Source organism: Nocardia sp. NPDC102475, assembly GCF_055584605.1.
On the sequence record NZ_JBVJLS010000032.1, the window covers coordinates 1 to 57671 of the forward strand.

Consider the following 57671-nt stretch of genomic DNA (forward strand, 5'->3'; position numbering starts at 1 on the left):
GCCTGCGGCCCCGGCTGAGCAGCAGGCGCCTGCCCCGGCTGACCCGCCGCCTGACCCGGCGGCACCACAACATTCCCCTGCGGCACCGCACCCGAACCCGGACTGGACCCGCCCTGCCCCGCCTGCCCCTGCGGTGTAGCGGGTGCGCCATTCTGCGCTGGTGCCGGTGAAGAACCGTTCTGCCCAGGCGACGTACCGGTTCCGGGATTCGCCGGGCCGGTGCCGGTGCGCGGTTTGGTCTTTTGCTCTTGCTTTCCCGACCACGGCGTTACCGGACCGGATGGTGAATCCCCCTCGTCGCCAGCACCTTCGGTCTGCTCATCGACAACTTCGACCTGATAATCCGCAGGCCAGACCTCGGCGCTAGTCACGACCCACCCCCTAGCACTCGCTTGACGCGGACGTCGCGGCCGGTCGGCATCGACTGCTCGACGAACCGTCCGGAGTATGGATCATAAGTCATGACTTGTGTTGCGCCGAGGGCGATTCCGGTCCGAGTAGGCGCGTTGCTGCGGTAATCCCAGAAGACCAGATCACCCTCCGACACGGCGGCGGGATCGACCCGCTGCCCGCATGCGGCCTGGGCCGCGATGGTTTTCGGAAGCACGATCACCGCCTTCCCGATACTCGACGATTGCCCGCACGCGGCCGCCGCCGATCCAGGCTGCGCGGACGTACCCCTCGTGGGCGGTGCGACGGGTTCGGTGTCGTCCGGTGGTTGCGCCGTCGGATCGCAATGCCCGGTCACCGCGGCGGCCGAGGCCTGATAGATCACATCCCGCGTCAGCCCTGCCGCACTCGAGGCACCACTCGGCGCACCGTCGGCACTTCCCGCCGACGCTTTCAGCGCGTGATTGATGGCCAATTCGCGAGCACAGTCTCCGAGCAATCCGCTCATGGTCGTCTGCAGCGGCGGCAATTGATACGGCGCGGTGTGGATCGCACTCGCACACGCGCGCTGCCAATCGGAGGCGGTCGTATCATCCGGTGCCACAGTCAATTCCGCGTACGGGTTGGCGGTAGGTGCGGTCGAGGGCGCAGCGGCCGTGCCCGAACCGGAGGCAGCGGTCGTGCGGGGTGCGGTGGTCTCGGTCTGCGATGGGTCGGGACCTACCGCGCTGTCGCACTGATAGTGCAGATCAGCCGAGATGGCCGAGGTGGTGCCGCCGACAACAAGCACCATGATCACGAGAAGCGTGCCGAGTCCGGACATCACCGCCAGCAACAACCACGCCCAAGCTGGAATCATGGCGAGGAACATGAGACGTCCGATCATCGAATACCTCTCCACACAGGACGAGCGACTTTACCTTCTCACGAACGCAGACCTAATTCCCCAGCAGCCTGCGGACCTCCGTCATTGCTGGTATCCACCTCGGATCGGCTGCATTCGTTCCGCGTGGCGTCACCGTATTCGATAAATCTCCGGATCGACCCGAGCCGAAATGTTCTGAGCGGACGGCCTGGTAGACCTGGTCGCGGAGCTTACGGATTGCCTCTGGATCGGCCGAGTTACGAATTAGTGCGTTAGTAGCGGCTTGCGATTTCTTGGCATGCTCGTTCATAATCCACTGCTTCATACGATCTGCCGTCGTCTCGTCCACACCAGAAGCCTGCAATCTGCGAAATTCGGCGCTCGTGGACGTTTTTCCGTTTATCACATCATTGAGCGCTTCCATCTTCGATCGCGCCAAATTAGGATCCGTGGCGATATCTCTCATATACTGCTCGACGTAATTCAGATGCGAATAATAAGGATTGTTGTTGTCAGCCAAAGTAACACCACCCGCCCTGACCCGACGGAATTCCCGTGCCGCCTGCTGCAGCGTCCCCATATTGGCGGCAACCTCCTCGGCAGAGCCGTTGCCATTGATCAGCATGCGTGCTGAATTCTGGGTATGCCGCAAAGCAGCGGCCAAGAACGCCAGGTCACGATCCTGGAGCGGTTCGTTGGCAGCAGCCTGGCCGATAGTCGCACGCGAGCGCGCCGCAAGTCGGGCTCGTTTCTCGTTCCTGGCACCGCCAGACAACATGGCCCCGAACGAATCAGCCGCAGTGCCACCGACATCGACAACGCCTTGCACCGCTGCGGCGTTGCCCAGGAACGAGTCCAAACCGCCGTATACTTCAGCTTCCTCGCGGGCATTGGCCGCGAAAAGTTCGCGGTTCTGATACGACTGTGAATACCAGCCGAATCGTCCACCGAACCGCCCGTCCTCGGCCCATACGCCTCCCTGTGCTTTCGTAATTGCCTTCTTCAGCCTGGATTGCGGGTGGAACGATCCGGGCAGCCCCATCATCATCCATTCGGTCAATGGCGAGTTGGCAAGCGTGCTCGCGCCACCCATCAGCGCCATCAACCCCATACCCCCCATCTTGTGGCTCGTGCCGAATTGCCCCATACCGAGAGCGGTCCCGCCACCACCACCGCCACCCGCCCCGGCTCTGGCTCCGCCATTCTGAATGGCCAGCGCGAACCGGTTCGCAATCCAGTCGTTACCCTTCTCCAGACCCGCGTTGAGTCGCTTCAACTGGAAGATGGCGACGATTTCCACGATCGCTACGATGACGAATACGGACATAACCTGGCCGCGCGCCTGCCGGAACAGATCGCCGAGAAACAGCTCATAGACGCCGAGGAATATGACGAATACGGCCATACGCGCGGCAGATACGAATCCGTGCACTACACACCGAATGGTGAACGTCTGCGTCGGCCCGTATACGAATCCGCCCGCGGCGAATCCGAATATCGTCATGAATCCGTAGTAGATCGAATCGAGCGCGGCCCAGATGACCTTGATGGCCAGGTATGCGCCGAAAAGCAATAGCACCGTACCCGACACCAGCAGTAGGATTCCGGCGCCGATTTGACCGACGCTCGGGTTATCGGCCGCCGAATAGGCGGCGCTGTCCCCGCACGACTTCATCCCGTTCTTGACCCGGTCCTCGTCACCGGCCATGACACCGGCCGACCACGCCGCCCGGCACGACGCCCGGTCGTCGACTACATGCCCGAAGTTCCACACCTGCAACGGACTTCGCGCGAAGTTGTCCGCCATATCGGCCTGCATCGTCTGGATCAATTGATTCGGATTCGGATTGCTATTGCCGTTCAAACCGGCCGCCACCGAAATACCCAGATTCCGCCCCTGCGCCAGCAGTCCGTCCGGCGCCAGTACCTCCGCAAGCGGCTCGGCCAAGAAGAGCGGCCCGAGTATCGCTACCCCCACCATCATCACGACCTGCATCGAGGCCTTGGAAAAATAGCCGCGCACAATGAATACGCCAACCGGAATCGCGCCGATCGCCACGAAAGTCAGCAGCATGATCGGTGTCGCGATCTGCCCCGACAGGCTGTGGGCCACACCCTCCAGCGGCTTGCTGACGACGGTCAGCCACCCGAAGTCCAGGGTATCGGTGGGCAGCCAGATCGCGGTGACCGTAATGACAAGCCAGATGGCGAACAGCACGATGATCAGGAACGACATTACGAGATTTCCCGGGTTCAGCACACCGCCGCGATTGGTGGCGAACAGGTAACTCGAAAGTTCCACACCCGAGGAATCTTTGACGCGCATCCAGCTCAGCGCACTATTAGGCGCGGACACTGTCCCGGTGCTGGTTTCCGCCGTGGCCAGCACCGCCATGATGCCCGGACAGAGGAATAGCACGACAAGAGCGATAATCGTCCATGTGGTCCAGCGCCGACGGCGCGTCGCGCCGATCCACTCGCGACATCGCCGGAATATTGCTGACGGGCGCCATCGAACCGGATCGAATAGCTCCGATTCTTCCGTCATTCCGAAGTCGGACAATCCTCGTCGATCATCGCGACCGGTACCGAATCTCACCGGACTGCCTGTCTCTCAGCAGCAGCGGTACGCGCGGCCACTCCGGAAGTCGGCGTGCTGGTAATCGCAGTGGCTCGATCGATCCGAGCCGGTCCGAGCACCTTGCCGCGGCCGATCCGGTTGAGCGCGTCGCGCATGAACATCTCACCGCGGCGTTCCTCGGGCACCTGACGGCCGGTACCGACCGGCGGGGAGGTCTCCTCGCGCAAGACCTGCAGCAAAAACGGCGCTTCCTCCAAATCGACGCCGAGCCATTCCAAACTGTTGCGCGCCAAGGTCTCGTCGCGCTGGCGGAAAACGAACCGGTTCGGGATGAGATTGTGCGCAGCGCCCTGGAAGTCGGTCGCCGGATCATGCGAGGCCAGCCCTATCGCAGCCAAATGTTTACGGCCGTCACGGCTGAAGTCCGACGTGACCGCGGATCCGACCTGGGTCTGTGTGAAGTGGTGCGCCTCATCACCCACCAGCAGCCCGAACCTGCCGTTATCGGTGAGGAATGCCTCTCGGGCAGCGACACCGACGAGTTCGTAGAGTGCGGTTCCGAGTCGTTTCGTCAGCGGCAAGCGGTTGTACAGATGCGGGGTGGTGAGCTCTTCCGCGGTCGGCAGCGCGAGCTGGTGGCTGCGGATGACCGTGGCGGCGGCATTGAGTCGCAATGGTTTCAGCGATGGGTCGAACAGCACCGGCACACGCTCGACAACCGTGCCGAGGCGCGCGGCCAAGTCGGCGTACTCCTCCTGATGGCCGGGCTGATCACGCAGTCGCCGCACGACATGGAACAAATCCAGCAAACTGCGGATGCCATGTTCGGCAATGCCGCGGGCGGTCAGCAGATTGCTCGCGGCGGCGCCCGCACCCGAGGTCGGCGACAGATCCAGCAGCGGCAGGATCGAGTCGAGCGCACGCTCGCCGGCGATTCTGGGTTCGAACATGCGCAGGGGGTCCAGTGACACCGTTGGATTCGCCAAATCGATGACGACGGCGTTATCGATCGCCGCGGCGAAATGCGCCCATTCCCCGACCTGACTGCGGTCGATGGCCAGGAATTGCCCGCCCATATCGTGTACGAGCGCCGCCATGAGCTTCAGGAAATAGGATTTGCCCGACCCGAGTTCACCGGTGACCGCGAACGAAGCGGACAGATCGTGCAGTGCGGCCTCCATGATGCCGAAGTGGATCGGCTCGTATTGACCGGACAAAAGGTTGATCCCGATCACCGGGCCACTGTCGTCGCCGATCTGACTTGTGATGAACGGGACGAAACCTGACCACATATCCGAGGGCACGATATGCGCGAAATCATCGAACGCGCGCCGCGGCGGACTGCCCGGGACCAGCATCGACCACAGATCGACCTGGGTGCCGAGCGGGGCCGTCATGTCGACCTGGAATCGCTTGTAGCGGCGCTTGAGGTTATTTACCGCATCCATCGTGACCTCACGCGAAGGGCCACCGATGGCGATGACGGTCGTGAAGGACACCTCCGACTCACCGCCGTTGACCTCGAAATGCTGGTTGTATTCGCCCAGCATCTGTGCCTTCGAGGTCAGCGTGTTCTGCGCGAACGACACCTCCTGGTCGCGCTGATCCATCTGCTCACCGAGTCGGCGCAGACTCAGCTCATTGTTCTTCAGCACCTGATCCGCGGGCTTGGTCGACACCCGCATCCCCCAGTCGACCGTGACGTCGCCGAGGCCCTCGAGCACATTCAGGAATTCGCTGCCCCCGGGAAAACGCATGCCCGCGTACGGGAAGGAATGCGGAGTGAGCATCGCCTGATAGGACGGGCGATACTCGTAATCCGGTTGAACGACCTTGATCACCGGAACGAACGATGGCCTAATCCGCCGGTTGCTGTCGGCTTGGGCGCCCTCGTCCAGCGCCGCGGAGGAAAAGACCGCCGCCGTCGCGTCGTCCAGCGCACCTACCCGGGTCGGTGCCACCGGATCGCCCGCCGCGCCGCGCGACAGGTAGTGCTCCCACAGCCACTGGAAAAGCGCGGCCGGCACCGGAATCGGATCGAAATCGCCGCCGATCCGGGACAGGATCTCGTTCGCCTTATCGTCGTAGGCATCCAGGTCCGCGCGTGAGATGGCGGTCGCGTCGATCGTTGTGGTGCTGCCACGCCACATCCGCGACAGCGCCGAAATACCTGAGTTCGCCGTGCCAACCGGAATTGTCAGCAGGAAGATCCGGGTCTGCGGTGCGATCGCACGGACTCGCTCATACGAGGCGACCACCTCGTCGGCATAATCCTCACACTCGTCGAGATCGACGCCCTCCACCATTTTGGTCAACACATCGATCGTATTCAGCCGCGCCTGGATGCCGAGCAGCAATGAACCGCTCGGCACGCTGTTGATCAGCGCATGGTGGGCCATCTTCACGTCATATTTGTCACTCGCCTTGCGCAATCCGTAGCCGAGCGGATTGATGAAGTAGGTCGCGGTGACCAGACCCGAGTGCGTGAATTGCAGATTTCCGCGAATCGCGGCGGTGGGCTGTATATCTCGTCCGAACGCCATTCAGCGGCTCCCTTCCGATGCTGGGCCACCGTTGCCGTTGATCCAGTTGCGCAGGTCCGTCCCGCTGCCGCCGACACCGATCACATCGACCAACCGGATATCGGGTTTCGCGCTCTGCACTGCCTTTGTCGGACTATCCGGCAGGACCAGGACGACGGACTCTTCGATGAACATGGTGTGACGCGCCGAATCGGCGTGGACCGGCATACCTGATGCGGACACCGGCTTGCGAAAGACGATGAGCCGCCCCACCCACAACGCCCGGGAAGTCATTCGCACACCGGTATAGGGCACCAGCCCGATGGCGAAGACGACTCCGATCGTCAGCACCAGCCCCACCAGGAAACTGACCGCCGGATTGACCGGAAATACCATCGCGCATACCGAGGTGATCACCATCAACACCACTGCTCCCGCGACCTGCGGGAGCGTGTACGGCCCGAAGGGCAGCTTCTGCCCGTTCTGGGCCTTGCCGATCATGGTGGGAACCCGCTTGATCGGCGTGAAGACCTTGATCACCTGCTGACTCATCGATAGCCACCGATGGGGTGATCGGGGACCACGATGTTGGAGTCGGTGCGCGCGTAGTTGACCAGTGTCGGGAGTATCCAGAACAGGACCGCGGCCAGCAGCGCCGATCCGGCGACGGCGAGGATCTTCGCGGGCGAGAGCTTGGATTTGGCCGCCTCGGATATCAGCACACCCATGCTCAGGATGGTGATCACGATCAGGCCCGCCCAGCGGACGAAGATCAGGATGTTGTACAGGATGGCGCTCAAATTACCCATGGCCGTGCCTCTTTCGTATCAGTTCTGGGTAGCCCGCGGAATCTGCACCGTCGTCGACGGCAGCGAGGTCGTCGAGCTTGGCGCACTTGCGCGCGAGTTCTGCTGGTCGGCGATCACGGCAGGCGGGTTGGTCATCGCGGGTACGGCATCGACCGACTGCACCTGCCACTGGCCACCGTCGCGGACCATGGTCAGCGGATAGGCGAGCGTCGCGACCGCCCCGCCGTCGGCCTTGGGATTGACGGTGACGAGCACCTGCGCGTGCGTACGCGCTGTGCCACAACTGTTGTCGTCCGAGGTGACCGCGACGGTCTCCACGGCGGTGAACGGAGCCGGGCGCAGCGCGGCGATGCCGGCGTCCAGAGTGACGTACCGGCCTACGTCGCCATTGCCTGTGAGATAGGTGGCCAGAAAGCCCGAAGCCACTTGCGCGAGCGGCGTATCCGCCGTACACGGCGAGGAGTATGCCTGCGCCAGGTCGGCACCTCGGCTGGGCGGCTCGACAAGGGCGGGCAGCGCGAGTGCCCGCAGTCGACCGTTGAGAACCGATACCCCGACCCGATAGAACTGGCGGGTGTCCGCGCCGGCGCTGTTGTTGGCGGTCGCGGTGCCGGAAGCACTGCTGGCGGTCGGAGCGGATTTACCCACCTTGACCGATACGGTCACCGACCAGACCTCGAGTGTGTCGAAGCTCCCCACGCGCGATACGTACACCACCGCAGGATCGGATACCTGCCGGGCCGTCGAGGGCAGCGTGATCTGCTGCGCACTGGCTCCGACATATTCACCGAGCCGATCCTGTTGTCCGGCAACAGAACTCAAGTAGGTCACAATGAACTGCTGGGCGAACGAACCGGCCAATTGCGCGCGGCCGATGGTCGCGGGCGTCGCACTGTCGGATGGGGGCGGCGGATCCGAAGCGAAGAAATCGAGGATCGCGTGCCCACCACCCAGTACGGCCAGCACCGCGAGCACCGCGACGATCACATTGTCGCGGCGGCGGCGTGCGACCATTCGGCGAAGTAATTCATCGCCCGAATCCGTCGATCTACCAACCATTGTCCGCACTCCCAAAATGGTAGAGAGCACCATCATTTCCAGCCCCCGTCATCGTTCCCAGTAATGGGGACAGCGGGTCAGTACACAGGGCTACGTTTCAAGCGATGTGCGAGCCGATACTGCAGCTGATCGTCGTACCCGATCGGCGCCTGCCCCTGCGGGGTTTCCAGCGCGTTGCGCCCGGATTCCAGCATCGGCATGTCATCGGCGACACGCACGAGCTGGGCGATCGCGAGTTGCCGACTCGGATAGCCCGGATACGGATAGAGCAGCAGCGACGTCGGCGTGTAACCGCCGCCGTAGTTGAGGGCTCGCACCGTGACACCCGCCGTATCGCCGGACTGCAGCCGATCGCTCAGCGCCATCAAACGGATGCGGTCATCCGGATGGAAGACGTCCACCGGCCGGAACAGATAGTCCCATCGAATCCAGGGAGCCGGATCCGTGAGCCAATGCGAGATGCTGGCGCGTTCGGTCTGGACGATCGCGAGGTGGGTTCCGGCCCGCCGGTGGGCCTCACGCAATCCGACCCGCTCCAGGGTCGGCCACTCCGAGAGCTCATTGTCCGAGGTGACATCCTCGATCAACAACCACGCGCCGTGCGTGCGAGCGTCGTCGCGGGCCCGGATACTGATCCGCCACCGCCCCGGCCGCTCGGGCCCATCGGTAACCGTGACCTCGAACTGAAGCTTGTCCCCGGCCTTCGGACTGTAGAGCAGATCCAGGACCTCGGCATGTCGATTGAAGGCCGAGATCCGATGGAACAACTCCGCGATCGACATCACCGGCACATGTTGCTCGGCCGAGTTCCCGGTCAGCCGGGTCGCACCGATCGGCTGCTGAATGGTCTGCGTATCGAGGTCCCAGATCGCCCCCACCGCGGGCGGTAGTTCCGGACAGGTCGCCGCGGCGTAGCCCATCCACAAACGCACAGCGTGCACATCGCCACCTGGCCCGAACACCGGTCGTATCCGCAGCGCGTGCGGACCCGAACCGGTCGCGAGCGTCAGATCCACGTCCTCGGCCTCGTCGCGCGCCGCCCGGATCGCATCGATCAGGCTCCGGGTTTTGAGGCTGTCGTAGAGCGCCGGGGTGCGCGCCATCAGCCGCTGCAGCACTCGCTGCCAGTCGGCGAATCCACGCGGTGCGTCCCCCACCGAAGCCACCGACATCGCTTCGGGCGTCAACGTCTCGATCGTTATCCAAGGATTTACTGCGCCACTTGTCATCGCACTGCCCGTACCAACCGTTCGTCGGAAGCCGCCACCTGTGTGTGACACGGATAATGTACCGCTATATAACGGCTCGTTCAACGGGTTTACAGATGTCGACATCAGATGCAGTCTGCAACACGTGGCCACTCGACGTTCACCGAGCGGTCCTTTCTTAACGTCCGCTTAAGAACGCGTGTATAGACATCAGAATTCCCACAGCTCAGGGGAGTTCGCATGCGCGGCGGCAAATCGCAGCACAAGACCTGGGACCAGCGACGAACGCGCTGGTCCCAGGCCGTAATTCCCCGCCCGCCCCGCGACTGGCTAGCCCTCGCCTGCCGTCAAGGCCAGTACACCGGCACCGGCCAGCACGCCCACCTTGCCGAGTTCGGATGGCACGACCCGCAATCCGGTCAGATAGCCGAGTCGAGCGTGGGTTGCGACGGCAGCGCCGAGTGCTTTCCACAGCGAAGTCTCCGGTGCCGCCAGCGGGCCCCCGACGACGGCCAGGTCCAGATCGAGCAGTGCGGCAACAGAGGCGATCGCGCGGCCGAGCGCCGTACCGGCCCGGCTCAGCGCGGCATCCGCGAGTTCGTCACCGGCGCGCGCCTGACCGACCAGATCATCGACCGAGGTGCCCTGCCAGCCTTGCGCGCGTGCCCAATTCACCGCGGAAATTCCGCCGGCCACCGCCTCCAGGCAGCCACGTCCTCCGCATTCACAGAGCTCATCGAAGCCCGGCACCAGCACATGACCGAGGTGTCCGGCATTTCCGGTCCGACCGACCACGACAAAACCACCGACCATGACACCAGCGCCGATCCGGTCGGAGACCATGATCGACAAGGCGTCGAGCACATCGTTCGCCGCACCGAAGTTACGCTCGGCCAAGCCCAGGCAGACGCCGTCGAGCGCCAGCCGCGCGATGGCGCCCGGAAACAGCTTTTGCACCGCCTCCACGATGGCGAAACCCGCACGCCACTCGGCGATACCGGGCGGTGCAACAACACCGGCGGCCATATCGAGCGGGCCAGCGGAGGCAATTCCAACCCGGGTGACATCCTCGCCACCAGCGACCTCGACCAGCAGGTCACGGCAGCTATCCCAGGCCGCACGGGCCGGGATCGGGGCACGCCGGATCTCGTCCTCGCCGACGTCGTCGGCCACCCGACTCACCGCGAATCCGCCCGACCCGATCTCCAGAGCCAACATCGTCATGAGTTACACACCGCCAGAATGAAGTCCGTCGTGAACAGTGGACGAAGCATAGGTCAGTGTGCGCCGGTTCCGGTCGGTTCCAGCCTCCGGCCGAGCACGATGTGACGGCGCGGGGCTGCCGGAGCGGGTTCGGCGGGGGCCGGACGCGAGCCGGTTCGGATGATCCGCAGCGGCCGCTTGTGGTCGATGGGGGTGATGCGATGGCGGTCCAGGTCAGAGACGACCTTGCCCGCACTGTCATAGGGAACTCCGGCCCAGATCATCGCGCGGGGGCCGGTGCCGCGCTCGATGAGCGTCTGCGCCAACTGTTCACATTTCGCGAAGACCGGGCAGCTCTCGCAGATTCGCATCGCCGCGCGCCACGAGTCCGGAGTGCCGACGTCCAGATCCCAGTCGTCGGGACCGTCCGCGCAGGGCGGCCGATGGGCGGACCCGTTGGGCAGCGTTGAAACCTTCGCTGTCACAACGGTTTCCACGACGAGGGTAGAAGATTGCGTGATGCTCATAGCCGTCTCCGGGGATGCCGAGGGCGCGCCAACTCCGTTGTGCGGGCCCATTGGTCGGGCGGTCATCAGGGCTGCTCAACAGTCCCCGGAAGGGCCAGCGATGATTGCTGGTCCACGAACGTTAACTCACGATTCGTCAGCGAGCAATCGCTTCTGCCGCTACTTAACGGCACGTTGACCAACATGTGATCTTGGCGTATCGTTAGTTAACGGTACATTTGTTCGCGGGCCATCCGCTTGGGGCGAATTGTGGTTTCCTATGGATATGGCTGTTGAGTCCGAGTACACGATCGACGAACTAGCGCGGGCGGCAGATACCACCGTGCGAAGCGTCCGCGTGTACCACGAACGAGGACTCCTCCCGTCCCCCGATGTCCGAGGGCGCATCGGCTATTACGGGTCGGATCATCTCAACAGACTGCAGACGATCAGTCGTCTGCTCAGTCGGGGCATGAAGTTGAACGGGATTCGGGAACTGCTCGAGGCCTGGGATCGCGGTGACGGATTGGCGGAGGTGCTCGGTGTCAACGACCAGCCCCTCTCCGAGCCGACGACGGTCGCCGCGCCCGGCTCCCCCCGGCCGCAGCGCAGACAGACGCCCCCGGAGCTTCCGGAGTACGTGCAGCAGGCGCTCGCCGCCAGCGGCGATCCGCACGAGGCCTACCGGGTGACCAATCCGCGCTGCGGCGACCTGACCACCCGACTCGTCGATGCGGGTATTTCCGCGCGCGACGCCTTCGAACTGGTCGAGCGACTCAGAGCCGATTGCAATCAGATCGCCGATCAGTATGCGACCCAGCTGTTCTACTTCCTGGCGGGCCAGACCTACGAACAGTCCGGGCGCACACCGAAGGACCGCGCCAAACTCGAATCGGATTTGGCCATCGCGCGGCTGATCGCCACGCGCGCCACATCGGAGCTGATCGATCAGGCCTTCGCCAGACATTCCGAACTGCCGCCGAGCTGATATCGAATTCTGCCCAAAACAATTCGATGTGCTGTCGGTAACAGTCGCGCGGATTTCCATACGAATTTATACGAATCACCCTGATCCCAAAGGGTTTTCGGTGTTCGACCACCAATTATGTTTGTATGCGTGTTCGGGCGATCGGATAGTCTCGTTGGCAAGCGGATCAGAGATGACCGGGCGGATCGCCCGAATGCGTTGTCGGACTTGGAGTTCTGGGATACGGCGCGTTGGCGGCCGCGTGCGGTGCTGCGCCGATGCGGGCACTGGATCGGCGCAACTCGGCTGCGCCGAATAGCGGCCCGGCTGCTGTTCGCCGTATTCGCACTCTTCGTTATTCCGATGACGGTCGGTGCGGTGGCGACGGCGCAGACGCGGACAGATACCACCGGGGCCTCGACGATCGATGCCATCGGCTGGATGGAGGTCCGGGATTCATCCGGAGTACCGCTGGCCAATTACGTTTTCACTACGAACCACGGCAATGTCCTGCACCCCGGGAATGCGGCGTTATCGACCATTCTCGATCTGGAATTCGCCGGGTTCATGGCCACCGAGGTCACCGGCATCTGGGTGATCCGCTATGTGGTGAGCTTCCGTTGGCTCGACCTCATCGCACAGCCGTTGACGCGGGTCGCAGACACCCTCTCCGGCCAAATCGCCACGCCGATCGTGCTGACACTGGCGGTATCGATCGGCGCATTCTTCGTCGCCTGGTTCGTAATACGCGGACACTTCTCCAAAGCCACTCTTCAGGTCGTGACAATGCTCGCGGTCGGTCTATTCGGCGTGACGTACCTGGCGCATCCGATGGCCGATGTGCTGTCCTCGGACGGGCTGCTCGCGCAGGGCCGCGACGTCGGTGTCGCGGTCGCCGCGGGTCTCAACGGCCAAGCGAACCCGAATACCGATGCGGTCGTCACTTCCATCGAAGGCACGCTCGCGGACAACTTCGTGCGATATCCGTTGCAGGTGTGGAACTTCGGCCATGTGGTGGATGAATCACCGGCCTGCCGCGCCGCATGGTCGGCCGCAGTTGCGGCCGGTAGCGATGACAAGGTCGCCAGCGGCATGAAGCGTTGCGGTGACATCGCGGCTTATACCAAGGCCGATAATCCCAATGCGGGTCAGATCTGCACCGGCCTACTATTGCTGATTTTCGCCGCCGTGCTGCTCATGTTCGGCGTATACCTCTCCGGAAAGATCGTGGTGGCCGCGGCCGAGGCGATCTATCACGCCTTCATGGCCATCTTCGGATTCGCCGCAGGCGGATTCGTCTACGGACCGAGCCAGACCTTCCTGGTGCGCAATCTGGTCGATGCCTTCGTCTCGACCGGGAAGATGATCGCCTTCACCGTCTATCTCGGCATTTACGCTCTCGTTCTGGGCGATGTGTTCAAACAGGCGCAGGGTCATGGCATCGCGGTGATCTTCATCGGTGGGTCGTTCATGCTCGTCGGGATCGTCTTGCTGCGCCGGATGAGCCGAAATCTTGCCGCCGCACCCGGCCGCATCGCGGGTCGGATCGGTGGTGTGCTCGCGAGTGGACATGCCGCCCCGGCCGGTGGTGGTGGCGGCGGGGGTCCCATGATGGGGTCGGGCGGCGGCATGTCCGGAAGCCAGCGGCTTGTGACCGCACTCGCGGCAATCAACACGGTCAACGCCTCGCCGGTAACCGAATACCTCATGGGCCGCAAACGATCACCGTTGAGCTCCCGCGCCGGGATGCGGCAGCAAGCAGAGCTGGCGAATATGCGGATGGCGGTGGAGGCGGATCGCTTCGGCTGGATCCGCAATTACTACCGCACCCGCGAGCAGATCATCGACTCCGCCAGGTCGGCCGCTGCCACTTACGGCCATACACCGATGGGTGCCGCCGTCGCGATCGATCGGGTGATCGACCGCGGGGCCAGCCTCGGCGATGCCGAAGCAGCTTTGTTCAGTGCCGGATTCAACGATAAGGAACTGCGGACCAACGCCATCAAGGCCTACAACTACCGCACGAGTTGGGGGCCGAATATGTGGGATGGCGACAAGCACATCGGGCAGGCCATTGCCTCGCTCGGTGTGCTCAAACTGGGCGAGACGCCGGCCAATGTCGCGTTGTTCAGGCGAACCGCGCACCGGCTCGCACAGCGTCGCTTCGCCGATCCCGATCTGCAGTTCAGCAGCTTCACTGCGCCGGAGCAGCAGTTCCTGCGCGATTACTTCGACAACCCCACCGAGCCGGTCATCCACGCCATTCGGGATGTCGTGTCGGGCACCGGGAATACGTTGCCCACCCTGACCGGCACCGTGACCCGAGAGCGCGCCGCGCTCATGAACAGGTTCATCAATGTGCATCTGAGTCGGGAGTACCTGGCGGCCGCCGAAGCCGAAGACTTCGCGGCGGCATCGGGAATCCTGCAGAAGATGGCACTGCCCGAATACTGGACCGGCAGCAGCACCCTCACGCCGTCGAAGGCGATACCGACCTTCTAGCGCCTCGCAATAACCGCGGCCGCAGGTTGATCGTGGCCCACTGCCCGGTGCTACCGCCAGGTACAGATGTGGCGCTGCGGCGGCCCGAAGCCCGCCGAGGGTAGTCGAATGGTGGTTCGATGCTGACTGACCAGCCACAATTCGACTACCGTCGGTGGTCCTCGGCCGAGGAAGCCGATCCCTGTGCGGGCTGCCCACCGACGGCCGTTGCTATGGCGAAGATGATGTCCGCTTCGACAAGCTTCCGAGCTCGACCCAAACCTGCCGGAAAGGCATGCTTCAGTCGGAATTCGCCGCGGTAAAGCCGTGCAGGACAGGATATTTCATCCGTCCGGTCGGTTTTTTCAGCCGACCTCGAACAACTGTGCCGCCATGCGACGGCTGGGTTTTCCGTTCGGCAGTTGCGGGAGCCGGTTCACCAGACGGAGCTGGCCCGGAATCTGGTGCTCGGCCAAGTGGGAGTGGCAGTGGCGCATGATGTCGCGCTTGGTGGTCTGCGAACCCTCGCGCAACTGGACGACGGCCGCGACGTCATCACCGAGATGCGGATGCGGCACCCGCGTCGCGAGTGACGAGACGACATCGGGATGTTCGTCCAGCGCGGCCTCCACATCGACCGGTGCCACCGCGTGGTCGCCGCGGTGCGTGATTTCGCTGAGCCGCCCCAGAATTCGCAGGCGCCCGTCTTCTTCCCGGCGCGCCACGTCACGCGTGCGCAGCCAGCCGTCCGTGGTGAAGGCCGCAGCGGTGGCGGCGGGATTGCCGACATATCTGCTGAACAGTGCGGTGCCGCGGACTTCCAGTTCGCGCCCGCCCGCGATTTCGTCACCGGCCAGACGGAATTCGACGCCGGTCGGGGTACCGACCGTCCCGGGCACCCGCTCCCACGACGGCGGATCGGCCGCCGCCTGATGGCTGGTTTCGGCGAGCTCCAGGGCCTCCACGACCGGGCAGTCGAGCAGCCGTTCCGCGCGCTCGGCCGCGAGACGGGACAGCGGGGCCGAGGCGGTGCGCAGAAAACGCATGCCGCGCGCCCGCTTTCGCGATGCCACCAGTCCCGCGGTGATACCGGCCAGCTGCATCGGCATCACGGTGAGCCAGGTCGGCGCCGCCGCATCCAGCAGCCGGTGCGTTTGGCGCGCCTCGCCCGCGGCGGGCAGCACCATGGTGCACCGGCTGCGCAGTGTCGCCATCAGGTTCGCGAACAGGCCGTGGCTCTGTGCCCACGGCAGCAGTGCGATAGTGCGGTCGTCCGGTGTGAGTGCGAAATGGTCTGCGACAGCGGCGATTCCGGCAGCGATATTGGCCTCCGACAGTGCCACCGCCTTCGGCGCTCCGGTGGAGCCGGAGGTGAACAGGATCAGCCGGTCGTCCTCGTGCACCGTGGGTGCGGGCACCGTCGGCATCCAGCCCCCGCGGCGCGCAGGCGGGGCCGGGATCCATTCCAGCTGTGCCGGGGGCTCGAACGGGTTGCGCCACAATAGCGTCGGCGAATCGATCGAAGCGAGGGTCGACGCGACCACCACCCGGGGCCGAGCCAGTGTAAAAATCTGCTGTTTCTCCCGCGCACTCAGCCGCGGATCAACCGGCGCGAATACCGCACCGATATTCCAGGCGGCCGACATTACGACGGCGAAGGCAGGCGAATTCGGTAGTTCGGCGACCACCACGTCACCCACACCCACGCCATTCTTCTTCAAACTCCGTGCGACGGTCTCGGCCCACGCCTCCAGCTGACCGAATGATAGGAGCGGATCGGCATCGGCGGAAACAAGAAACGGCCGATCGCAGGCATCCATCAATTGTCCTTCCGATGGCGCGGGGCGGTGTCCCACTCCCGTTGCGGAATTCGAGATTCCGCAATCGGGAGTGGGGTCACGAACGGCACCCATCGCAGGTCGCGGCAGCTTTCCCCGGCACCTCCCGGCAAGGGGGAACAAGAGGTGAGCAATGGAACCCGAAGGGCCGCGCGACCGACGCCTTTCCGCATCGTGACGCCTCCGGCACCACATCGAGGTCCAATTCTTAGCGGTGCCAGGGCAGAACAGTACCGCCACAACATCGCCGCCCGCACAATCCCCGTTCCCATTTTTGGGAACGCGACTTACGCTGCACTGTCTGGGATCAACCGGAGGGTGCATGTCTGATCAGTACGACCCCGTCGGCCGCAAAAGGGATGCGGCCGCAACGCGACTCGCCATTTTGGCGGCGGCACAACAACTGTTCGCCGAACGCGGCTACGAGCGCGCCACGGTACGCGAGATAGCCGCACGCGCCGGGGTGAATCAGGCGCTGCTGTTCCGGTACTTCGGCAATAAGGACGAACTGTTCCGCGCGTCGATAGCGGACCGTGGTCGGCGCGTGCTCGAGGAGGGACCTGCCGAAGCATTGCTCGGCCGCCTACTTGCACGCGCGCTGGAGCCGACCGGCTCTGCGGCACAGGCACATTGGCTACAGGCCGCGCTGCGCTCGAGCGGACATGACGAGGGCGCGGCGGCGGTGCGGCGGGAACTGGGCGACGAGTACGTGAGCGCGCTTTCCACACTCACCGATGGACCCGATGCCGAGTTGCGCGCCGATCTCCTGCTCGCCTGGCTGCTCGGCATCGGTTTGGTTCGCTCGGTACATCGCAGAGATCCGCTGGCCGGCGCCGATCCGGCCGCGGTTGCCGAGCATGTGCTGCGCGCCGCGCGGGTGCTACTGGAACGGGTGGATGTGAAATTTCCACCTACATAACAGGATTCATCCGTTGACGGGCCGACCTCCCCTTCCTACCATCAGTTGTAAGCACTCGCTTACATCGCTCGGGCACCTACCGTCCGCATAGCGGAAGGGAGATCAGATGGGGACAGCATCGCGCAGCGATTCGATGAGGGGTGGCGGTCGGGCGACGGGTGGGCCCGTCGACCACGAGGTACGGAGCTTCCCCTTCGGTACCCCGGTCCGCCTGGATATGGATCCGCTCTACGCGCGGTTGCGCCGAGAAGAGCCGATCAGCCGCGTGCGACTCCCCTACGGCGGCGAGGGCTGGCTGGTTACCCGCTACGAGGATGTCAAACAAGTACTCGCCGACCCGAGATTCAGTCGCGCCGCGGCGGTCGAGCGCGAGGATATTCCGCGCACCACACCGGAACCCGCGCGCCGCAATTCGCTGCTCAGCATGGATCCGCCGGAGCACACGCGGTTACGCAAACTGGTGGTCAAGGCGTTCACCGGCCGCCGGGTCCAGGCGTTGCGCCCGCGCGCCCAGCAGATCGTGGACGAGCGGCTCGACGAAATCGAGCGATGCGGGCCGCCGGCCGATCTGGTGCAGTTGCTCGCCTTGCCGCTGCCGGTCACCGTGATCTGCGAAATGCTCGGCGTCCCACCGCAAGACCAGCACCGCTTCCGGGATTTCTCCGATACGGTGCTGTCCACCACCGCATACACCCGCGAACAGATCAGCACCGCACGCGCGGGCCTGGAGGCGTATCTCACCGAACTGGTGGCTCAGCGTCGCGAGCAGCCGACCGACGATCTGCTCGGCGCACTGGTCGCCGCGCGTGATGACGAGGACCGGCTCAGCGAGGCGGAGTTGGTCAACCTGGGCATCGGCTTGCTCATCGCGGGCCACGAGACGACGGCCAATCAGATCGCCAACTTCACCTATGTGCTGCTGACCGAGCCTGAACACTGGGAATTGCTCTGCGGCAGACCAGAACTCGTCCCCAGCGCGGTGGAGGAACTGCTGCGCTACGTCCAATTGGGTGCGGGCGGTTCCTTTCCCAGAATCGCCACCGAGGACCTCGAGCTGGGTGGTATCGGAATCCGGTCCGGTGAGTCGGTATTCGTCAATACCCAGGCCGCCAACCGCGACGAGACCGTCTTCGACAACCCCGAAGACCTGGACCTGACCCGAGAACGCAACCCGCACATGGCCTTCGGACACGGCGCACACCACTGCCTCGGCGCACAACTGGCCAGGGTTGAGCTGCAAGTGGCGCTCGGATCGCTGCTGCAACGGTTCCCGACCCTGCACCTCGCCGTACCCGTCGACGAGGTACCGTGGAAGTCCGGTCTGCTGGTGCGCGGACCGAAAGCCCTCCCGGTGGCCTGGTAGCCCCGGATTGCTCCGGCCGCTCGCCCGAGCGTAGTGATATGGCGGTCGAATTCGCCGTGGGCGACCACCATTCGACTACGTTCGACGGAACCCCGGGCAGAAGCTATCTGGACACGGGACTAGTTACCGAGGGCGGCTGCGACTTCGTGGCACGACTCTCGGAGGAGGTCGCAGTAGTCGTCGAGATCCGGGACGATCTCGGGATCACACGCCACCGATACGGTGAAGGTGTCGCCCGCGCCGACGAACGAATGCGCCAAACCGATTTCCGGATACACCGGCGGCAGCATGCCCGCGAAGCGAAACGGCTTGCCCGCCAGTGACCATTCGGCGGTCGGCGCACAGCGAATGCTGGTGAGGATGGTGTGTGCATAGGCCGGGGCGTCAGGGTCGGCGGGCGCGAGCGTACCGAATCGCGTTCGGTAGGTGCGACTGGGCAGCAAGTCGATGAGTCCGAGTCGATTGAGTTCCCGGCGACCCGACGGCGAATCGCGGCGCACGCGAAGTGTGGCGTCGACCGCCCGTGCACGAGCGGCGAGGTCGGGCTCCGCAGCGGCCAGCTCGACCGCAGCGGCCCCGACGCAATTGACACCCATCACCGGCGCGTCGGGCACCGCGACGGTCACCAATACCGAGAGATCGTCAGGACACGAGCCATCCCGCTTTTCGAGATAGCGCTGCATGGCGCGGGATATCGCCGTCAGCCCGAGGGCCGTCACCGTGACCCCCGTGGCACGAACGGCCCGCAGTTCCAACGGAATCGACCGCATGGCGCGTCCCGGCCCGATCCGGCGATTGAGCACAGTAGCGGTGACCGGTGGCGTGTTCGGGCCGCTGTCGTCGTTTTCACGGGCGATCCGACGCATCTCACGCCGGACGCGGACGTTGAACCGCAAGGCCTGCGACGGCCAGCGCAGCGCACCGGCCACGGCGGCGAGCGCCGGGCGCGGGCGCCGCGTGGCCGGAACCTGCCCCTCGATCCGCAACGGCGCCGAGGCGAACAACGCCTCCGACAGCGATGTCATGGCCGGACCAGCCATCAGCGCATGACTGATATGCATCAGCACAACGGCACCCACGCCGCTCGGCGTCGCGATACCGGTCACGTTCGGAAATACGTGCAGCTGCCAGGCACTGACCCGGGCATCCAGCGGCTGCGCCAGAATGCGCCCGATCTCGTCCTGACATTGCGCCCAATCCAGTTGCGCCGCAGCATGCGTGACGACGTGGGCGTCGATCGGACTGTCGTCGACCACCCAGAACGGGTGCCCGAGTCCGCCGGGTACCTCCTGGATCCGACGGCGCAACGGTTCGAGCAGATCGGCCCGCGCACCGAAGTGGTCGGCGATATCGGCGGCGGTCAGCGGTGTGTCGCTGTTGTCGAATGCCCACCACATCGGCCAGTCGGTGCCCCGGCCCGAGCGGGCCAAGTAGTAATAGGCGGCGTCATTGGCCACCATCTGTGCTTCATACATCATGCTGCTCTCGTCGATCCGATTGCTGCACTATGCCATCCGCCATAGGCGATCACGTCTGCCGGAATCCACATCGGGTCTCGGCGCGACCGCTCCAACTCCCGGGTCCCCGGCCGCATCCCGGGGACCCGGCGCTTCCTCAGCCGCGCGACACTTTCGGCAGCAAGGAACGCCAACCGCGGGCGCCAACCGCTGCGGGGGTACTCACCGCGGACAGGGCGGCGAATTCGTCGTCGGTGAGGGTGATGGTGGCGGCGGCGGTGTTCTCCTCGAGATGCGCCACGCTGGAGGTGCCGGGAATGGGCAGGATGACCGGCGAGCGGCGCAGCAGCCAGGCGAGCGCGAGTTGGGACGGGCTGGCGTCGTCGCGCACGAGGCTGTCCAGCGGACCACCCGGACGCGCGAGATCGCCGGTGGCCATCGGGAACCAGGGGATGAAGGCGATGTTGTTGGCCTCGGCGTATTCGAGTACGTCCTCCGCGCTGCGGTTGGCGAGGTTGTACTGGTTCTGTACCGAGACGATATCGGCGATCTTGCGGGCCTTGTCGAGCTGAGCGACGGTCACCTCGGAGAGGCCGATATGGCGGATCTTGCCCTCTTGCTGCAGCGAGGCCAGCTCGCCGAGCTGGTCGGCAAGCGGCACCTGCGGGTCGATCCGGTGCAGCTGGAAGAGATCGATGCGGTCGACGCCGAGATGACGCAGGCTCAATTCCAGCTGCTGGCGCAGATATTCGGGGCGGCCGATCGGCACCCACTCGCCGGGACGGGGCCGGGCCAGCCCAGCTTTGGTCGCGATGACCAGGTCGTCCGGATACGGATGCAGTGCCCGGCGGATGAGAGTTTCGCTGACGAACGGACCGTAGGAATCCGCGGTATCGATGAGGGTGATACCGAGTTCGACGGCACGACGCAGGACGCGCACGGCCTCATCCGGATCCTTCGGGTCGCCCCACACACCGTCACCGGTCAGCTGCATTGCGCCATAGCCCAGGCGCGTGACCGGTAGGTCACCACCGAGGGCGAAGGTGCCCGAGGCAGCGGCGGGACGGGACTGGGCTTCGGCGGTCATGCTTTCCTCTCTACAGCTGAACGTCGCTCGGGGCGGGGAAGAAACCCGCATCGATGAAGGACCTGACATAGGCGTCCAGGGCCGCGGCATCGATGGGCGGGCAGTGGATACCGTACTGCGCCAACTCGATTCGGGTGTCGGTGTCGTCGACGGCAGCCGCGGCCCCGCCGTAGTTGCCGCTGACCAAGGCGGCGCGCACCAGCGAATCGTCGCCGGTCGCATCGCGCGCCGCCGCTTCCTCGGCCAGTTTGGTCGCGATCTCCTCGATCGATGCGATCTCGATCGGAATCCCGTGCCTGCGCAGGGCTTCGAAGATATCGCCGATCGCCACCGGACGAGCGTTCACCAGGTGGTAGGCCGCGCCGACCGGCGACTGATCCGCCAGCGCGACGATGGCGCCCACCACATAGTTCACCGGCACCAGCGACATGGTGGCGTCGCCGATTTCCGGGGCGAGTCCGAGAATGGCGGCCGCCCGGATCATGTTCCAGAACGAGTCGTCGACGCTGTTCACTCCGAGCCGCGGATCACCGGACACGGTGCCCGGACGGTAGATGGTCACCGGCACACCACGTGCACCGGCCTGGCGGATCAGTTGTTCGGCGACCCATTTACTTGCCACATAACCGTTTCCGGAAACCTCGTCGACGTGCAGTTGCACATCCTCACGGGCGATGAAATCCGGTGCGGGCGCATTCGGAATCACGGCATTGACCGTAGAGACGAAGTGCACGGGTTTGATCCGGCCCGTGGTCGCCAGCCGCAGCACCTCACGAGTGCCCGACACATTGGCGGCGCGCAACCGCGCGTACGGCTCGATGTGATTGACACGAGCTCCGTTGTGGTAGATCGCATCGATCTGCTCGGCGAGCCGGGCCCAGTCGGACTGGTCGAGGCCGAGTCCGGGTGCGGCCAGATCACCTGCGACAGCGACGATTCGACCCTGATAGGCATCGTCCCAGATCCGGTACAGCTGCATGGCGTCGCGAATCCGCTTATAGGCCCGCTCGCTATCGTCGCCGCGCACCAGGCACCAGACCGTTGCCCCGGTGCTGGACAGCAGTTCCCGCAACAGATGCACACCGACGAATCCGGTTGCGCCGGTGAGCAGTACGTCGCGCGGGGCCTCGGCACGAGCCGGTGTGCGACCCGCCCCATCGATCTCCGGTTCGAGCACGGCGTCGGTGGTGATCGTCGCGGTGTCGGTGCCCGGGACCACGGCCGTCGGCTCGTCCGGATTGTCGAGACGGGTGGCCAGGCCGCGCACGGTGGGCGCAATGAACAGTGCCGCCATCGGCACATCGCTACCGAGCCGGGTGGCCAACGCGCGCTGCAGTGTGAAGGCGAGCAGCGAGGTGCCGCCGAGATCGAAGAAATCGTCCTCGGCTCCGGCCCGGGCGATGCCGAGCACCTCGGCGAATACCTCGGCGACGGCGCGCTCGGTATCGGTCGCCGGTGCGACGAACTCGCGGGCGCGCAGGACCGGCCGCGGCAGCGCGGCCCGATCCAGTTTGCCGCTGCTGTTCACTGGGAAGGATTCCAGGACCATGATCGCCGAGGGCACCATGTAGCCCGGAAGCACGTGTGACAGCGATTCGCGCAGGGAATCGGCTTCGAGGTCGGTTACGGGCACCACATAGGCGACCAACTGATCGCCGGTCTCCGACTTCGCCACCACGACGACGGCCTGGGCGACGGACGGATCGGCCAGGAGCGCGGCCTCGATCTCGCCCAGCTCGACCCGGTGACCACGGATCTTCGCCTGGAAGTCCGTGCGCCCCAGATATTCCAGAACCCCGTCGGCGCGGCGACGCACCAGATCACCGGTCCGGTACATCCGCGCACCCGCCGGGCCGTGCGGGTCGGCGACGAACCGATCCGAGGTCAGGTCGGCACGACCGAGGTAGCCGCGCGCCAATTGGCTTCCTGCCAAATACAGTTCGCCGACGACACCGGCGGGTACGAGATGCAGCCGGGAATCCAGCACATAGGTGCGGGTATTCCACAGCGCCACACCGATCGGCACCGTCAACCGGTCGTCGATGGAGGCGGGCCGATACGTCACCGATACCGCCGCCTCGGTGGGGCCGTACAGGTTGTGCAGTCCGGCATCCGACAGTGCGGCGAAATCGGCGACGGTGTTGGGCGGCAAGGCCTCACCGATAACGAAAACCGCACGCAGTGACGCCAATTGGTCCACCCGCGCAGCGGCCAGGAAGACCTGCAGTACCGACGGAACGAAATCGGTGACCGTGACCTGGTGGGTCGCGATCAGTTCGGCGATATAGCCGGGATCGCGCTGTCCGTGCGGTGCCGCGAGCACCAGCCGCGCGCCGACCCACAGCGGGGCGAAATAACCCCACAGCGATACGTCGAAGGTCGTGGCCGTCTTCTGCAGATAGACATCCTCGGCACCGAACCCGTACTCCGCCACCATCCATTCGATCTGGTTGGTGATCGCGCCGTGCGAGACCATGACGCCCTTGGGCCGACCGGTCGAGCCAGAGGTGAACAGCACGTACGCCGGATGATCGGCGTGCAGCGGCGCACGCAGCTCGCCGAACTCGACCGGCTCACCGGAGTATTCCGACAGCTCGAGGGAGTCGATATCGACGACGGGAACTCCCGTGACGGGTACCGAATTGCCGTCGGTGGTCAGCACACAGACCGGCTCGGCCGTGGCCACCATGTACCCGATCCGGTCGGCCGGATGGTCGAGGTCCAGCGGCAGATACGCGCCGCCGGCGGTCAGCACCGCATACATCGCGGCGACCAGCTGCGGAGAACGCGGTATCGCCAGCGCCACAACGGATTCGGGACCGACTCCCTGCGCGATCAGGTACCTGGCGAGGCGGTTGACACGCTCGTCGAATTCCCGATAGGTCCAAGCGGTCTCGTCGTGCACGACGGCCACCGCATCCGGTGTCGTCGCCACGGCACGGCGGTAGCCGGTCAGCAGGTAATCCGCCGAAACCGGGTGCGCGGTATAGGCCGCATCCGAGAGCAGCGCGGCGCGTTCGGTCGCATCGGTCAGCTCGATCTCGCCCAGCACCACACCGGGATCGGCGGCGATGGCGGTGAGCAGGCGCGCGAACCGGTCCACGAAACCCTGCACGGTGGCGGGATCGAACATATCGGCGGCGTAGGTGACCATGCCGCCGATGCCCAGCGGCGTGCCCGCCTCGTCGTAGGCGTCGCCGATATACCAGTGCAGATCGAACTGCGAAACCTCGACACCGATATCCAGGCTCGCGACAGTCAGCCCCGGCAGTTCCAGTGCGACGCGGTCCAGGTTCTGGAACGACAGCCCCACCTGGTACAGCGGATGCCGCGATGGCGAGCGCACCGGGTTCAGCACGTTGACCAGCCGCTCGAACGGCACATCCGAGTTCGCGAAGGCCTGCAGATCGGTCTCCCGCTGCCGCGCCAGCAGTTCGGTGAAACGCGCGCCGCCGTCGTATCGGGTTCGGAATACCAGGGTATTGATGAACATGCCGATGACGTCGTCGAGCACGGCGTCGCCGCGTCCGGCGGTCGGCGTACCGATGGCGATATCGCTGGTCCCGGACAAGCGCGCCAGCAGCACGGCGAGTGCGGTGTGCACGACCATGAACACGGTCGCACCCTGGGCCCGCGCCAATTCGGCCAGCGCGCTGTGGGTTTCGGCGTCGATCCGCACCGACACCTGGCCACCGGCGAAGGACCGCACCAGCGGCCGCGGCCGATCCGAGGGCAGGTCGAGCTGCTCCGGCAAGCCGGCCAATTCCTGCTGCCAGTACCCGATCTGCTTGGCCGCCAACGATTCCGGATCGTCCTCGGCACCGAGCAGTTCACGCTGCCAGATGGCGTAGTCGGCGTACTGCACCGGCAGCGGGGTCCAATTCGGCGCCTGTCCGGCGCTGCGCGCCACATACGCGGTCATCAGATCGCGGGCCAGCGGGCCGATCGACGAACCGTCGCCCGCGATGTGGTGCACGACCATGGCCAGCACGTATTCGCGCCCACCCGCACCCTCGCCGAGGTCGAACAGGCTGACGCGGACCGGCACCTCGACGGTGAGATCGAAGGCAGTCCGCACCATGGTGGCCACCGCATCCACGATTTCGGCCGGGTCGATGGCCTGGACCAGCATCGGCGGAATCGCCTGCGCCGCAGGCAGGATCACCTGCACCGGGCCAGCATCGATGGGCGGGTAGACCGTGCGCAGGATCTCGTGGCGGGTAACCAGATCCCCGATCGCCGCCCGCAGCGCCTGCGTATCGACGGCACCGGTCAAGCGCACCGCCATCGGCACGTTGTATGCCAGAGAGTTCGTATCCAAGCGGTTGAGGAACCACATGCCCTGCTGCGCCGCCGACAACGGGATCCGCTCCGGCCGCGGACCCGCGATCAGCTCCGGACGGTCGCTTCCGGCCTCGTTCTCACTCAGCCTGGCCGCGAGCGCGGACACCGACGATGCCTCGAACAGCAGGCGCACCGGAACCCGGGTATCGGATGCGGCGCCCAGCCGCGCCGCCAGCCGGGTGGCGATCAGCGAGTTGCCGCCCAATTCGAAGAAGTCGTCGTCGGCGCCCACGGGTGTCGCGGGCGCGAGCAATTCGGTGAATACGCTCGCGACCAGCTCTTCCCATCGCCCGGACGGGGCACGGTATGCCCTGGTATGCAGCACCGGCGCGGGCAGGGCGGCACGGTCGAGTTTGCCGACCGGGGTCAGCGGAATCTCGTCGAGCACCATGACGGTAGTCGGCACCATATGCGCGGGCAGGCTGTTCGCGGCGAATGCGGTGAGTTCGTCCGCATCGGCCACCGCACCGGCGGCGGCATGCACATAGGAGACGAGAATGGTTGCACCGCTGGCGATTTCGTGTCCGATGGTGACCGCGAAGTCGACGGTTTCATGCGCCGCGAGGACGGCATCGATCTCGCCGAGTTCGATGCGGAAGCCGCGGACCTTGACCTGGAAGTCGTTGCGGCCCAGATATTCCAGCGCACCGTCGACCGTCCGGCGGACCAGATCGCCGGTCCGGTACAGCCTGGCGCCGTCACGGTCGAACGGATTCGCCACGAACCGGGCGGCGGTCAGCGCGGGGCGCTCATGGTAGCCGCGGGCCACCTGCGCGCCGGTGATGTAGAGCTCGCCGACGGCGCGGTCCGGCACCGGCGAGAGCCGATCGTCCAATACGTACTCGGTGATGGCGCGGATCGGCCCGCCGATGGTGACGGTCTCCCCCGGCACCAGCGGCGCGCTGATATTGGTCATGATCGTGGTCTCGGTCGGCCCGTACCCGTTGTAGAACTCGCGGGTACGCCGTCCGGCGATCGGAATCGTCCAGCGCCGCACCAGCTCCGGCGGGCAGGCCTCGCCACCGGCGATGACGACACGGAGCTTGTCCAGGCCCGCCGGGTCGACGGAAGCCAGCGCCGCGGGCGTGATGAACGCATGCGTCACCCGCTCCCGGCGCAGCAGCGCGGCCAGCTCCTCGCCGCCGTAGACCGATGGTGCGGCCACCACCATGGTCGCGGCGCCACCGATGGCCAGCAGCAGTTCCAGCACCGACGCGTCGAATGACGGCGATGCGAAATGCAGGGTGCGCGAACTGCTCGTCACCCGGTAACGCTCGCGCTGTTCCTCGCAGAAACTCGACAAACCGGCCTGCGTGACGACCACGCCCTTGGGCTTGCCGGTCGATCCGGAGGTGTAGATGACATAGGCCGGATGTGTGGCGCGCAACGGCCGCAACCGATCCGCATCCGTCACCGGATCGGCGCTGTAGTCGTCGAGCCGCCGATCGATATCGTCGGCATCGATGGTCAGCCACTGCACCTCGTCGGGCAGGTCGGCGCCGATCTCGGTGACCGTAAGTCCCAGCACCGCATGCGAATCGGCGATCATGTGCCGGACCCGCTCGGCGGGATAGTTGGGATCCACCGGGACGAATCCGGCGCCGGTCTTGGCGATCGCCCACACCGCGAGCACGGACTCCGCCGAGCGCGGAATGCCGATCGCGACCAGATCCTCCGGGCCGATGCCACGGTCGATCAGCAGTCGAGCCAGCCTGCTCGAGCGTTCGTCGAGGTCGACGTACTCCCATTCGGCCAGTTGCTCGGTGGCATCGGCGAAGATCACCGCGACACCGTCCGGATTGGTATCAACGGCATCGGCCAACAGCTGCGGCAGCAGCGTGACCTCTTCGGCCGGGACCGGTTCGGCGGTCCGGACGGGCGCGGCGAGCGCCCGGTCCCGTTCGGCCTCGTCGAGGATGTCGATGGTACCGACGATCACCTGCGCGTCGGCGGCGACCGCGGCGAGGATCCGCTCGAATCGACGGCCGAGGCCCACGATGGTGGCTTCCTCGAAAAGGTCTGTCGCATAGGCGAAGCCGATGACCAGCTCGTCCGGCGTGCCATCGTCGTGCTGGCGCGCCTCGACGATCACCTGCAGGTCGAATTTCGCGACGATCTCACCGGTATCGACGGCCGAAACCGTCAGGCCGGGCAGCTCCAGTGTCGGCTGCTCGATGTTCTGGAACGACAGCATCACCTGGAACAGCGGATTAGCCGAGACGGCCCGGGCGGGCAGCACCTCCTCGACCACCCGCTCGAACGGAATCTCCGCATTGGCGAAGGCGGACAGGTCGGTTTCGCGGACCTGCTGGACGAATGCCGCGAACGGGGCATCGCGATCGACATCGGTGCGCAGGGTCAGCGTATTGACGAACATGCCGACCAGATCGTCCAGTTCGGCCGAACCACGACCCGCGATCGGCGTGCCGATCGCGATATCCGAGCCACCCGAAAGCCGCGCCAGCAGCGCGGCCAGCGCGGCATGCACGACCATGAACAGCGACGAATTGTGCCGGCGCGCAAGGTCGGCCAGCGCGGCGTGCGCCTGCGCGGGCACGGCGATTTCGGTCGCCGCACCGCGCATCGATGCCTGCGCAGGACGCGGGCGGTCCAGCGGCAGCCGCGCGGTTTCGCTCACACCCGCCAGCTGTCGCCGCCAGTAGGCCAATTGCTGTGCGGCAATGGAGTTCTCGTCGTCTTCGGTGCCGATGACTTCGCGCTGCCAGAGCGCGAAATCGGCGTATTGCACCGGCAGCGGAGCCCAACTCGGGGCGATCCCCACGGTGCGCGCGAGGTAGGCGGTCGCCAGATCCCGCGCCAGCGGCGCCAGCGAGACACCGTCCGCCGAAATGTGATGCGTGACGAGGACGAGCAGATGCTCGTCGCGCGCCGGGTCGGAGAACAACCGGATGCGCACGGGCGGATGTTCGGTGACATCGAATCCGGCGGACAACAGTGCCGCGACCCGGTCCGAATCGGCGGTCGTCTCGACCTCCAGTCCGTTCGGCAGCGTTTCGGCCACGGACAGGATCTCCTGGCGCGGCGTCGCGTCCGGGCCGTCGACCGGGAACCGTGTGCGCAACGCCTCGTGCCGCTCCAGGACATCCGCGACGGCCGCGCGCAATGCGGGCACGTCCAGGGTGCCCGTGAGCCGGATGGCGAACGGCAGGTTGTAGGACGGGGATTCGGTGTCGACCTGGTTGAGCACCCACATCCGATGCTGTGCCAGCGACAGCGGGATGCGCGCCGGTCGCACGGCCCGTGTCAACGGCGGCCGATCCGCGTGCTCGGAATCCGGCACGATACGCGCCGCCAAGTCGGCGACCACCGGTGCGTCGAACAGCGTTCGCACCGGCACCCGCGCGCCCAACGCCGCACTCAGCCGGGCTACGACCTGGGTGGCGACCAGTGAGTTGCCGCCCAGGGTGAAGAAGTCGTCGTCGGCACCCACCCGGTCCACACCGAGCACCTCGGCGAACACACCGGCCACGATTTCCTCGAGCGGGGTGGACGGCGCGCGGAATTCCCGGGCGGCCAGAGTCGGCCGCGGCAGCGCCTTGCGGTCCAGCTTGCCCGCGGTACTGAGCGGGAACTCGGCAAGCTCCACGATGGTGGCCGGAACCATGTACTGAGGCAGGGTGCCCGCCAGCGCGGCACGCAGCGGCTCCACCTCGAGGTGCGCGCCGGGCACCGGGACCGCGTAGGCAACCAACTGGTCGCCGAGTTCGGTGGGCACCACCAGGACAGCCGCCTGATTCACCGACGGCTGCGCCAGCAGCGCTGCCTCGATATCGCCGAGTTCGATGCGCTGTCCGCGCAGTTTCACCTGGAAGTCGGTGCGGCCCAGGTATTTCAGGACACTCGGCGCGCTCCAAGCCACCAGGTCGCCGGTCCGGTACATTCGCTCGCCCGTTCCGAACGGGTTGGCGACGAACCGTTCCGCGGTCAGATCCGCACGCCCCAGATAGCTGCGGGCCAGCTGATCACCGGCGATGTAGAGCTCACCGGTGACCCCGGCGGGCACCGGCCGCAGGCGGGCATCCAATACGTACAGGCGACTGTTCCAGACCGGCGATCCGATCGGCAGGCCACCCTGATCGTCAACAGTCGCGAGCCAGGTGGTGACGGCGACCGCGGTCTCGGTCGGCCCGTACACGTTGAGCACCGACGCGTCACAGACCGCGCGCACCGCGGCTACGGTCTCCGCGGGCAGCAGCTCGCCGCCGACGATGATGTGCCGCAGCGTCGGAAGCGTCCCGACGGGCGTGTGGGCGGCGAACACCGCGAGCATCGACGGCACGAAGTCGGTGACAGTAACCTGCTGCGCCGCAATGGTTTCCGCGATGTACGTGGCGTCGCGATGGCCGTCGGGTGTGGCCATCAGCAGCTTGGCGCCGAGCCGCAGCGGAATGAAGTAGCCCCACATCGATGCGTCGAAGGTGAAGGCGGCCTTCTGCAGGTACACATCGTCGGCATGCAGCGGATAGCGGGACTGCATCCAGGCCAGATGGTTGCCGATCGCCCGGTGCGAGACCGCGACGCCCTTGGGCCGTCCGGTGGAGCCGGAGGTGAACAGCACATACGCCAGGCTCTCCGGGCGCACCGGCCGCAGCAGTTCCCCGGCCGCCAGCGGGGTACCGGCGAATCCGTCCAGATCGGCGGTGTCGATGTGCAGCAACGGAATTCCGTCCGGCACCGGCACGGCGTCCGCGGTCGTGGTGAGCACGCACACCGGCCGCGCCGCGGTCAGCACGTGCTCGACGCGGTCGGCCGGATGATCCGGGTCCACGGGCACGTACGCACCACCCGCGGTGAGAACCGCGTACATGCCGACGACCAGATCCAGCGAGCGCCGGACCGCGAGGCCGACCAGCGATTCCGCGCCGACGCCCTGCGAGATCAGCAGGCGGGCAAGGCGGTTCACCCGCTCGTCGAGTTCTCCATAGGTAAGTTCGGCGCCCTCGTAGGCCACCGCGACCCGATCCGGATGCGCCGACACCGCGCGCCGGTAGCCGTCCAGCAGCAGCTCCGGTTCGACCGCATGACCGGTATCGTTCCACTCCAGCAGGATTCGATCCCGCTCGGCGTCGGTCAGCATGATGTCGATATCGCCGACCAGGGCCGCGGGTTCGCCGACCAGCGCGTCGAGCACCCGGATCAGCCGCGCGGCAAGGGTTCCCACCTCATCGGCGGTGAACCCGCCACCGGCATACCGCCACGTCAGCTCGATCGTCGACGCCGCGATCGCCACCAGCGTCAGCGGGTAGTGCGCGCCGTCCTCCATACCGACGGCCCGCACCGACATGCCGTCGATGGAATCGGCGGCGGCGATCGCCTCGCGGTCGATCGGATAGGACTCGAAGACCAGCAGGGTGTCGAATTGCGCTCCGGCACCAGCGATCCGCTGGATGTCGGTGAGACCCACATAGTGGTGGTCGAGCAGACCGGCCTGTTCGCGCTGCAGCGACTGCAGGAACTCGCCGACCGCGAGCCTGCCATCGACCCGCACGCGCACCGGCAGCGTGTTGATGAACAGACCCACCATCGACTCGACGCCGGACAACTCGGCCGGACGGCCGGACACCGTGGTGCCGAACACCACGTCATCGCGACCGGTGAACCGCCCGAGCAGGATGCCCAACGCCGCCTGCAGCACGGTGTTCACGGTGACGCCGAGTTCGGCGGCCAGCTCGGTGATCCGGCGGGTGCGCTCGGTGTCGATCTCGGTGACCACCTTGCCGCCGCCGTGGCCCGCGACCGCCCGCGATTGCGGGGCGAGCAGCGTCGGCTCCGCCACACCGGACAGCGCCTGTTCCCACGCCCGCAGCGACGCCTCCCGATCCCGACCGGCCAGCCAGCTCAGGAAGGTGCGGTAGGAGGGCACCCGCGGCAGCGCGGACCGATCGCCCCGAGTCGCATAGAGCACCAGCACATCTCGCATCAGCAGCGGCATCGACCAACCGTCGAGCAGGATGTGGTGGGTGGTGATCACCAGATGCCACTGATCCGTGCGATACAGGGTGAACCGCATCAGCGGCGCGGCCGACATATCGAAGCCGGTCTCCCGCTCCGCGGCCACCTGTCGCCGCAGTTCGGCCAACCGCTCCGATTCGGGCAGATGCGTCAGATCCACTGCCCGCCAAGGCACTTCGACCCGATCCAGGACCACCTGCACGGCGCGGCCGTCGACGCCGGCGACGAATGCGGTACGCAGATTCGGATAGCGGTCCAGGATGGCCTGGGCCGCCGCCCGCAGTCGCTCGGCGTCCACGTCGCCGCCCAGGTCGACCGTCGCCTGCGAGGTGTAGACGTCGATACTCGACTCGGCGAGCTGCGCGTGGAACAGCAGACCGGACTGCAACGGCGAGAGCGGCCACACATCCGACAGCGCCGGGTAATTCCGTTCCCACACTTCGATATCCGACTGGCCGACCGTGACCAACGGCAGATCCGACGGCGTCAGCCCACCGGCATCCGGATGCCGCGCGTGCTCGGCCAGTGCGTGCATCGCCGCGACCCACAGATCGGCGAACTCCTGCACCCGCTCCCGCGACAACAACCCGCGCGGGAAGGCGAGCGACGCACCCAGCTGCGGTCCGTCCGCACCGTCGGTGACGATCGCATTGATGTCGATCACGCCGTTCGCGGGCATATCCGGATCCATCTCGGCATCCAGCTGCCCCAGATCCGCGACCGGCACCCAGCCCAATGCACCGAGCTGCGCCGGAATCTCTCCCGTCGCCATCCGACCCAAATAGTTGAAGCTGATCTGTGCGGCGCCGCCCAGTTCGGCGGCGGTGCTCAGTTGTCCGGCGGTCTCGGGGTTCAGGTAGCGCAGCAGGCCATAGCCGAGTCCCTTGTCGGGGACCGCGAGCAGCTGCTCCTTCACCGATTTCACGATGTCGCCCAAGGCTTTTCCGCCCGCGAACGCCTCGGCGAGGTCCACGCCCCCGAGATCGAGCCGGACCGGGTACGCACTGGTGAACCAGCCGACGGTCCTGGACAGATCCGCGCCGGAGACGATCTCCTCTTCGCGGCCATGGCCTTCCAGCTTGATCAGCGCGGTGCCGCCCGCGCTTTCGCCACGCCACTTGCTCACCGCCAGCGCCAGCGCCGAGAGCAGGCCGTCGTTGACACCACCGCGATACCGGCCCGGGATCGCGGTCAGCAGTGCATCGGTCACCTCGACGGGCAGCGTCACCTCGACGCGATCGACGGTGCCGAAGGTGTCCACCGCCGGATCGAACGCACGCGCACCCAACAACGGGTCTTCGGTGCCCGAAACCTGTTGCCAGAAGGGCAGTTCCGCAAGCCGCGCCGGATCCTGCGCCGCATCGCGCAGGGCGTGTGCCCAGCGCCGCATCGAGGTTCCGTTGGCGGGCAACGCCACCTGCTGCCCCGCCGCGAGCTGCGACCACGCCATCGCCAGGTCCGGGATCAGAATCCGCCAGGACACCCCGTCGACCACAATGTGGTGCGCGACGACCAGCAAGACATCACGACGGCGACCACCCTGCGGGAAAGCGAACCAGACGAACTGCACCATCACCGCGTTCGCCGGATCGAGGCGGCCCAGCGCCGCGTCGTATTCGACACTCGCCCGCCGCGACAACTCGGCATCGTCGATATCGGCGGGCACCTCGACCCGATGCACCAGTGCGTCGACGTCGACCGCGCCGCGCTCCAAGGCCTCGAAGGTCCGGACGGTATCCGAGGTGGCTTCACGCAACCGAGCGCGCAGCATGTCGTGGTGATCGAAGACCGCGCCGATGGTCGCGACCAACGTCTCCTGATCGATGCCATCGGGCAGCCGCAGCGCCATCGTCTGCGAGAACCGCCGATACGACGACTCGGTCGGCAGCATAGCCGCCATGATCGGCAGCAACGGCAGCTCACCCACCCCGCCGCCGGGCAGCTCCGCCAGCCGCTGCTGCTCCACCGCATCGGCCGATCTGGCGATCTCGGCCAATGCCTCGACCGTGCGATGTTCGAACACCTCCGCGGCGGTGAAAACGACACCGCGCGCCTTCGCCCGCGAGACCAGCTGGATCGACAGGATCGAATCGCCACCCAATGCGAAGAACGAGTCGTCCCGGCCGACGCGCTCGACACCGAGCAACCCGGCGAATACCTCGGCGATGATTTCCTCGACCGGCGTCTCGGCGGCACGGAATGCGCGCGGGGCGAAGACCGGCTCGGGCAGTGCCGCACGGTCGAGCTTGCCGACCGGGGTCAGTGGAATCTCGTCGAGCACCACGAAGGCTGCCGGAATCATGTACGCGGGCAGTGACTCTCCGAGGAATTCGGCGAGCGCCTCGGTGTCCACAACGGCCCCGGTCCTCGGCAGCACATAGGCCACCAGTGCGGTCGCACCCGAGGGCAGCGTCTTGCCGAGGGTCGCCGCGAAGTCGATATCGGGGTGGCCGGTGAGCGCGTTGTCGATCTCGCCGAGCTCGATGCGGAAGCCGCGAATCTTCACCTGGAAGTCGGAGCGACCCAGGTACTCGATGACGCCACTCTCTTCGGTGCGCCGCACCAGATCTCCGGTCCGGTACAGCCGCGCGCCCGGGTTGCCGATATCGGCGCCGAACGGGCTGGCCACGAACCGTTCCGAGGTCAGCCCCGGCCGCCCGAGATACCCCTGTGCCAGCGCGGGACCCGACAGGTACAGTTCGCCGATCACCCCGGCGGGCACCGGGCGCAACCGCGCGTCCAGGACGAACGCACCGACACCGGCAATGGCCGTGCCGATCGTGATGGGCTCGCCCGGCACCAGCGCCGGGGTGCCGGTGGCGAGAATCGTCGCCTCGGTGGGGCCGTAGCCGTTGTGGAACGCTCGCTCGCCCGCCCAGCGGCCGACCAGCTCGGTGCCGAATTTGTCACCGGCCACCACGACGACCCGCAGCTCGTCCAGACCGTCCGGATCCACCGATTCCAGGGCGGCCGGGGTGATGAGCATGTGGCTGACGCGCTCGCGCCGCAGCAGATCCGCGAGTTCGGCCCCGCCGAACACCGAAGGCGGCGCGATCACCAAGGTCGCACCGGCGGAAAAGGCCAGCAGGAGCTCGAGCACCGAAACGTCGAAGTTGGGCGAGCAGACATGCAGGACCCGCGACTCCCCGGTCACCGCGTACTGCTCGCGCTGCGCGGCGACCAGTCCGGCCAGGCCGCTGTGCGAGACCACGACGCCCTTGGGCCGTCCGGTCGATCCCGATGTGTAGATGACGTAGGCGGGGTGCCGCTCGTCCAGCCGACGGACCCGGTCGGCGTAGGAGATCGGATGGGCCGGGCGTTCGGCGATGCGCCCGGCGTGCGCCGGGTCGTCGAGTTCGATCCAGTCCACACTCGTGCCGAGCACCGAGCGGTGAGCCGTGGTGGTCAACCCGAGGACGGCACCGGAATCGGCGAGGATGTGCGCGATCCGGTCGGACGGATATCCGGGATCCACGGGCACGTATGCGGCGCCGGTCTTCGCGATCGCCCACACGGCGAGCACGGACTCGATGCTGCGCGCGATACCGATCGCCACCACATCGCCCGCGCCCACACCGTGTTCGATGAGTTCGCGCGCCAACCGCGACGACGACTCGTCGAGTTCGCGATAGGTCAGCTGTCTGTCATCGGACGGATCGCCCGAAGGGTTGAACCGGATGGCGACGGCATCGGCGGCGGACTCCACAGCGGCCGCGAGCAAATTTCCGAAGAGTAGACCGACTCGGCGACGACTACCACGTGCGGAACGACGATCCCTTGCCATTTCCGGTACTACACCTCTCACCTATTGCGCGCCTAAAGACCGCACCCGCATAATGGAACGCACGTACTTCACTACCGGACCGCTATACCGCCGCGAGCCAAGCGTTCGAGTTTACAAGAGCGAACTCGTCACATATCCCCTAGAGCGGGAATCTGTTACGACATCGTTCGAAGAAACGCGATCGGCCTCACAACGCGGCCCGTAACAGCCTAGGTGAAGGTCGCTCACGACGTTTCCCCCCTCGGCCACAACCCTCGCGTTAGTACGGTATCGCTATCACGGCAATGGCTCGCGACCACATGCGACCGGCCTGGTTGCCACCATCGAACGTGATTTCCGCGACATTTTCGCGAAAACAGCCTCGAGACTGGCTGTCGACGTGATCGCTGTCACAGCGATCAGCTGAAGTAGTAGAGCTCGAAGCCGACGGCGCGCGCGGCGGGAAATCCCGGCTTAGGGGCGGTCGCCATGTCGATCACCGCGCGCACTTGGTCCGCGACCGGCTCGGGGCTGAGCACCTCGAGGTAGCGGCGGTGCTCGGCCAGCGAGGCGGCGGCCTGCTCGATGGTGGCGGTGACGTCGACGGCGTGGGTGGCACTCGGGCCGACCACCGCGGCCAGCCGGGGCGACCACGGCGGTTCGGTGAGATCCGGAAAACTCCACTCGTTGCCCGCATCGGATATGGCATCGAGGGCGGCGCGGCCGACCGCGCGATGGTCGGCGCTGTTGGCATAGCCGGGAGCCCAGGTGTCGCCGAAATTGAACAGCACCACGAATTCCGGACGATGACGACGAATCACGGCGGCCAGGTCACGGCGCAGCGCAAGGGTTTCTTCGACCCGACCGTCCGGATAGCCGAGGAATTCCACCTCGTGCACCCCGACCACCTTGGCGGCGGCGACCTCCTCGGCCTCCCGCAGCGGTCCGGCCTCCGCCGGCGGCATGCCCGCGATCCCGGCCTCGCCGGAGGTCACCAGCACGTAGCGAATGTCCTTGCCCTGCCCCGTCCAACGCGCCACCGCGGCGGCCGCACCGTATTCGATATCGTCTGGATGCGCCACGACGACGAGGCCGCGCTGCCAATCCTCGGGAACCTGCTCCACACGGGTCATTCAAGCAGACGCCCCGAACGCGGGTGGGCCGCGCGCTGCCCGCGGCGGACGGCGCACGGCCCACCTCTCGAAACCGCGGTGCCCGAAGTCCCGGCGGGCCCGCGGCTGGACGCTACAGCTTGCTCACCGAGTTGTCCGAGCCCGCGACCGCCTTGTACAGCAGGTACAGCCCGAAGACGACCGCGCTGATCACCAGAATCGGGAACAGCCCCTTGATCAACGCACCGATGATGGCGAGCGCGATCCAGACGACCGCTACGACACCGATGATTTTCCACAACATGCCAGCCTCCAGAAGGTCTCGGGCGAACCGCCATCCGGCGATCCGACTCCTCCATGCTGGCAGCCGGATGGTGATAAATCACCAGCTCAGCACCGATATCCGGGTGAAGATCAGGGTTCACCCTGACCTCTGCTCAGCAACCTGACAGCCCGTCCGATTTCCGAAGTCGCCAAGTGCGACAACGGAACCCGTCGAAGTTGTCGGCCTTGCGCACCTGCGTCACTATTGGCTGTCCGCTCGCATGTATTCCGAACCTTAAGGGGGCCACCCATGACCAGGTACGCACATTATGTCGGCAGTCTTCCGGCGGACCTGATGACGGACGATCGCGCTGTCCTGCAATGGTTTGCCGACCGCACCGCGGGCCGGCCGGTCACCGCGCTCCCCTGCGATCTGGACCCCGACTGGATCATGGACTATCTGCTGACACGCAAGCAGCATTCCGATGTCTTCGAGATCGTCCAGGACGGCGGATACGCCGACTACAGCGACTTTCCCAGCTACGGACTCCGATCCGGTCGCAAGCTCGAACCGCGGCACGTGTCGATGGATCGGGTCGAGCGCATCGGTGAAGTGGTGGCGGCGTTCGAGTCACTACAGCGCGAACAGCCGCAGCTGGCCGAGACGAAAGTCCAGATAAGCCTGCCGAATCCACTGGATCTGGCCATGTTCGTATTCGCGGGCGCGGCCGTGTCCGGCGGGCTTCCGGTCGGAAAGGCATTGCGGCACTTCGATCTCGCGGTCGCCGCGTTGCGCCGGTTGCCGGTGTTCACCGAAGCGGTGGTGCAGGAGGTATCGGAGGTGGTCGCTCGGCACGGCGACCGTGTCGTCTGGCAGTTGGAATCCCCCTTCGCTCTGTTGAGCATGGTCAAAGCGACACAACTGGGTTCGCGATGGGCGCTGGCTCCGCTGGTGGCACGCCAGCTAGCCGGCGTTCTCGGGCAGCTGCACGAGATCGGCGCGGAAACCGTTGTGCACCTGTGCTACGGCGACTATCAGCACGAAAGCCTGCTGTCCCCGCGCAGTCTGGCACCCGCGGTGACACTGCTCAATCACACTGCGCGACTGCTGGATCGACAAGGGGCGCCGCTGCCTCCGGTACATATTCCGTGTGCGTACGGCGCCGAGCCCGCACCACTGGAACCTCGCTTCTACGCTCCCCTGCGAACACTGGCCACCGACTGGCGGGTGATCGCGGGTGTGGTTTCCACGGATTCGGTCGAGAACAGCAACCGAGCGCGTGCGCTTTTCGAGGATGCGCTGGGTCGCAATGCCTACGGAGTCGCCACCGCGTGCGGACTCGGACGATGCACCCCCGAGGTCGCCCGGCACGCCGCCGAAGCCACGGTCGCGGTAGCAGGGGCCGTCGAGCAGACATCCGAATAGACGTCATGATCAAGTAACGCGGGCACTTGACAGTTCGCGCCCGCGTTGCTGGCCGCGTAGCCGGGCAAATCACTTCCGCCGCAGCGGAATCCGCGTGTTGATCGCTCCGCATCGGTCGCCAACCGCGGAAGTCAACTTTGCGAACGCCTCGCGCTGTCCTGGTTTGGGCTTTACTCTAAATTTGCCGGAAGAGCGGGGTGATGCCAAACGACACCGAACAGCCTCGCCTGTCACGCCCAGGCGATTCCCTCCGATCGCGGCGCACGATCTCCACGAAAAGTGCTGCTCCGAAATGCATCCGCGGACTCGCGCCGCCGCATCCGACACCCACCCAGGCGTGCTTTGTAAGGGGCGGGTCGGTGAGTAGGTCCAATTCGCGGTATTGGCTACCCTTCAGACACCGGTTACCACCGATTGCCTGTGATCACCAAATCGACTCCGTTGGTTGATGATTCGACAGTTACCGTTACACTCTGACGAGGGTGTCGCTATGGATGGCTAACTAATGGCGACGCTCGGTCCGGGTTGATCCACCACCGTGGGACCGGAGTTGGTTCGGTTGCTGATGTGAACGCACAGTTCGCGTCGGTGTCCGCTGTTCCAAGGAGTGTGCAATGGCGAATGATCCGCATGTCCTCGTTGTCGGTGGCGGCCCAGCGGGGTCGACAACCGCGGCGCTGCTGGCTCGAGCAGGAATACGCGTGACGCTTCTGGAACGAGATACGTTCCCGCGGTATCACATCGGTGAGTCGATGCTCGCATCGTGCCTGTCGACGCTGCGTCTTTCCGGCGCGTTCGACAAGGTCGCGGCGCATGGCTTCCAGATCAAACGGGGCGGCTATTTCCAGTGGCAGAACGATAACTGGCTGTTGGACTGGTCCCAGCTCGTCGATGCCGAAGCCTGGTCCTACCAGGTCGAGCGAGACGCTTTCGACGAAATTCTGCTGCGCAACGCGGCCGAACAAGGCGCGGAGGTGATCGAGAACGCCAATGTCGAGAACGTGATTTTCGATGGTGACCGCCCGGTAGCCGTCGAATGGACCGGACCCGGTGACACCGGTACTCGGACCACCGAATTCGACTTCCTCGTCGATGCCTCGGGACGATACGGCCTGCTGGCCAAGCGGCGCTTCAACATGCGGCGGCAGCACCCCGCGTTCCGTAATGTCGCGGTGTGGTCGTATTGGGAGGGCGCGCGCCTGCACCCGGACAGCCCGGAAGGCGCGATCAATGTCGTGTCCACCCCCGAGGGCGGCTGGTTCTGGCATATTCCCCTGTCCAACGGCCGATTCAGCGTCGGCTATGTGGTTTCCGCACGCAAGGCGGGCGAGCGACTACGCGAGCAGGGGCGAGACGCGTACTACCTCAACACGATTCGCGACAGCAAGGCCATGAGCGAACTGCTCGAAGGCGCGCAGCAGGTCGCCGAGGTCAAGGCCGAGCAGGACTACTCCTATGTGTCGGACCGGTTCTGCGGTCCGGGTTATGCACTGGTCGGTGACTCCGCGGCCTTCCTCGATCCGCTGCTGTCCACCGGCGTGCATCTGGCGACGTATGGCGGACTCGTCGCCGCGGCCGCGATCGCGACCACCCTGCGCGGCGAAATGAGTGAGACCGACGCAATGGCCTTCTACGAGCACACTGCCCGACGGGCCTACTCACGGTTCCTCGTGTTGGTCTCGCGTATGTACGAGCAGTACATCGGTTCCGACGAATACTTCTCGCACGCGGACAAACTCACCGAGGCGCACGAAGGCGACACCCCAGAGGTGTCGTTCACCCGGATCATGGCCGGGCTCACCGATGTGGACGAATCCTCGGGAGACCAAGTGCTCACCCCGACCGACACCATCGCCTCCGAGCTCACCGAGACCGAGAAACTGCACGCCGAGTCAGCCAACCTCGAGTACATGGGTCATCTGGACATGTCGGTCGTCTGGGACCACTGGCGTGACCCGCTGGCGGACACAGTGCTCAACGATGTGCGGATCACCACCGAACCCGTACTCGGCCTGACCACGCGTCCCCGCGACGCCGCCGAGGTCGAGGCCATAGCGCGTCCGGTGCTCCCCCCGAAGGCGTCCAACGTGCCCGCGCTCTAGTTCCGGCCTTCGTGAACACCACTGCGCGAAGCCGGTCACTATGACGATCACGCGCTCCGACCCCGAACCACCGGGCGATTCCCCGGTCGGTGGTTCGGGTTCCCGGACAGCCATACAACAGATCGCGCGCTTCGGCGATCCGATCACCCGGCGGCTGCTGGCCAGCGACGGCTTCACCCAGCCGAGACTCGAGGCCATCCTCGGCACCGATCTCCAGGTGCGGGTGCTGCGCCAGGACGAACTGGCCGCCGAGCAGCTGCCCGCCGCCGTCTCCGACGCATTGCGGTTGGCCGGTCCCGACCGTGTCATCGTCCGTCGCTCGTGCCTGATCAATGCCGACATGGTGACCGCATCGATGAACTATGTCGTCGCCGTGAGCGGGCAGGCAACCGCGGCAGGCACCGACGATCTGCATGTGCCTATCGGTCGCGGCTTGATTTCTCGGGGTCTGTCCCAGCGGCGACATGTGCTGCGGGCGGGCGTCACGAGATGGCCCGATGGTCGCCTCTGCGCGGCCAAGGCGTACGTCATCATGCTCGGAGATCATCAGCCGCTGTGCTATATCCGCGAGATATTCAATCCCAGCGTTGTGCCACCGGAGCATGCCCCCATCTCGGATGAAGATCTGAGTTGGGCCGATGAGCCGGATTACACCCGAGCACAACCGGCCCACCCCTCGACAACCCGCCGGGGTGGCTGCGATACCGAGTCACCGCACACCAGCGGACAGTGTTCGCGAGCCCTGCCCGCGCTGGTCCATCCGCGCGAATCCGACTCGCTCACCATGGATTTAGCTGCCGCAGCGCGCGGGCGGGCATTCGTGGTGCATCTCGGCGCCCGCACTTCCGCGGCCCTGGATGTCACGACACTGCCCGCCCGCCGTGCGCTCGCGATCAGTGCCGCCGCAGTACTGAAACACGGACTGGACACACCGATCGTGACCATCGGCCAACTGCGTTACGACAGCGAATTATGCAATGCACCAGCCGATTCAAGCATTTCTGCTGGAGATCGGCTGCCGGAGGGATACCGCCGGGCCGCGGCACTGCTCGAAAGTTGGCGCGTCTCGAATCCGCCCATCGCGCTCTGCACGAACATGCTGCGCGGCGCCGCGGACCATTACCCGGCATCGGTGGCACGGGATCTGCTGGTCGAGGTCGCCGCCATGCTCCCCATCGCGGCAAGCGCACCTGCCGCTTCCCGCGAACTGTACAGTTCCGTTGCGCCCCTGCATATCTCGCGTACAGTCCGGTCCTGCGATTCGAATGCGACGCGACGTCGGCTGACGCGGCCGGAGTGGGACCGCTCGACCCAACTGCTCTGGATCGGCGACCGAAGCCACGAATTCACGTCCCAGCACCTGTCTTTCGCCGCCCGCGTCCGCAACCCGCTGGCGGTAACCCTCGGCCACACCGCGACGCCGGACGATGTCGAGTTCTTGTGCCGATATCTGAATCCGGAGCGTCGGCCCGGTCGGCTCACGCTCGTCCCCGCACTGTCGGGCACCCGTACCGCCGATGCACTTCCCGCGTTGTTCGAGGCGGCCGCCCGGTGCGGCACCCCGGTGTGCTGGGTGTGTGATCCGATGCAGGCCGACGATCCCGCCACCGCGATTCACACCTTCGTCAGCGCTTGCCGGACCACGGGGACTGTCCCGGCCGGCCTGCACCTGGACTGCGAACCTCGAAATCGCCTCGATACCAGACTGGATACCGGACGGGCATTGCGCTGTGTCGTCACCACACTGAGCGCGATGTGGGCAAGCTGATCGGCGCACGCCCGCCGAATCGCGAGGGAGAAGTGAGTGCAAAGTAGTCAAATCGTCGTGGTCCTAATGGATCTCGTCCTCATCATGGCAGCGGCTCGGATCTTGGGCCGGCTGGCCGAACGCATCGGCCAGCCCGCGGTGATCGGGGAGATCACCGCCGGAATACTCGCGGGCCCGACCGTGTTGGGGACGCATCTGTCGGACATGTTGTTCCCGCACGAAATCCGGTCGTATCTCACCCTGCTCGCCAATGTGGGCGTCGCCGTGTTCATGTTCGTCGCCGGACTGGAACTCGACCGCAGCGTATTCGCGGGCAGCCGACGGTCGATCCCGGCGGTATCGGTCGCCGCCTACGCCGTGCCGTTCGTCCTGGGCTGTGGCATCGCAGCGACCGCGCTGGCCCGCCACCGAACCGGCGACCTACCGAGCTTCACACTGTTCATCGGCTGCGCGCTGGCGGTGACCGCATTTCCGGTGCTGGCCCGGATCCTGCACGATCGAGGACTGACACGCACCGGAATCGGTCAGCTCAGCCTCGCCTGTGCGGCGCTGGTCGACATCTTCGCCTGGACGGCGCTGGCCGTCGTGCTGGCCGTCGCGCACCCCGGAACGGGCAGCCAATGGCGACTGGCGCTCCTGGTTCCTGTTGTGGCTGTGACGTGGTGGATCGTGCGTCCGGCATTGACGCGGATCGCCGCCGCGGGCACCGAGCAGACGATGATCGTGGTCGGTGTCGGCGGCGCGCTGCTGCTCGGCGCGATCACCGAATGGATCGGACTGCATTTTATCTTCGGTGCGTTCGCCTTCGGTGTGGTGTTCCCCCGCGCGCGACGCGAGGCGGTCGAATCCGGCGCCCGGATCCTGAGCTTGGTGTTGCTGCCCGGATTCTTCGTCGTGGCGGGGCTCGCGGTCGATCTCGGGGCGATCGACCGGGCCGCGATCGGCGAGTTGGTGGTGATCATGGTGGTGGCCGTCGCGGGGAAGCTCGGAAGTGTCTATGTGGCCGGGCGACTGACCGGTCTGCCGTCGCGATCGGCGGCCGCCCTGGCGGCCTTGCTGAACACCCGCGGATTGACCGAACTCGTCATACTCAACGTCGGCCTCAGCACAGGACTCATTGGCCCACAACTGTATTCGGTGCTGGTGGTGATGGCGTTGGTGACCACGGCGATGACGGCACCGATGCTGAAGCTGATCGGTTTCTACGAAGCGCCGCGGGCCGATCCGGCCACCCCGGTCAACCGATTACCCACAGGCAGCCCGGTCGAATAGTCAACCACGACACGCTCGAACCAACCGGGTAGCAACCAGGTTCCCCGGGCATCGCCGGCTGCCCGTTGCTATGTTGCTAGCGTGGGCGAGTCGCCAGGTTCCGGAAAGGTCCTAGGTAGGGTGTGTCGTTTCGAATACTCGACGACGCACCGATGACCTTGTTCGAGGAATCTGCCCGCGCTCACTGATTCAGTCTTTGTCGAATTCTGTTCCACCGTTTGGAGTAACGTCTTTGACCACACCGCATCCCCCCACGTCCGATCCGCACACCGGCACGACCGGAGTTTGCCCCGTTCCGCACGGCTCATCGAGCACTACTGCCGAGCGGATTCCGCTGTACACACCGGAGTTCGTCGCCGATCCGCACCACGCCTATGACGAGATGCGGCGCAAGTACGGCACGCTGGTTCCGATCGAGTTGGCACCCGGGGTGCCTGCCACACTCGTGATCGGCTACGCGACCGCAGTGCGAATCCTCAACGACCCCACCCACTTTCCCGCCGACCCCCGCACCTGGCAGAAAACGGTCCCCGAGGACTGCCCGGTGCGGCCGATGATGGCCTGGCTCCCGGCCGCACGGAACAACGACGGACCGACCCACGCCCGCTATCGGGATGCCTCCGTAGTGAGTATCGACGGAATCGATGTGCACGGACTGCCTTCGGTCATCGAGCAGATCGCCATCCCGCTGATCAACACCTTCTGCAAGGCCGGAAACGCCAATCTGGTTACCCAGTACGCGTTTCCGCTCGTGCTCGGTGTCCTGAACCAAATGGTCGGCTGCCCACCCGAGATCGGTCAGCGTGTCGCGAGTGGCATGGCGGCGCGCTTCGACACGGTCCGCAGCGCCCAGGGTATGGCGATGCTCAAAGAGGCACTAATGGAGTTGATCCAGCTCAAACGCGAGCATCCCGGCGACGACGTCACCTCACGGCTGGCACATCACCCGGCCGCCATGGACGACATAGAAATCTTCGCGCAGCTGATGAGCTTCTACGGCGCCGGATTCGAAGCACAGCGCAACCTGATCACCAATGCGCTGCTGCTGATGATTACCGACGACCGGTTCAAGTGCGCGGATGTCCTCGGACGAAACCTCTCGACGATCACGGCGATCGACGAAGTTCTGTTCAACGACCCGCCCATGGCGAACTTCTGCACCACCTACCCGCGCCAGCCGATCATGGTCGACGATATCTGGCTGCCCGCGGACCAACCGGTCGTCATCAGCCTCACCGGCTGCAATAACGACCCGGAGATCCGCGGCAACGACGACGCCGACGGACGACGTCTGGGTAATCGCTCACACCTGGCGTGGAGCGCTGGACCACACACCTGTCCCGCTAAAGGCGTTGCGTACCTTACTGTTCAGTACGCCATCGATCAGCTCTTCGACGCACTTCCCGACATCCAGCTCGGGGTGCACCCGGATCAGCTGATCTGGCGGCCCGGTCCCTTCCACCGTGCGATGGCGGCATTCCCGGTCGTTTTCACACCGTCAGCGCCGATGAAACTCTTGTAGCCGGCGGGCCGAGATCGTCGATGGTACGGCGGTCTCGGCCCTCGGCACGACACGGTTCTCAGGGAGGCGGAAACTCCGGGAACGGAGCGGACTTCGGGAAGACGACCGGCAGCGCGGTCAACGCGCGGTGGAACGGCCCGGTGCGCCAGCCGAGTTCGGCAGCCGGACCGGCCAACTCGATCTCCGGCAGCGCATCGAGCAGTTGGTCGATCGAGTCTTGGGCGATCAGGTAGGCGGCGTCCTGTGCCGGGCACATGTGCGGTCCGGCGCCGAAGGCCAGGTGTGAACGATTGCCATCGCGCTCGACGCCGTCGACGGCATTGACGGTGGGATCGCTATTGCACGCCGCCATGCTGATCACGACCGGCTGGTGCGCGGGCAACCAGACATTATTGAGCAGAATCGGTTGCCGGGGATAGGAAATGCAGTAGTTCGCCAACGGCGGGTCGGTGAACAGCACTTCGTCCAGCGCATCCCGGGTCGACAGACTACCGCTGTGCATGCCCGCGGCGAATCGATCGTCGGTGAGCATCAGCCGCAACGCGTTGCCGATGAGGTGGACCAGCGGCTCGACCCCGATCGCGTAATGCGTCACCAACTGCTGGATCACCTCCTCATCGGTCAGACCGCTCGGGTGACGCATCAATCGAGTCGTGATGTCGTCACCGGGCTCTTCCCGCTTGCGTTCAGTGTGCAGCCGCAGCGCCTCGTGCAGCATGCGGTCGCCCGCACCGACCTCGGCCCCCGCATCGAACATGGCGTCCATCGCCGCCGCGACCCGCGCGCCGATATCGGAGTCGACTCCCAGCATGGTGTTCACCGCGGTGAACACCAGCGGAACAACGTAGCGTTGCAACACATCAGCGTGTCCATCGGCACAAAAAGTATTGATCAGCGGGATCGCGATCTGCTCGATTACCGTGTGCATGCCGAGCAGATCGACGTCATTGATCGCCGCACCGGTGGACTCGCGATAGCGTTTATGTTCCTGCCCGTCGGTGCGCAGGGCATTCTCGCGCCGCTTCATCATGCCGAGTACCGGGCACTCGGCCGGGATGTTTCGCTCCCACGTCCGTGGATCCGCCGGGAAGTGGTCCGGGTCGGTCAGGATGCGGACCGCGGTGTAGTAGCCGATCACCAAAGTGGCCGGTACGCCGGGGGCGAGATCCACCGGCACCAGCGAACCGAACTTCTTGCGCATCTGCTCGTAGGCCCGGTGCGGGTCGGCGGCGAATTCCGGGGTGTACATCACGATGCGCGGCCCGGCCCCGAAGCCCGGTGAGCCGCCGACCGAGGACCGTGATTCCGGTGGGTGATGCGTATGCGTTGTCACAGATGAACTCCGAACTTTTGAAAACTAAAGAACCTTGACAATCGAGCGGACCCAGCACTGACCTCAGTTACGTCACAGCGGCGAGCTTCGGCAGGTTGATGACAACGGATTACGAACAAACTGCTCGCGCGACTTCAGTCGCGCCGATCTGCCCCACGTGGGCAGCACGTGTGGTGCGGTCATGAGCTTCCTGCCGGTGCTCACGATCCAAATCCGTTGCCCCAGACCAGTTCTTGAGTGTCCGCCGTCATGATAGCCACCGCTCATGAGACGCGCAGCCCCAACCGCGGTTCGAGCAAGCATTCGCCCGGGTTCAGTAGATCAGGGCTCGCCCGGCGGGCGTCATTCGGCTCGCCTGTTGCGACCTACAGCAATCTTGCGGACCACGGTCAAGACGGTGACCACCATGACCGTCACCAGCTCCAGCACGTTCCAAGCGATCGGATCTTCCGGGGCGGATTCGGCCGCCACGGCCGGTGGCCGGTGCGGGGTGGTGCGGATCGGTGTTTCCGGAGCGATCGCGAGTGCCGGTGCGGCCGGGGGGATTTCCGGTGGGGCGATCAGCGCTGCCGGTGCGGGTATCGCTGGAGCGGGCGGCGGCGGGCCGAGTTGGAGGGGAATGCCGGGCGGTTCGGGGGCCGGCAGGAGGAGCAGACAGGTCAGCAGTGCGCTGCCGGTGGTCGCGCTGCCGACGACGACGCTGCCGAGGCCGGATCCGCTCGAACCGACCGAACCGGTGCCGATCAAACCGGAGCCGGTTATGCCGCTGCCGGTTATGCCGCTGCCGGTCGCAAGTCCGAGCAGTATTGTCGCACTGCCGATTACGGCGCTGCCGGTGCAAGCGGTTTGGACGCTGCCCGGGTCGAGGCCAAGTGATTCGCCCACTCCGGCCGTCGCGTCCGCGTGCCCGCCGACGAGTGGGTCATCGGCGCCGTTGTCGACGCCGCCTGTGCCGGTCGCCGCGCTGCCCCGCTTCGCATTGCCCGACATCGCCGTCCCCGGCGCCGCACTTCCGGTGGCGACACCCCTGGGTTCGAGATCCAAAACGCCGTCGTAGGAGCTGCTTCCGGAATCCGCGGCAGCACTTCCGGTCCCAGTCGCGTCGACAGCAGCACTCCCGGTGGCGATATCACCGATGACCGGCCACTCGGGGCCGGTCGAGTCCGCGACCGCAGGCCCACCCGCGAACAACGGCACCGCGGTCGCCACGGCCAATCCGAATGCGGCCCTTCGTCTTTGCACAACCAACGCCATGTTGCCGATATCCCATCCGTCGCAGCTCCGCAGGTCTCGGACAGCCCGTCAGGTGATGTGCGCGTAGCGGGACATGGCGTATTCGAAGGCGTCCTTCGGGACACTGTTTCCGCCGGAGAACGGCCGGTCGAGGTTGTAGACCGCCAGCACCGTCGTGCCGACGACGATTCCGAGCAGCGCGGTCATCAGCACACTGCGCTTGGTGACCTCCACACCCGAGAGCACCGCGGTGCACAGCAGCAGGACGGTGCCGAACCACAGCGCCGCATAAAGGAATACGGGCATCTGGTAACTCGCGTCCATGGCCCGGTCCTGGCGCGCCTCGGCAGCCGCGTCGAGGCTGGCCATGGCACTCGTCCGCAGGTCCGCGACGTCCGGATCCGTCGTATTCACCGACGCGACGGCATCGCGCAGGCTGTCGAACGTGTCCTGGGTGGGCTGACTCAACCGCCGGTCCGCCTGCATGACCGGCCACTCCCGCGTGAGCACCTGATCGGTGTAATCCCGTACCAGGTCCTGGATCTGGCGATGCTCGTGATCCGGCATGGAATGCGCGGTCGAATAGGTATCCACCAGCGCCTTCGCTTCGGCAATGGTGTGATTGTGCGCGTTGTCGTACTCCTGCCAGCAGATCACCACCACGAAGGCGACCACCGCCAGGAAGATTGTGTTGATCAACTCGAGTACGAGGGAACCGGCCGCTTCCTCGTCGGTCGACACCCAAGACTTCGGTCGCAGCCGATCTCCGATCACGAAGATGGCCACAGCGATAATCGCCGCAAGAACGGGCACGATGAATATCAACAGCATGTAGCGACACACCTCCCGGAACCCACCAACCAGATCTGCGCCGCATGACGCGGCTCGCCGAGGTCGAGCTCGGCGAGCACCAGCAACGTCGATCAACTGTTATTCGGAGCCGAGGCCCGGATGGATGGCGTCCCAACACATTCCGCGTGTCGCGGAACGGCATGTCCATGGAAAGTGGTGCCACTCAGGGCATATCGAACTCGATACGCCGGATGGTGCCCATACCGACGAGCGCGACCACGGCGAGCAGCCCGTGTGCCGATACGAACCACAGCGCGGTGTCGAACGAGCCGGTCGAGGAAACCAGATAGCCGATGACGATCGGGGTGACAATGCCCGCGATATTGCCGAAGGCATTCATGGTGGAGCTCACGAAGCTGACCGCCTGGGTCGGTGCGATATCCGTGGTGATCGCCCAGCCGAGGGAACCGATGCCCTTGCCGAAGAAGGCGACGGTCAAGATCGCCACGATCACGGTGGTGCTGTCGCTGAAGTTGGACAGTGCGATGAGGGTGGCGAGCAACATGCCCACGGCCGCCGGGATTTTGCGCGCCGCCGTCAGTGATCGGCCACGACGCAATAGGGCATCGGACAGGATGCCGCCCACCAGGCCACCGATGAAGGCCGCGAGCGCGGGCAGCGCGGCGACGAACCCGACATGCACCAGCGACAGACCGCGGCCCTTGTTCAGATAGATCGGGAACCAGGTGATGAAGAAGTAGGTCAGTGCGTTGACCGCGTACTGGAAGACGTAGACGCCCCACAGCGGCCGGGTGGAGAAGACGCGCACGAGCATGCGCCGATCGAGTCGCGTGCGTCGAGTCGCGTTCTCGCCCTTGGTCGTATCGAGATCGACCAGCGCACCACCGGAAATGATCGTATCGAGTTCGGCCGGGGTGACGCGGCGGTGCGCACGCGGCGGATACAGCCAATGCCACCAGAACACGGCCAAGCCGAAGCCGAGCACACCGAGCAGCACGAATACCCAGCGCCAGCCGAATTGATTCGTGATCCAGGCCATTACCGGGGCGAACATTACGGTCGCGAAATACTGCGCCGAATTGAAAACTGCTGTCGCCCGGCCGCGTTCGGCGGTCGGGAACCACATGGTCGACACCCGTGCATTACCGGGGAAGGCCGGTGATTCGAATACGCCGAGCAGCAAGCGCAGCCCGAATACGATCGACAATGCGACCAGCACCGGCGTGGTAATCAGGCCGACCAGGCTGGTCGCCGCGGTGACCAGCGTCCACAATGCCAGGCTTGCCGCATAAACCCGTCGTGCACCGAATCTGTCGAGCAGCATCCCGCCTGGCAATTGCGCGACCACGTAGGCCCAGCTGAATGCCGAGAAGATGTAGCCGAGCTGGACGGTGGAAAACCCGAGATCTGCCCGGACCGCACTGCCCGTGATCGACAGGCTGCTGCGGTCGGCGTAATTCACGGCGGTGATGATGAACAAGAGCCCGAGCACCAGATAGCGCGTGGGAATGCGACGACCGCGCCGCTGTTCGGTGGGTGCCACCACGGCGCGGGCGCCGCCGGCGGCGGGCATAGTCTCACGTTTCAACATCACTGTCCTCCTGTGACCGGCCGGTGTGCGCCGGATCACCCTGCAATGGGTGTGAAAGGAGGCTAAAGGTCGGAAGCGATACCCGTCGAACACCAATTCGGTATTGAGCGATACCCGAACGAGAGGGTGCCGGTCGGCGAGAGCATAGTCGGATCCGATGCCATTCGAGTATCGGTTGATTTCAAAACAGTGTTGGACCGGCATCAGGTGCCGGACCTAATCTCCAGAGAAATCAGCAATTTCCGTCGCCAGGAGGATATTCGTGTCGCAGCTGTCCGCCGAGGATTTGGGACCCGCGCTGGGGCGCGGATTGCTCTCGTTCCCGGTCACCCATTTCGACGCCGAACTGAACTTCGACGAGCGGGCCTATCGGGAGCACATCGGCTGGCTGTCCCGATACGAGGTCGCGGGCCTGTTCGCGGCCGGTGGCACGGGCGAAGGCTTCGCCCTGACCAGCGCGGAGATCGATCGCGTGGTGCGCGCCGCGGTGGCCGAAACCGCCGGACGGATTCCGGTGATCGCGCCCGCGACGGCGGGCACCAGGGTGGCGGTGGAGCAGGCGCGCGCGGCCGAGGCGGCGGGTGCGGACGGAATCCTGCTGCTGCCGCCGTATCTCGTGGAAGCCTCGCCCGACGGTCTGGTCGAACATGTGGCCCAGGTGTGTGCGGCGACCTCGCTCGGGGTGATCTTCTACAGCCGTGCCAATGCCGCCTGCGATGACGTGACGGTGGCAAAGATGGCCGAGCGCAGCCCGAACCTCATCGGGTTCAAGGACGGCGTCGGCAATATCGAGTCGATGACGCGGATCTACGCCCGGATGGGCGATCGGCTGACCTACATCGGCGGCCTGCCCACCGCGGAAACATTCGCACTCCCCTACACCGAAATGGGTGTGACCACGTACTCCTCGGCGATCTTCAACTTCGCACCCGAATTCGCGCTCGATTTCTATCGCGCGGTCCGCGCCCGCGATCGCGCGACCGTCTACACGCACCTGCGCGACTTCGTCATCCCCTACCTCGACATCCGCGACCGCCGCCCCGGCTACGCGGTATCGATCATCAAGGCCGGGCTCACCGCGGTCGCCAGACCATCGAGCCGGGTCCGCCCGCCGCTCACCGACCTCACCGAGGCCGAACTCGCCGAACTGTCCACCCTCGTGAAGACGATCGCCTGACCCCGAAGGACCCCCACCATGGATTCACCCATCCTGGACCGGATCACCAGCGTCGAGATCTCCTCGGTCACCGTGCCCCTGCCCACCGGGATCAGCGATGCGAAGGTGCTGACCGGTCGACAGAAACCGATGACCGAAGTCGCGGTGCTCTTCGCCGAGATCACCACCGAGGCCGGGCTGGAAGGCATCGGCATCAGCTACTCGAAGCGCGCGGGCGGGCCGGGCCAGTTCGCACATGCCCGCGAGATAGCGCCCGTACTGCTCGGTGAGGATCCCAGCGATATCGCCAAGATATGGGACAAACTCATGTGGGCGGGCGCCTCGGTTGGTCGCAGCGGGCTGTCGGTGCAGGCGATCGCCGCTTTCGATGTCGCTCTGTGGGATCTCAAGGCCAAACGCGCCGGGTTGCCGCTGGCGAAACTGCTGGGTGCACACCGTGATTCGGTGCGCTGCTACAACACCTCGGGCGGATTCCTGCACGCACCCATCGAAGAAGTCCTCGACCGCGCGACCACATCGCTGGAACACGGCATCGGCGGCATCAAAATCAAGGTCGGACACCCCGACCACGCGGTGGATCTCGCGAGGCTCACCGCGGTACGCGAGAAACTCGGGGACCGCGTGCCGTTGATGGTCGACGCCAACCAGCAGTGGGACCGTCCCACCGCTCGCCGCATGTGCCGGGCTTTCGAACCGTTCGGATTGGTGTGGATAGAAGAACCCCTCGACGCCTACGACTTCGATGGCCATGCCCAACTCAGTGCCACCTTCGACACCGCCATCGCCACCGGTGAAATGCTCACCAGCGTCGCCGAACACACCCAACTCATCGCTGCTCATGGCGCGGACATCGTGCAGCCGGACGCACCACGTGTCGGCGGCATCACCCAATTCCTGAAGGTGATGGCCCTCGCCGACAGCCAAAACCTGCAACTTGCACCACATTTCGCGATGGAAATCCACATCCACCTCGCCGCCGCCTACCCGCGAGAGCCCTGGGTCGAACACTTCGAATGGTTCGACCCCCTCTTCAACGAACGCCTCGACATCGCCGACGGCCGCATGCACCTGTCATCGCGCCCCGGCCTCGGCGTAACCATCAGCGACCAAGCCCGCGCCTGGACCATCGCCGAACACACCATCCACTCCTGACACCGTTGGGCCGGTCAGATGATCACCATGCGTTGGGCGGCATCGGTCTACAGACCTGACCCGTCAGCGCATGGTGATCGCCGGTCCGATTCGCGGGAAGGCCTGCTGCGTCAGTTCCAGTTGTCGATCTTGACGTCGTGCGGATCGGGCGCGCCTTTTCCGGTCTCCACCAACGACTTCAGGCTCAGCAGGAAGACCGCCCACTTGGTGCTGCAGTGGTGCATGAATTCGACCGGCTCCTTCCACCCTTCATGTTTGAAGAGGATGACGGTGTAGTCGTCGACCTGGTCGAGATTCCAGTCCACCTGGGTGCCGACCCATTCTTCGGGTCCCTCGACGACTTCCCAGCGCACGCGCTTGCCCGGGTCGAGCTCGAGGACCTTCATATCGAATCCACCGGCATCGAAACGGAATTGGAGCACGCCGCCGACGTCATTGCCTTTGCCCTGGGTGTTGTTCGCCCACCAGCCGGCGAGCCCCTCGACGGTGGTCAAGGCCGCATAAACCTCGGCCGTCGGCGCTTCGATTGCGACTCGGTGCAGGATATCCACCATTTTTCGAATCCTCTTTCCAGTGTTGGATTTTCACTTCTGCTGCTGATCTTTTGTGCGTTGAATCGCCTCGGCGATCCGCTTGATGCGCCGGAGCCTGGCGTCCCACGCCGCCCCGACCGAGGACAACTGCGCGACCGCGCGGGCAAGTTGCGCCTCATCCACCCGATACCTCCGTTCCCGCCCCGCGGGCGTGGCGTGCACCAGGCCGACGCGGTCGAGCACGCCCAGATGTTTCGCGATGGCCTGCCGTGTCACGGGCAGCTGCTCGCTGAGACTGGTGGCCGTGCCATCGCCGGCCGCCAGGAGCAGGTCGAGCATCCGCCGACGGGTCGGGTCCCCGACCGCGGACCACAGGTCGTCGTCGACGGTAGCGGTCACGGGGTCGACACCAGCCGCGCGATGTATTCGCCGAGTTGCGGAACGAACCTGTCCCAACCGGCGCTATGGTCTTGGTAGACCTCCTCCAACTTCGCAGCCTCCCAACCCATCTCACGAAAACCGGTCTCGGTGAGGCGAATCCTGGTGCCCGCGCCTGCCGGAGTGAGCTCGAAAGTGACCAGCAGCGAGTCGGCGAGGTCGGCCGAGCCCTCCGGATAGCACCAGCGGAACGAGAACAGCCGTGGCCGCTCGACGGTCACCACGGTGATCGGGGCGACATGTTCCCGGTCGCCGAAGACCAGTTCACCGACCGCGCCGGGAGTGGTCTCGAAATCGGCCGCGTCGGACCACCATTCCGAGATGTGTTCCGGGCTGCTGACCACCTCGAAGACAACTTCGGGTGAGGCGTCGACGTGGATCTCGCGTTCGATGCTGCCGTACTCCATACTCTTCCTCCATCTGCAACGTTTGGTTGCACATCACGTTAGCCGACCATTGCCCATCGTGCAACCATTGGTTGCATATGAGTGCCGACCGGGTCCCGACAGCACAAAACCCCGGCGAGACCAGCACGCATGGTCGGCCGGGGTTTCGGTGGCGACTCAGACCTTCAGCCCGTGCTTGGTGACATAGGCGTAATGGAAGGCGAAGAGCCCACCGAGGACGACGAGCCACTGCAGCGTGCTGACCAGCGGCACCGAATCGACCGGGAGGGTGTAGGCGAGCACGACCCGCACCACGGCGTCGAGGACAAAGCCCAGACCCCACGCCGCGGTCAGTACCCGTAGCTGGCGGCGAAATCGAGAGTCGTTGTCCCAGCGGGCATCCCACTGCCGATAGCCTTCTTCACCGATCTTGACGGCCACGATCGTGGGTACGAGCCGACCGGAAGTCGGAATCGGACCAAGACACCAACGAACAAGAAACCCGTTCCGCCGAAACAGATTCGAACGTGCCCGCCAGCCACCCCAGCGCACCCCGCGGTCAGCGCACCCGAGCCCGAGGACCGCCCACGCCAAGCCACTTAACCCCGCAACACATCGAGCCCACGAGAATGCTTCGGCGGCGGGCCCTTCTCGATGTTTGCCTCCACCAGCGCTTGGTGACCAGCTGACCAGCTGCGCTGCGACTGAGATCGCATCCCGCCGACACCCCGGCCGGGCGCGGCATGAGCTCGCCGGCTAGATCCCGTGCGGCGGAAGTGAAGTGGGGGCGTGCTGGTCGGCTACCTCGGTGAGGGCCTGCGCCCACCCGTCCAGGCGATCGGCCGCGTCGCGCAGATCGGCGACGATGGTGTCGAAGTTGTGCCGCAGCACCGCACTTTCGGGTACCGCGAGAATCCGCCCCGCTGCGGCAACTACCTGTTCGTACTCGGCGACCCCGCTATCGAGGCGGCCGAGTGCGAATTGCATATTCTCGGTGAGGCCAACGGCGGCAACGGATTTCGAGCGTCCCATGGCGCCGAGCGCCTGTTCCATCGCGGTGATATCGGCGGCCAAGGCGTGCAGCGCGGCCGCACCCGAACCCGCGGTTTCGATCATGTCGGCGAGCTCGTCCTCGGGCAGCCGGTTCGAGCGGGCGATCTGCGTGCCGAGGCCGTGTAGCGCCTTCTCCGCCCGAACCAGGCGGGAAATCGGCCCGCGCGCAGATGACCACGGCGGTGGCTGTTTGCGCGGCACGAAAGCTGCCTGCGGCAGCGGTGAGCTGCGCAATTGGAGGTAGCGGCGGGCGCTCAGCGCGGTACCGGTGACCAGCGCCACCGCTCCCCCGCCGACCACGACCACCGCCCATACCGGTGCCGAAAGCACCATCAGCCCAACGGTTCCAGCGGTGGTGAGACCGCCGACCGTGCCCAGTTGGAAGCTGCGGCGGCGGGCCCGGCGGCGCTTGCGCAACTCACGCTCGCGCGGATCCGCCCAGCGCCGCACCGCGACCAGCGCATGTTCGCCCACCTCGCGCAGACTGTCGGGCAGGCTCCCCGGCTGCGGTGCGAGCGCCGCCTGTGCGCGCACGAGCGCGGCACCGCGACGACGACCGCCCTTACCTTGTTCGCGAGGTCCCTGCGGGCTCATCGGTCTCCTCCAGGGCACGCGTTCGGTGCGACCCGCGGTGGCCGGACAGGCAGGGCCCGAGCATGACCGACGGCCGACCCGCCAGGTATCCGTGCCATGTCTTCCACCGAACCAGTCCTCGCCGAACTGTATTTATTTCGAACGCCGTATTTATTTCGAACGACGGGGCTACTGCTGTGCGGTCTGGCCCTTGTTCATCTGCGGCTGCGGCTGTGCCGGATTCGCCTGCGCGGCACCCGGATTGATCGCCGGTGCGGTCGCGCCACCGGCGGGCAGCGCATCGCCGCGCATCGAGGCGCGGATCTGCTCCAGCTTGCTGTGTCCGGCCATCTGAATGCTGGCCTGCTGCACCTCGAGCATCCGGCCCTGCACCGTATTGCCCGCGAGTTCGGCGGCGCCAAGCGCATTCGCGTAGCGGCGCTCGATCTTCTCGCGCACGGCATCCAAGCTCGGCGTCGTGCCGGGCGCGGACAGCGTCGAATCCATCCGCTGCAGCGATGCCGAGACCTGCTCCTGCATCTTGGCCTGCTCCAGCTGGCTGAGCAGCTTGGTGCGCTCGGCGACCTTCTGCTGCAACAGCATCGCGTTCTGCTCGACCGCCTTCTTGGCCTGCGCGGCCGCCTGCAGCGACTGATCGTGCAGCACCTTGAGGTCCTCGACGGCCTGCTCGGCGGTGACCAACTGCGCGGCGAATGCCTCGGCGGCGTTGGTGTACTGGATCGCCTTCTCGGTATCGCCGGCCGCGGCGGCCTGATCGGCCAGCATGACGGCCTGGCGCGCATTCGCATTGAGCTTCTCGACATCGTCGAGCTGACGGTTCAGCTTCATCTCCAGCTGACGCTGGTTGCCGATGACCGACGCGGCCTGCTGCGAGAGGGCCTGATGCTGACGCTGAGCTTCCTCGATAGCCTGCTGAATCTGGACCTTCGGATCCGCATGCTCCTCGATCTTCGAATCGAAGAGGGCCATCATGTACTTCCAGGCCTTGACGAACGGATTAGCCATCGATTGATCCCGCCTCCATAAGATGCGCCGCGCTTTACCGCGACTCTAGTGCGCGACCGTCACGCACCCGATATGTGCCTATCCTCCACCATGTGGCACCCGGGCCGGGCGAACCCGGCCCAACTGACGCCTAGTACAGAATCTATCCGCTTTCGGCACCGGTTCGCAGCGTCGGCCGCGGACGCCACCTCTCGTCTATTGATCAGTTGCTTTTCACCAGGACCAGCATGTCGGCCCGCGGGGCCGGAATGACGATCCGGGTGTCCTCGGCGATCTGCGGCCGGGCACCGGCCACCGACATCGTGGCGGATGCGGGCTCCGGCGCGGCCTCGGCGGGTTCGGCCGCGGCGGTCCGCTCCGCCTCGGGCGCATCGGCGGTCTGAGCGGGCGCGTCGGCGGGCAGACCGTCGGCGCCCGCCATGATCGTGCTCACATCCCAGAGCACCCGCGACAGCGGCACATCCAGGGCCGCGCAGATGGCGGCGAGCAATTCGCTGGAGGCCTCTTTGCGGCCCCGCTCGACTTCCGACAGATATCCCAGGCTCACGCGCGCCGAGGTGGAGACCTCACGCAGGGTCCGGCCCTGGGCGAGACGAGCACGCCGCAGACTGTCCCCGATCGCCTCTCGCAGCAGCGTCATGTCGTTCTCCTTAGCTCCCAGTAACCGGGTCCGCGGGCGCCTACCAGCGCTGCGCACGCCGTCCTTTCTGGCACAACGTCGAACAGGGCCCGGTTGGTTCCCACGGTGGCAAACCAGGTGCGGCAGCACCTAGTGGCCGCCTCCCACGATACGACGCAACTCCCGTACCGCGCTGTGCGTAGCGCCGATTCGGATCGCCCACCGGTCACCGTCCAGTTTCAGCCGCATGACCTCGGTATGCCCGGGGCCGGCCAGTCCGAGGAAGACAGTGCCGACGGCATGCCCGCCCTGAGATTCGGGTCCGGCTACCCCGGTCAACCCGATACCCCAGTCCGCACCGCAGCGCAGCCGCGCACCGACGGCCAACTCCTCGGCCGTACTCGCGGCGACCGGTCCCTCGGTCGCGAGCACTTCGTCACTGACACCGGCCAGGCTGTGTTTGAGTTCCGTCGCGTAGACGACCAGCCCGCCGCGCAGCACCGCACTGGCACCGGGCACCCCGGCGATGGTCGCCGCGAGCAGGCCCGCGGTCAGCGATTCGGCGGTCGCCACGGTCTGCCGGGCGACACCCAGCTCGCGCACCAATTCGACGACGGGCGCTCCGGTTGTCAGCGGATCGGTCATGCGCCGCGTGTCCGGCCCGGACCTCCCGCGAGCCACACCCGCGCCGCCTGCCCCACATAGTCGAGGCCGGTGATGACCGTCAGCGCGACGGCCACATACATCAATGTCATACCGGCGGTGGCGAATCCGCCGTGCAGCGGCAACAGCAGTACCGCGATCGCGACGGATTGCACCAGCGTCTTCAACTTGCCACCGCGTCCGGCCGGAATCACCCCGCGGCGCACCACCACCAGCCGCAGCAGCGTGATCCCGATCTCGCGACCGCAGATGACCAGGGTGATCCACCACGCCAGATCGC

Annotated in this window: 39 protein-coding genes and 1 pseudogene (1 of these 40 running past the window's edge); 11 read left to right on the plus strand and 29 right to left on the minus strand. The window is 65.7% G+C overall.

Going from position 1 to position 57671, the window contains the following annotated elements; all coding sequences use genetic code 11:
• The 10 genes and pseudogenes from ACZ60G_RS38330 to ACZ60G_RS38375 all read right to left on the minus strand — a co-directional run.
• A pseudogene (locus tag ACZ60G_RS38330) lies at window positions 1-371 on the minus strand (hypothetical protein); the annotation flags it as partial.
• Window positions 368-1276, minus strand: a complete 909-nt coding sequence (locus tag ACZ60G_RS38335) for a hypothetical protein (protein ID WP_465816764.1) — start codon at window positions 1274-1276, stop codon at window positions 368-370. The gene ACZ60G_RS38335 and the pseudogene ACZ60G_RS38330, both read right to left, overlap by 4 nt.
• Window positions 1277-1328: 52 nt before the next feature.
• Window positions 1329-3803 carry a hypothetical protein gene (locus tag ACZ60G_RS38340; RefSeq protein WP_465816766.1) on the minus strand — a complete coding sequence of 825 codons (2475 nt, stop codon included), beginning with the start codon at window positions 3801-3803 and terminating at the stop codon, window positions 1329-1331.
• A 47-nt stretch (window positions 3804-3850) separates the two neighbouring features.
• Complete coding sequence (locus tag ACZ60G_RS38345; protein ID WP_465816768.1) at window positions 3851-6379, minus strand: ATP-binding protein; 2529 nt, start codon at window positions 6377-6379, stop codon at window positions 3851-3853.
• Complete coding sequence (locus ACZ60G_RS38350; protein WP_465816770.1) at window positions 6380-6910, minus strand: hypothetical protein; 531 nt, start codon at window positions 6908-6910, stop codon at window positions 6380-6382.
• A complete protein-coding gene (locus ACZ60G_RS38355; protein ID WP_465816771.1) occupies window positions 6907-7167 on the minus strand; it encodes a hypothetical protein in 261 nt (86 codons plus the stop codon). The genes ACZ60G_RS38350 and ACZ60G_RS38355 overlap by 4 nt, the downstream gene beginning before the upstream one ends.
• Before the next feature lie 18 nt (window positions 7168-7185).
• On the minus strand, window positions 7186-8181 hold the full coding sequence (locus ACZ60G_RS38360) for a conjugal transfer protein (protein ID WP_465816773.1): 996 nt from the start codon (window positions 8179-8181) through the stop codon (window positions 7186-7188).
• Between the two features lie 122 nt (window positions 8182-8303).
• Window positions 8304-9455, minus strand: coding sequence for a GAF domain-containing protein (locus tag ACZ60G_RS38365; RefSeq protein ID WP_465816775.1), 1152 nt, complete (start codon window positions 9453-9455; stop codon window positions 8304-8306).
• A 309-nt stretch (window positions 9456-9764) separates the two neighbouring features.
• On the minus strand, window positions 9765-10658 hold the full coding sequence (locus ACZ60G_RS38370) for an ROK family protein (RefSeq protein ID WP_465816777.1): 894 nt from the start codon (window positions 10656-10658) through the stop codon (window positions 9765-9767).
• Window positions 10659-10711: 53 nt separating this feature from the next.
• Window positions 10712-11164: a hypothetical protein gene (locus ACZ60G_RS38375; RefSeq protein ID WP_465816779.1), complete on the minus strand. Its 453-nt coding sequence runs from the start codon at window positions 11162-11164 to the stop codon at window positions 10712-10714.
• A 265-nt stretch (window positions 11165-11429) separates the two neighbouring features.
• Between ACZ60G_RS38375 and ACZ60G_RS38380 the strand changes: the two genes are divergently transcribed.
• A complete protein-coding gene (locus ACZ60G_RS38380) occupies window positions 11430-12131 on the plus strand; it encodes a MerR family transcriptional regulator (protein WP_465816781.1) in 702 nt (233 codons plus the stop codon).
• Window positions 12132-12260: 129 nt separating this feature from the next.
• Window positions 12261-14612 carry a hypothetical protein gene (locus ACZ60G_RS38385; protein WP_465816783.1) on the plus strand — a complete coding sequence of 784 codons (2352 nt, stop codon included), beginning with the start codon at window positions 12261-12263 and terminating at the stop codon, window positions 14610-14612.
• A 344-nt stretch (window positions 14613-14956) separates the two neighbouring features.
• Here ACZ60G_RS38385 and ACZ60G_RS38390 read toward each other — a convergent pair whose 3' ends face one another.
• Window positions 14957-16411, minus strand: coding sequence for a class I adenylate-forming enzyme family protein (locus tag ACZ60G_RS38390; protein ID WP_465816785.1), 1455 nt, complete (start codon window positions 16409-16411; stop codon window positions 14957-14959).
• Window positions 16412-16751: 340 nt separating this feature from the next.
• Between ACZ60G_RS38390 and ACZ60G_RS38395 the strand changes: the two genes are divergently transcribed.
• Both ACZ60G_RS38395 and ACZ60G_RS38400 read left to right on the plus strand, forming a co-directional pair.
• The gene (locus ACZ60G_RS38395; protein WP_465816787.1) at window positions 16752-17348 is read left to right on the plus strand and encodes a TetR/AcrR family transcriptional regulator; all 597 of its coding nucleotides are present in this window, start codon (window positions 16752-16754) and stop codon (window positions 17346-17348) included.
• 106 nt (window positions 17349-17454) lie between these two features.
• The gene (locus ACZ60G_RS38400; RefSeq protein ID WP_465816789.1) at window positions 17455-18711 is read left to right on the plus strand and encodes a cytochrome P450; all 1257 of its coding nucleotides are present in this window, start codon (window positions 17455-17457) and stop codon (window positions 18709-18711) included.
• 119 nt (window positions 18712-18830) lie between these two features.
• On the opposite strand, the gene ACZ60G_RS38405 is transcribed toward ACZ60G_RS38400, so the two are convergent.
• The 5 genes from ACZ60G_RS38405 to ACZ60G_RS38425 form a co-directional block, all read right to left on the minus strand.
• Window positions 18831-20189, minus strand: coding sequence for a wax ester/triacylglycerol synthase domain-containing protein (locus tag ACZ60G_RS38405; protein ID WP_465816791.1), 1359 nt, complete (start codon window positions 20187-20189; stop codon window positions 18831-18833).
• A gap of 136 nt (window positions 20190-20325) precedes the next feature.
• On the minus strand, window positions 20326-21255 hold the full coding sequence (locus ACZ60G_RS38410) for an aldo/keto reductase (RefSeq protein WP_465816793.1): 930 nt from the start codon (window positions 21253-21255) through the stop codon (window positions 20326-20328).
• A gap of 10 nt (window positions 21256-21265) precedes the next feature.
• The gene (locus tag ACZ60G_RS38415; RefSeq protein ID WP_465816795.1) at window positions 21266-35293 is read right to left on the minus strand and encodes a non-ribosomal peptide synthetase; all 14028 of its coding nucleotides are present in this window, start codon (window positions 35291-35293) and stop codon (window positions 21266-21268) included.
• A gap of 461 nt (window positions 35294-35754) precedes the next feature.
• Window positions 35755-36459: a PIG-L deacetylase family protein gene (locus tag ACZ60G_RS38420; protein ID WP_465816797.1), complete on the minus strand. Its 705-nt coding sequence runs from the start codon at window positions 36457-36459 to the stop codon at window positions 35755-35757.
• 121 nt (window positions 36460-36580) lie between these two features.
• Complete coding sequence (locus ACZ60G_RS38425) at window positions 36581-36751, minus strand: hypothetical protein (RefSeq protein WP_040692895.1); 171 nt, start codon at window positions 36749-36751, stop codon at window positions 36581-36583.
• A 270-nt stretch (window positions 36752-37021) separates the two neighbouring features.
• Here ACZ60G_RS38425 and ACZ60G_RS38430 point away from each other — a divergent pair, with 270 nt between their 5' ends.
• The 5 genes from ACZ60G_RS38430 to ACZ60G_RS38450 all read left to right on the plus strand — a co-directional run bounded on the left by ACZ60G_RS38430 (window position 37022) and on the right by ACZ60G_RS38450 (window position 44801).
• On the plus strand, window positions 37022-38137 hold the full coding sequence (locus ACZ60G_RS38430) for a hypothetical protein (RefSeq protein ID WP_465816799.1): 1116 nt from the start codon (window positions 37022-37024) through the stop codon (window positions 38135-38137).
• Window positions 38138-38751: 614 nt separating this feature from the next.
• Window positions 38752-40239: an NAD(P)/FAD-dependent oxidoreductase gene (locus ACZ60G_RS38435; protein ID WP_465816801.1), complete on the plus strand. Its 1488-nt coding sequence runs from the start codon at window positions 38752-38754 to the stop codon at window positions 40237-40239.
• A gap of 40 nt (window positions 40240-40279) precedes the next feature.
• Window positions 40280-42007, plus strand: coding sequence for a 3-deoxy-7-phosphoheptulonate synthase (locus tag ACZ60G_RS38440; RefSeq protein ID WP_465816803.1), 1728 nt, complete (start codon window positions 40280-40282; stop codon window positions 42005-42007).
• 36 nt (window positions 42008-42043) lie between these two features.
• A complete protein-coding gene (locus tag ACZ60G_RS38445) occupies window positions 42044-43279 on the plus strand; it encodes a cation:proton antiporter (RefSeq protein ID WP_465816805.1) in 1236 nt (411 codons plus the stop codon).
• Window positions 43280-43511: 232 nt separating this feature from the next.
• Window positions 43512-44801, plus strand: a complete 1290-nt coding sequence (locus tag ACZ60G_RS38450) for a cytochrome P450 family protein (RefSeq protein ID WP_465816807.1) — start codon at window positions 43512-43514, stop codon at window positions 44799-44801.
• Between the two features lie 58 nt (window positions 44802-44859).
• On the opposite strand, the gene ACZ60G_RS38455 is transcribed toward ACZ60G_RS38450, so the two are convergent.
• From ACZ60G_RS38455 to ACZ60G_RS38470, 4 genes are all read right to left on the minus strand, one after another.
• A complete protein-coding gene (locus tag ACZ60G_RS38455) occupies window positions 44860-46134 on the minus strand; it encodes a cytochrome P450 family protein (RefSeq protein ID WP_465816809.1) in 1275 nt (424 codons plus the stop codon).
• 342 nt (window positions 46135-46476) lie between these two features.
• Window positions 46477-47388, minus strand: coding sequence for a hypothetical protein (locus tag ACZ60G_RS38460; RefSeq protein WP_465816811.1), 912 nt, complete (start codon window positions 47386-47388; stop codon window positions 46477-46479).
• Window positions 47389-47436: 48 nt separating this feature from the next.
• The gene (locus tag ACZ60G_RS38465) at window positions 47437-48198 is read right to left on the minus strand and encodes a bestrophin-like domain (RefSeq protein ID WP_465816813.1); all 762 of its coding nucleotides are present in this window, start codon (window positions 48196-48198) and stop codon (window positions 47437-47439) included.
• A 184-nt stretch (window positions 48199-48382) separates the two neighbouring features.
• Window positions 48383-49771, minus strand: coding sequence for an MFS transporter (locus ACZ60G_RS38470; protein WP_465816815.1), 1389 nt, complete (start codon window positions 49769-49771; stop codon window positions 48383-48385).
• A 262-nt stretch (window positions 49772-50033) separates the two neighbouring features.
• On the opposite strand from ACZ60G_RS38470, the gene kdgD reads away from it, so the two are divergent.
• Window positions 50034-50948 (plus strand): 5-dehydro-4-deoxyglucarate dehydratase, encoded by a 915-nt coding sequence (gene kdgD, locus ACZ60G_RS38475; protein ID WP_465816816.1) that lies wholly within the window; start codon window positions 50034-50036, stop codon window positions 50946-50948.
• Window positions 50949-50966: 18 nt separating this feature from the next.
• Window positions 50967-52100 (plus strand): L-talarate/galactarate dehydratase, encoded by a 1134-nt coding sequence (locus ACZ60G_RS38480; RefSeq protein WP_465816818.1) that lies wholly within the window; start codon window positions 50967-50969, stop codon window positions 52098-52100.
• Window positions 52101-52210: 110 nt separating this feature from the next.
• Here ACZ60G_RS38480 and ACZ60G_RS38485 read toward each other — a convergent pair whose 3' ends face one another.
• The 9 genes from ACZ60G_RS38485 to pgsA all read right to left on the minus strand — a co-directional run.
• Window positions 52211-52654: an SRPBCC family protein gene (locus tag ACZ60G_RS38485; RefSeq protein ID WP_465816820.1), complete on the minus strand. Its 444-nt coding sequence runs from the start codon at window positions 52652-52654 to the stop codon at window positions 52211-52213.
• Between the two features lie 30 nt (window positions 52655-52684).
• Complete coding sequence (locus ACZ60G_RS38490; RefSeq protein ID WP_387296643.1) at window positions 52685-53032, minus strand: ArsR/SmtB family transcription factor; 348 nt, start codon at window positions 53030-53032, stop codon at window positions 52685-52687.
• On the minus strand, window positions 53029-53478 hold the full coding sequence (locus ACZ60G_RS38495) for an SRPBCC family protein (RefSeq protein WP_465816822.1): 450 nt from the start codon (window positions 53476-53478) through the stop codon (window positions 53029-53031). Before ACZ60G_RS38495 ends, ACZ60G_RS38490 begins: the two co-directional genes overlap by 4 nt.
• A 156-nt stretch (window positions 53479-53634) precedes the next feature.
• Window positions 53635-53898 (minus strand): VC0807 family protein, encoded by a 264-nt coding sequence (locus ACZ60G_RS38500; RefSeq protein WP_465816824.1) that lies wholly within the window; start codon window positions 53896-53898, stop codon window positions 53635-53637.
• Between the two features lie 315 nt (window positions 53899-54213).
• The gene (pspM, locus tag ACZ60G_RS38505) at window positions 54214-55104 is read right to left on the minus strand and encodes a phage shock envelope stress response protein PspM (protein WP_465816826.1); all 891 of its coding nucleotides are present in this window, start codon (window positions 55102-55104) and stop codon (window positions 54214-54216) included.
• Between the two features lie 168 nt (window positions 55105-55272).
• Window positions 55273-56109: a phage shock protein PspA gene (gene pspA, locus ACZ60G_RS38510; protein WP_465816828.1), complete on the minus strand. Its 837-nt coding sequence runs from the start codon at window positions 56107-56109 to the stop codon at window positions 55273-55275.
• Window positions 56110-56311: 202 nt separating this feature from the next.
• Entirely contained in the window at window positions 56312-56749 is a 438-nt protein-coding gene (locus tag ACZ60G_RS38515) for a helix-turn-helix domain-containing protein (RefSeq protein WP_465816830.1), read from the minus strand.
• 129 nt (window positions 56750-56878) lie between these two features.
• Window positions 56879-57373 (minus strand): CinA family protein, encoded by a 495-nt coding sequence (locus ACZ60G_RS38520; RefSeq protein ID WP_063044550.1) that lies wholly within the window; start codon window positions 57371-57373, stop codon window positions 56879-56881.
• On the minus strand, window positions 57370-57671 hold the 3' portion of the coding sequence (pgsA, locus tag ACZ60G_RS38525; protein ID WP_465816832.1) for a CDP-diacylglycerol--glycerol-3-phosphate 3-phosphatidyltransferase. 355 nt of this gene lie beyond the right edge of the window; only the last 302 of its 657 coding nucleotides appear in the window; its start codon lies off the right edge, out of view; its stop codon occupies window positions 57370-57372. Before pgsA ends, ACZ60G_RS38520 begins: the two co-directional genes overlap by 4 nt.

What these genes read in the sequence shown, in the direction of transcription:
- ACZ60G_RS38355 (WP_465816771.1), bottom strand. Translation starts at nt 7,167, where the DNA reads ATGGGTAATTTGAGCGCCATCCTGTACAACATCCTGATCTTCGTCCGC.
- ACZ60G_RS38350 (WP_465816770.1), bottom strand. Translation starts at nt 6,910, where the DNA reads ATGAGTCAGCAGGTGATCAAGGTCTTCACGCCGATCAAGCGGGTTCCC.
- ACZ60G_RS38395 (WP_465816787.1), top strand. Translation starts at nt 16,752, where the DNA reads ATGTCTGATCAGTACGACCCCGTCGGCCGCAAAAGGGATGCGGCCGCA.
- ACZ60G_RS38345 (WP_465816768.1), bottom strand. Translation starts at nt 6,379, where the DNA reads ATGGCGTTCGGACGAGATATACAGCCCACCGCCGCGATTCGCGGAAAT.
- pspA (WP_465816828.1), bottom strand. Translation starts at nt 56,109, where the DNA reads ATGGCTAATCCGTTCGTCAAGGCCTGGAAGTACATGATGGCCCTCTTC.
- ACZ60G_RS38335 (WP_465816764.1), bottom strand. Translation starts at nt 1,276, where the DNA reads ATGATCGGACGTCTCATGTTCCTCGCCATGATTCCAGCTTGGGCGTGG.
- ACZ60G_RS38460 (WP_465816811.1), bottom strand. Translation starts at nt 47,388, where the DNA reads ATGGCGTTGGTTGTGCAAAGACGAAGGGCCGCATTCGGATTGGCCGTG.
- ACZ60G_RS38380 (WP_465816781.1), top strand. Translation starts at nt 11,430, where the DNA reads ATGGCTGTTGAGTCCGAGTACACGATCGACGAACTAGCGCGGGCGGCA.
- ACZ60G_RS38470 (WP_465816815.1), bottom strand. Translation starts at nt 49,771, where the DNA reads ATGTTGAAACGTGAGACTATGCCCGCCGCCGGCGGCGCCCGCGCCGTG.
- pspM (WP_465816826.1), bottom strand. Translation starts at nt 55,104, where the DNA reads ATGAGCCCGCAGGGACCTCGCGAACAAGGTAAGGGCGGTCGTCGTCGC.
- ACZ60G_RS38435 (WP_465816801.1), top strand. Translation starts at nt 38,752, where the DNA reads ATGGCGAATGATCCGCATGTCCTCGTTGTCGGTGGCGGCCCAGCGGGG.
- ACZ60G_RS38430 (WP_465816799.1), top strand. Translation starts at nt 37,022, where the DNA reads ATGACCAGGTACGCACATTATGTCGGCAGTCTTCCGGCGGACCTGATG.
- ACZ60G_RS38480 (WP_465816818.1), top strand. Translation starts at nt 50,967, where the DNA reads ATGGATTCACCCATCCTGGACCGGATCACCAGCGTCGAGATCTCCTCG.
- ACZ60G_RS38465 (WP_465816813.1), bottom strand. Translation starts at nt 48,198, where the DNA reads ATGCTGTTGATATTCATCGTGCCCGTTCTTGCGGCGATTATCGCTGTG.
- ACZ60G_RS38360 (WP_465816773.1), bottom strand. Translation starts at nt 8,181, where the DNA reads ATGGTCGCACGCCGCCGCCGCGACAATGTGATCGTCGCGGTGCTCGCG.
- ACZ60G_RS38375 (WP_465816779.1), bottom strand. Translation starts at nt 11,164, where the DNA reads ATGAGCATCACGCAATCTTCTACCCTCGTCGTGGAAACCGTTGTGACA.
- ACZ60G_RS38390 (WP_465816785.1), bottom strand. Translation starts at nt 16,411, where the DNA reads ATGGATGCCTGCGATCGGCCGTTTCTTGTTTCCGCCGATGCCGATCCG.
- ACZ60G_RS38340 (WP_465816766.1), bottom strand. Translation starts at nt 3,803, where the DNA reads ATGACGGAAGAATCGGAGCTATTCGATCCGGTTCGATGGCGCCCGTCA.
- ACZ60G_RS38410 (WP_465816793.1), bottom strand. Translation starts at nt 21,255, where the DNA reads ATGACCGCCGAAGCCCAGTCCCGTCCCGCCGCTGCCTCGGGCACCTTC.
- ACZ60G_RS38440 (WP_465816803.1), top strand. Translation starts at nt 40,280, where the DNA reads ATGACGATCACGCGCTCCGACCCCGAACCACCGGGCGATTCCCCGGTC.
- ACZ60G_RS38370 (WP_465816777.1), bottom strand. Translation starts at nt 10,658, where the DNA reads ATGACGATGTTGGCTCTGGAGATCGGGTCGGGCGGATTCGCGGTGAGT.
- ACZ60G_RS38520 (WP_063044550.1), bottom strand. Translation starts at nt 57,373, where the DNA reads ATGACCGATCCGCTGACAACCGGAGCGCCCGTCGTCGAATTGGTGCGC.
- ACZ60G_RS38400 (WP_465816789.1), top strand. Translation starts at nt 17,455, where the DNA reads ATGGGGACAGCATCGCGCAGCGATTCGATGAGGGGTGGCGGTCGGGCG.
- ACZ60G_RS38425 (WP_040692895.1), bottom strand. Translation starts at nt 36,751, where the DNA reads ATGTTGTGGAAAATCATCGGTGTCGTAGCGGTCGTCTGGATCGCGCTC.
- ACZ60G_RS38515 (WP_465816830.1), bottom strand. Translation starts at nt 56,749, where the DNA reads ATGACGCTGCTGCGAGAGGCGATCGGGGACAGTCTGCGGCGTGCTCGT.
- ACZ60G_RS38485 (WP_465816820.1), bottom strand. Translation starts at nt 52,654, where the DNA reads ATGGTGGATATCCTGCACCGAGTCGCAATCGAAGCGCCGACGGCCGAG.
- ACZ60G_RS38495 (WP_465816822.1), bottom strand. Translation starts at nt 53,478, where the DNA reads ATGGAGTACGGCAGCATCGAACGCGAGATCCACGTCGACGCCTCACCC.
- ACZ60G_RS38365 (WP_465816775.1), bottom strand. Translation starts at nt 9,455, where the DNA reads ATGACAAGTGGCGCAGTAAATCCTTGGATAACGATCGAGACGTTGACG.
- ACZ60G_RS38405 (WP_465816791.1), bottom strand. Translation starts at nt 20,189, where the DNA reads ATGATGTATGAAGCACAGATGGTGGCCAATGACGCCGCCTATTACTAC.